We start from the raw sequence: 54,563 nt of genomic DNA, 5'->3' as shown, positions 1-54,563 counted from the left end.
GCCTTCGTCTCGCGCGGCTACCGGCCGGGGACGATCCGTCACATCGTGCTCTTCCGCTTCCGCCCCACCGCGCTCGTCTCGGAGGTGGACGCCGTCACCGCGCGCTTCCTCTCGCTCGCCGACGAGTGCGTGCGCGACGGGGAGCCGTACATCGTCTCGATCGAGACCGGACCGCAGCTCAGCACGGAGGGCGCGGGCGAGGGCTTCGACCGCGCGTTCCTGCTGACCTTCGCGTCGGAGGGCGACCTGAACTACTACGTCGGCCGCCCGGCGGTCGACGGCGACGGGATGTTCGACCCGGCGCACGACGCCTTCAAGGGCTTCGTCGGACCGGTGCTCGACACGGCCGGCGTCGTGGCCTTCGACTTCCGACCCGAGCCGTTCGACGCCGGGGCGCTCGCGGGCTGACGGCGACTCCGGAGTTCATCCTGCGGCTGCGCGAGCACGTCGGCACGGAGCCGCTCTGGCTCACCGGCGTCACCGCGGTGATCCTCCGCGGCGGTCTCGACGCGCGGGAGCCGGTGCGGCGGGTGCTGCTCGTGCGCCGCTCCGACACCGGGGCGTGGACCGCGGTGACCGGCGTCATCGACCCGGGCGAGACGGTCGCCGGCACGGCCCGGCGCGAGGCGCTGGAGGAGGCGGGCGTCGAGATCGAGGTCGAGCGCCTCGTACAGGTGCGCACCCTCCCGCCGATGACGTATCCGAACGGCGACCGCGCGCAAGTACCTCGACCACGTGGTGCGGGCGCGCTGGGTGTCGGGCGAGGCGCGCGTGGCCGACGAGGAGTCGAGCGAGGTCGGCTGGTTCGCGCTCGACGCGCTGCCGCCGATGTCCGACGAGCACCGCGGGCGCATCGAGCGGGCGCTGTCGGACGACCCGGCCTGCTCGTTCGACTGAGCGGTCCGCTCGCCGCGATCCGCTCGCCGCGCTCCGCCGGAGCCCTCAGACGTGCCCGAGACGAGCACGGCCGTAGTCCCCGCCTCGAGCGCGTCGAACACGTGCGGCTCGTCGCCGGGATAGGCGAGGTAGTCGCCCACGTTCAGCTCCACCGGTGCGTCCGACGGGCCCGCGAGTGCGCGGCCGGCGGTGATCACGAGGTGCTCGAGAGTGCCGCGCGCGTGCGGAGCGGAGGTCGCGCGCGGCGCCGGGCTCGGCTGCGAGGACGTAGAGGTCGCGGCGCGCCCCGGGCGGGCAGGCGCTCAGGAGGGTCGCCGCGTAGTCCGCGGTGGCGGACGCGACCCGGGGTCCGTCGCCCGCGCGGATCAGCTGCACAGTGCGCCGCGGCGGCTCGACGAGGTGCGAGAAGGGCACGCCCAGCGCACCGCCGAGCGCCCACAGCGTCCGAGGTTCGGGTTCCCTCGCCGGCCTCGAGCTGCGAGAGGGTCGACTTCGCGATGCCGGCCCGGCGCGCGATCTCGAGATGCTCAGCCCGAGCCGCGCGCTCGCGCCGCAGGGAGGAGGCGACGAGGTCGCGAGGAGTGGGGCCGTCGGTCATGTTCGTCCTATCGCTCAGCCGTTCGACTTGACGAACGGAGGGAGGGCCGCCACACTGGCCCGCATGACCAGTATGCCGTCCCTTCGTTCGATGCTTCGAACGGTCGGAGTGGCGGACGCTCGCGCACTGGGGCTCGTCGGCGTCTCGGTCGCCGTCATCGGAGTGTCGTACGGCCTGGGCGCGACCGGGGCTGGATTCCCGCTCTGGCAGATCCTGCTGCTCGCGGTCGCGGTCTTCGGGGCCTCGGCCGAGATCCTGTTCGTCGGCGTCGTCGCCGCGGGAGGCGCCCCCTGGCCGCCGCTCTCGCCGCCCTCCTCGTGAACGCCCGAGCGCTGCCCCTACGGGATGGCGGCCGGCGGGATCGTCCGCCGCGGCGGGCGCAGGCTCCTCGCCGCGCACCTCGCGAACGACGAGACGATCGCCTTCGCGCTCTCGGGCCGCACTCCCGAGCGCCGCCGCGTGCTGTTCTGGGCCGCCGGCGCGGTGGTGCTGGCCGCTCGGCCGCTGGGAGCGCTCGTCGGGGCGCTCCTGGGCGGCGTGGTCACGGATCCCTCCGTCCTCGGTCTCGACGCGGTGTTCCCCGCGGTGCTGCTGGCGCTCGCGCTGCCGGGGCTGCGGGGTGCGCCGACGCTCGCCGCAGCGCTGCTCGGGGAGCGGTGGCGCTCGCGGCGGTGCCGGTGGTGCCGCTCGGGCTGGCTCCGGTGCTCGCCCTGGCCGCCGTCGCGGCGACGGCGCGACGGGGACGCTCGTGAGCATCGCGGCCGTCACGGTGGGCATCGTCGGCTCGCGGTCGGCAGCTTCGCACTGCGGGCGGGCGGCGCGCTGCTGCGCGACCGGATGCCCTGGGTGACGAGGCGGAGCGGCTCGTCGAGCGCGGCACGGTCGTCCTGCTGGTGGCGGTCGCCCTGGTGCTCGGCGACCGACGGCGCCGGGGCGGCGCCCGTCTCACGGGTGGCGGGGGTCGCGGTCGGTGCGGCGGCGGCGCTCCTGAAGGCTCCGCTGGTCGTCGTGGTGATCGCGGCGGCAGGAGCGGCGGCCGGGCTGCGGGCGCTCGGGCCCGGACGCGAGCGGTGCGACGCCGTCGGAGCGGCCAGTCCGTCGGAGCAGCCAGTCGGTCAGAGCCCTCGCGAAGCACGCGGCGGAGTCGTCGCCGACGTCCGCGCCGAAGCCGTCGACCTCGATGTACCCGAGCGCTCGGCGGCGGACCGCACCGCGTCGTCGGCCGCGTCGACCCGGAACCGCAGGGTGCGGATCCGCTGGACCCTCGCCCACGACTCGGCGGCGGCGACCAGGCGGCGGGCGACGCCCCGACGGCGCGCCTCGGGCAGCACGACGAGGCGCACGAGCTCGGCGAAGTCGTCGGGCCCCGGAGCGAGGGCGACGAGGCCGAGCGGGCGGTCGTCGAGGGCGCCCTCGGCTCGGGCGACGAAGAGCCGCGCGTGCCGCGGTCGAGCGACGTCCCGCGATCGGTGAGGGCGAGCAGCGCGGCGGCACCGGGGGAGTCGGAGTGCTCGAGCCGCACGGCGACCGCCCCGGTCACGAGGTCGGCTCCGCCGCTCCCGCCGGCTCGAGGGAGAGGTTCTGCACGACGGGAGCGTCGAGGTGCGCGCAGGAACTCGACGACCGACGTGCGCAGGCTCTCGTCGAGCATGGCGATCGAGTGCTGAGTGCCCGGCAGCACGAGGAGCTCGACCGTGCGCCGGCGGTCTCGAGTGCGTCCGCGAAGGCGGTCGACTGCGACCGGGCGACCCGAGCCTCGCCGGAGTGGGCGATCAGGAACGCGGGCTCGCTGCCGTCGACGTGCGATCGGCGACGCCTCCGCGGCGGCACTGCAGGCGGCGAGATCGGGGCAGCCGAGGTAGGTCCGCACGGCCGGCGCGACTCCGACGGCCGGGTCGTCGTCGGCCATGCCCGCGGCGGTCAGGTCGGAGGGGCCGCTGAGGTCGACGACCGCGTTCAGCTGCGAGGAGGTGCCGTCACGCGTGCCGAGGAGCGAGACTGAGCTGCCGCCGGCCGACCCGCCGAACGCGGCGACGCGATCCGGGTCGATGCCGAACCGCTCCGTCTGCTCGGGGGCGAGGAGCCAGTCGAGCGCCGCCGAGACGTCGTCGATCTGGGCGGGGAAGACCGCGGCGGGAGCGAGGCGGTAGTTCACCGAGACGGCGACGAAGCCCTCGGACGCCAGCCACTGGCAGAGCGGCCGCCAGTTCGCGTCGGCCTTGTCGCCCCGGGCCCAGCTGCCGCCGTGCACGACGAGGACGGCCGGGAGAGCGCCGGTGAGGAGCGCGTCGGTCGGCGAGCAGACGTCGACGGCCTGACCCGTCTCCTCGTCGTAGACGACGTCGGCGGTGACGGGGATGTCGGCGTAGGCGGGGACCGCTGCCGCGCCCGCCGCCTGGGCGATCGGCTCCGAGACGGGAGTCGTGCTCGCGCACCCCGTGAGGGCCGCGGCGACGAGCCCGAGGGTCGCCGCACACAGGGCGATCAGTCGCGTGGGTCGGGTGGGCTCGCGCATGGGTGAGACGAGCGTGGGGTGCACGCCGCTGGACCTACAGGTCCCCCGCGATCAGGGGGTGGAGGCGGGGGTCACCGGAGGGTGGGCGGCGACGGCCGGCTCGGGCAGGGGAGCTGCGGGCGTCGGCTCCTCCGCCTGCAGCCGCACGAGCACCACGCCGGTCAGGATCAGCGCGCCGCCCGCGAACTGGATCGGCGCGGGCAGCTCGCCCAGCAGCGCCCACGCCGCGAGGATCGAGAAGAGCACCTCGGTGAGGCCGACGAACGAGGCGATGCGCGTGCCCAGCCGCGAGCCGCCCTGGATGCCGAGGAGGTAGGCGAGCACCGTCGACATGCCCAGGATCACGGCGGCCGGGACCGCCCAGGCGATCTCGTTCCCGAGGAACACGACGTCGCCGAAGGCCGCCCGCAGCGGGGCGACGCCGGTGAGCCCGAGGATCAGCAGGATCCCCGCGCCGCACCGTCATCGCCCTCGGCGGTGAGCGCGATCGGCGGCAGCTCCGGGTCGACCCGTCCCGCGATGACGTAGTACACGCAGAGGCCGAGGGAGGTGCGGTGAGCGCCCAGGCGATGCCGATCAGTTCTTCGAGAGCGGGACTCGCCCGACAGGTCCAGGACCACCACGAGTCCCGCGAGGGCGACGGCCGAGCCGGCGAGGGTGAAGCGGCCGGGGTGCCGGCCGGATGCGCGCCCACGCGAAGAGGACGAGGAAGACGGGGGCCAGGCCTACGGCGATCAGCAGGGCGATGCCGACCGATCGATGCGCTCGATCGCGGCCGTAGCAGCAGAGCTAGCGCGGCGACGACGGCGAAGACGCCGTAGAGGCCGGTCGTGCCGAGGTTGCGCCGCAGGACGTGCCACTTGCCGCGGAGGGAGAGGGCGGCGGGGGTCGCGAGGACGAGCGCCGCGCCTCCGGCCCGCCACAGGACCGCGGCGGAGGGGGTCCATCCCGCTTCGAGGAGGGGCTTCACGAACGCGGACCGCCGAGGCCGAAGGCCGCCGCGGCGGCGAGGGCCAGCGCGAGGCCGGAGCCCAGTCGGCGCGGGGGTGTGCTGGCGGTCATGCGCGCATCCTTCGAGACGAGGGGAGTGATGAGTAGTCAGGAGTCACACTGGCTATGCTCGTGACAGCCACCCGTCATCCAGACGGTAGCGGCTCGCCCTGTCAGGAGTCAACATGGTTTTCGCTCACGATCGCCCAAGCGCCGCCGACCTCGACCGCCTCCCCTCGCCGACACGCTGCCCGAGCTCTCGCACTCGGGGAGGACGAGCTCGCGACGCTTCTATGGAGCAGCTCGACGAGTTCGTGCGCGTCAACCGCTACACCGGCAGCCGCGAGCACTCGACGGCCGAGCTCGAGGCGATCCGGTCGGTCCGCTCCTCCCTCCGCTCGCTCTGGCTGACCAGCGCCGAGGAGGACCTTCGTCGCCCTCGTCACCGCCATGCTCGAGGACGGACGCGCCCTGCCGCAGCTCGTGCGCCACGGCCTCTGGGGTGGCACTCCGCACGCGACGCGGACGAGAGCCCGCTCGCGACGCGCATCGCCTGTGGAGGCGGCGATGGCGTTCGTCGACGTCGTGCGCGGCGACGAGCGCGACCGCATCCGGATTCTGCGCGGCCGAGGACTGCGAGGCGGTGCTCGTCGACTTCTCGCGCAACCGCTCGAAGCGTCTACTGCGACACCGGCAACTGCGGCAAACCGGGCGAACGTCGCGGCGTACCGGGCGCGGCGCGCGACGTCGGAGGGGTGAGAGCGGCCGGGCATCCTAGCCTGGAGGAGCACCCCGCCCTAGCCAGGGCGCGCGCGGCGCGTGTAGACTCCTTCGGTCGGCTCTTGACACCGTGCGTTCAGCGCGCGGATGGGTTTGTTAGTCAAGCGGGCCGGATCCCCGGACAGTCGTCGTGAGAGACATCAAGCATGGGGGAATCGGCCCCGGTCAAAGACTCGCCCGGGTTCCAGCAGGCGGCGTTCGGATCGCGTGCCCCACGAGGGCGCTCGGCGGGCGCCTGCCCGCGCAGAAACCGAACCCAGGAAGACAGCCATGCCCAAGAACAAGAAAGCCCGCCGGCGGACGCCCCGCCAAGAACTTCGAGCCCAACCGCTTCGGCGCGTCTCAGCGGCAAGTCGCAGCTCGGAGGCCGGGCTCGCGCTTCCCCGCGGCCAAGCCCGGCGCGCGCAGCGAGGGCCACCGCGGCTACCGCCCCGTCGACGAGAACGCGCCCAAGAAGGCGCGCTGGAACGCCGGACGGAGCGCGCCGCCCGCGCCGACGAGCGCACCGAGCGTCCGGCGCGGTCCTACGACCGCGACGACCGTCCCGCGCGCGCTCGCGGCCGACCGCAGCGAGCGCCCGGCGCGCTCTGTTCGACCGCGACGACCGTCCGGCCCGTTCGGCGGACCGCGGTGAAGCGTCCCGTCCGCTCCTGGCGACCGCAAGGCGACGCGCCTGGGCGCGCTGTTCGATCCGCGACGACCGTCCGGTCTCGTTCGGCGGACCGCGGCGAGCGTCCCATCCGCTCCTACGACCGCAGCGCGCGCCGCGCTGCTGTTCGATCGCACGGACCGCCTCGGCGCGCTCGTTCGACCGCGACGACCGTCCCGCGCGCTCGGCGGACCGGGGCGGCGAGCGTCCTGCCCGCTCCTACGACCGCAGCGAGCGTCCCGCCTCGTTCGACCGACCGCACCGAGCGCCCCACCCGCTCTCTACGACCGCACCGAGAGCGCAGTGACCGTCCTGCGCGTTCGTTCGACCGCAGCGACCGTCCGGCCCGCTCCTTCGACCGCAGCGACCGTCCGGCCCGCCCTTCGACCGCACCGACCGTCCGGCCCGCTCGACCGCACCGGCCGTCCGGCCCCGTTCGACCGCGACGAGCGCCCCGCCCGCACCGAGCGCCCCGCCCGCACCGAGCGCCCCTGCCCGCACCGAGCGCCCCGCCCGCACGTCGTACGACCGCAATGACCGGAGCGACCGCGGCCCCCGCCGCGACTCCTCGGACTTCTACCCCTCGCGCGACACCCGCGGCTCGCACCAGGTCGACGACGTCGTCCTCGAGCGCCTCGAGGCGACCGCGACCCTGGCCGTCGACGTCGAGGGCGTGTCGTTCGGCGACCTCGGCCTCGGCGCCAACATCGTCCGTCAGCTGACCTCGATGGGAGCGGCCGCGCCGTTCCCGATCCAGGCCGCCACGATCCCCGAGGTGCTCCGCGGCAAGGACGTCCTCGGCCGCGGCAAGACCGGCTCCGGCAAGACCATCGCGTTCGGCGCGCCGGTCGTCGAGCGCCTGATGGAGAACAACGGGGGCAAGGACCAGCAGGGCCGCGCCCCCCGCGCCCTCATCCTCGCCCCCACCCGCGAGCTCGCGATGCAGATCGACCGCACGGTTCAGCCCATCGCGCGCTCCGTCGGCCTCTTCACCACGACGATCTTCGGCGGCGTGCCCCAGTACAAGCAGGTCGGCGCCCTCCAGCGCGGAGTCGACATCGTCATCGCGACGCCGGGCCGTCTCGAGGACCTCGTCGAGCAGGGCCGCCTCGACTCGAAGGTGACCATCACGGTCCTCGACGAGGCCGACCACATGTGCGACCTCGGCTTCCCCGAGCCGGTGCAGCGGATCCTCCGCCGCACCGCGACCGGCGGACAGCGCCTGCTCTTCTCGGCCACCCTCGACAAGGGCGTCGCGACGCTCGTCGACGAGTTCCTCGTCGAGCCGAGCGTGCACGAGGTCGCCGGCGAGGACCAGGCGCCCGACCATCGACCACCGCGTCCTGGTGATCGAGCACCGCGACAAGGGCGCGATCATCGAGCAGCTTCGCCGCGCGCGAGGGCAAGACGCTGATCTTCGCCCCGCACCCGCGCGTTCGCCGAGCAGCTCGCGGAGCAGTTGGAGCACGCGGACATCCCCGCGACGAGCCTGCACGGCGACCTCAACCAGTCGCGCCGCACGCGCAACCTGGCGATGCTCACCAGCGGACGCGTCGCCGACGTGCTCGTCGCCACCGATGTCGCCGCCCGCGGCATCCACGTCGACGACATCGACCTGGTGATCCAGGCCGACGCGCCGGACGAGTACAAGACGTACCTGCAACTGCCCGGGCCGCACCGGCCGCGCAGGCAAGAAGGGCACCGTCGTGACCCTGATCACGCGCAACCGCCGCCACCGCATGGAGGAGCTGCTCGAGCGCGCCGAGATCGAGGCGGACATGGAGCAGGCCTTCCCCGGTGACCTGCGTGCTCGCCGAGATCAGCGCCGCCGCCGAGTAGGGCGCCGCACGACGAAGAGGGCGCGGACTCCCCACGGGGTCCGCGCCTCTTCTGGTCGGTGCGGCACCGGTGCGCTCCGCGTCGCGCAGCAACGCCGAAGGGCGACACCCGCGGTGCCCGCCCTTCGGCGTTCTCAGCAGTCGGAGACTGCGACTGCTTACGCAGCCGGCATCAGGACCGTGTCGATGGCGTACACGGTCGCGTTGGCGGTCTGCACGCCACCGCAGATGACCGACGCGTCGTTCACCTTGATGTCGTCGCCGGAGCCGGTGACGGTGAGGTCGGTCCCCTGGACGGTGGTCTGGGTGCCCTCGATGTCATCGGGGGTGATCTGGCCGGGGACGACGTGGTAGGTCAGGACCGACGAGAGCGTCTCGGCGCCCTCGGGGGTCGCCAGCAGTTCGAGGGTCGCGGCGTCGAGCTTCGCGAAGGCGTCGTCGACGGGGGCGAAGACGGTGAACTCGCTGCTGTTCAGCGTGTCGACGAGGTTCACGTCGGGGTTGAGCTGGCCCGAGACCGCGGCGGTCAGGGTCTTGAGGAGCGGGTTGTTCGACGCGGCGGTCGCGACCGGGTCGAGGGCCATGCCGGCGACCGAGCCGGCGCCGTCGGGGACGGTCTCGGCGTAGGTGGTCGCAGCCGGGGCCGACGAGGTTCGCGGCCGGGTCCATGGTCTCCATGGGCGTCGAGGACTCCATCGGCGGGAGGACGACATCGACTCCTCGGTGGACTCGGTGGTCGACGCCGCTGCCGCTGGAGCAGGCGGTGAGGCCGAGGGTCGCGATGCTGATGAGGGCGAATGCGGCGAAAGTGGTGCGCTTGGTGGTTCGCATGATGCTTCCTCGTGAGACGGTCCTGGTGACGGGTTCCGTTGTCCTGGTCGTGCCAAGGGGTTGTTGCTGTGCGGACCGTTTCGCGGCCGTTGACATGTCTCGAGCTCTGCCCAGGGGGTTTGGAACGGATCGGAGAAGTTCGGTAACGGCTTCGTAACGGCGCCGCCGAGCATCCTCGACCGCCCGGAACCTCGTCTCGGCGTGCAGGCGCGTCGATTACCCTGGAAGCCGCTCGCCCTCGCGGGCGCTGGCGCGCGGTCACCATCAGGGGCCGCCCGGACGAGGAACGGGGCCGCAGGTGCACACCAGGTGGGCGAGTCGCGCGGGGCCTCGCCGCCGCCGTCGCTGCGACTGTCACCGCCGCCGCCTCGCACACCCTCGCGGGAGCCCACGCGCCATCGCCGGCGATCCTCGCGCTGACCTCCGCGTTCGCCGCGGTCGTCTGCGTGCTCCTCGCGGGACGCACCCTCTCGCTCCTGCGGCTGTCCGTCTCCGTCCTGCTCAGCCAGCTCGCCTTCCACGGGCTCTTCCTCACGGGCGGCGGCGAGGTGAGCGTCGTCGGCACCACCGCATCGGGAGCGCACTTCCACGACGGATCGACGCTCGAGCTCGTCGCGGCCGGGAGCGGTCATGCCGCCCACTCCGTCCCGATGACCCTCGCGCACCTCGTCGCGGCCGTCCTCACCATCGCCGCCGTGCGTCGCGGCGAGGCCTCTCTTCTTCTCGGCGAGCGGCTGGTGCGCATCGTCGTGCGCGCCCTGGCCCGCGCCTGCGGCGGTCCTGCTCGACCTCGTCGGCCCCTCGGTCGCCGTGACGGGCGCCCCGGAGCCGCGGTCCCCGCGTCCACTCGACGCGGTGCTGGACGCACCTGCGGCACCGCGGTCCGCCGCGGCGCGTCCTGCACGCCGTCTGACACCGCTCCGTCTCCGGGCGCGTGCTCGGCCGGCGTCCACCCGCGCGCACCGCATCCCCGCGTCGCGCATCCGACGCCTTCGGCGATCGCCGGCACCCTCAAGGACCCGAGATCATGAACTCCTCCACCCGCACTCCTCGACCCGCACCTCTTCCACCCGCACCTCGGCCGCGCGCCCCTCCTCCGTCTCCGCCTCGTCGGCAGCGGCGCGCTGGTGGCCGCCGGTTCCGTCGCACTGGCACTCGCCGCACCGACCGCCGCCAGCGCCCAGCGAGCGCCACGGCGAGCACCACGGCCGCCGGCGCGTACACCGTCGTCACGTTCTCCCTCGCGCACGGCTGCAGGATGCCGACGACCGGTCCTCACCATCACGATCCCGGACGGGATCAACTCGGTCAGCCTGACCGTGAACCCCAACTGGGACGTCGCGAAGAACGAGGTTCAGCTCGCCGAGCCGATCACCGACTCGCACGGCGCCTCCGTCACCGAGCGCGTCTCGGACGTCGTCTACACCGCGAGGACCCTGCCGCGGACGGCCGCACACCGTCTCGCTGCAGCTGCAGCTCCTGGAGGACGCGGCCGGTGACGCCCTCGCGTTCCCGGTCCTGCAGACCTGCGAGACCGGCTCGACCGCGTGGACCAGCCGACCGTCGAGGGTGAGGACGAGCCCGAGCTGCCCGCTCCCGTCGTCGCGGTGACCGCGGCGGAGGACGGTGCAGGCCACCACGGCAGCGGCTCCGACCTCGCACCGAGGACGAGGAGACCGCCGAGGCCACGACCGCGTCCTCGACCAGCGCAGCGGGCGGGGCCGACGCCGTCGCCCGCGTCCTCGGAGTCGGCGGTCTCGTCGTCGGCGCGGTCGGAGTCGCCGTCGCGCTCGCGTCGCGTCGTCGCGGCCCGAAGGCGTCCGCGTGATCCTGCGCCGCACCTCCTAGCGCCGCCGCCGCGATCGCACTCGGCCCCGCCGGTGCGGTCGCGGTGGCGGCGCCCGCCAGCGCCCACAACTACCTCGTCCTCGAGCTCGCCCGCGGCGGACGCCGTCGACGGAGCAGCCCGGGACGCTGAGCGTCACCACCAACGACGACCTGCTCGTCCTCGAGGACGACGGACGCGCGCAGGCCGCGTGCGTCATCGGTCCTGACGCGGGCTGTACTACGGCGATGGCTGCGTCACGGTCCTCGACCCGAGGCCTCCATGCCGCTCGAGCTCGGCGCCGCGGGCACCTACGACGCGACCCGGCATCGTCGACCGACGGCCATCCGGTGTCGGGCGAGTACTCGTTCGACTGGCAGCCGGCGGACAGGAGTGGCCGCCGCCGACGGCTCCGAGACGGTGCCGACTGCAACGGCACCGTCGACGTCTCGTGGGCGCCGCCGCTCCTGCCGAGTGACGGTCCGACGCGGCGGCGCCTCCGGAGCCGATGCGGTGCCGATCGGCGACGTGCCCTGGATCGGCGGTGCGCCGTCGCGGGGTCGTCGCCGCCGTCGGAGTGACACTGCCGGTGCTGCGCCGCCGCCCGCAGGCGTAGGGGGCGTCCCGCGCCGACCGGGTCGCTCATCCGGAGGCACCGAGCCCTCCGGACGCCGGCCGGCGCGGGTACTCAGCGCGGCGCCGCGCTCAGCGCAGCAGAGCCGCCAGCGGCCCCCGTCGAGGCCGGCCAGGACCGCCGCGGTGTCTTCGTAGACCGCGACGGCGCCCGCCTCGCGGAGCTCGCTGCTCGCCCGTTCCGCCCGACAGCACGGCGACCGTCGCGAGGCCCGCCTGCTCGGCCGACAGCACGTCCCAGGAGGCGTCGCCCACCATGATCGCGTCGTCCGGGCCGGCGGCCCGCTCCAGGGCGATCGCGATGATGCCCGGGTCGGGCTTCGCCGTGTCGACGTCCTCCTCGCTCGTCACCGCGCACGGCGTCGCCGAGGTCGAGGACCTTGAGCAGCAGGTCGAGCTCCTGCCGGGGAGCGGAGGTCACGAGGACCACGCACGCCGCGTCCCGCGATCTCCCGGATCAGCTCCCGCGCCTCCGGGAGGAGGGTCAAGCGTGCGCCGAGCTCGGCGTAGTTCTTCGCGCGCAGGGTCTTCAGCTGCGAGCGGGTGGCGTCGTCGACGTCGTCCTCGGTGAGCATGCCGATCAGCTCCGAGGAGTCGGCGCCGATCGCGCGCTGGATGCGCCAAGCCGGCACCTCGAGATCGCACTGCCAGAACGCTCGCGCCCACGCCTCGATGCGCAGGAAGTTGGAGTCGACGAGCGTGCCGTCGATGTCGAAGAGGACCGCGGCGGCGCGCGGGTGCCGGTGCTCGTGCCTGTGCTCGTGCCTGTGCTCGTGCCTGTGCTCGTGCCGGAGCCGGTGCCGGTGCCGGTGCTCGTGCTGTTCTCGCTCATGCTCGTGTCGTCCTCCCGAGTCGTCGGACCTCGGCGTCGTCACCAGGCTGGAGATCGGCCACGCTACTCCCCGACGAGGGTCGGGCAGGACCCTCGCCCCAGACCTGTTCCCACAGACCTCTTCCCACAGACGCAATGTCACGGCCGCGCTGCCGCGGACAGCCTGCCGCGGACCGCTCCGCATCGGTTCTGCTCCGCACCGCTCGGCTCCGCACCGCTCTGCACCGCCTCGGCTCCGCACCGCTCCGCACCGCACCGCACCGCACCGCACCGCTCCGCGTCGGTCGCCTCGCACACCGCGCTGCGGTCACCGCGATCGTCATCCTCCGTCGCGCGCCGACTAGAACGGTGGGGACCCTCCACAGCAGTGCTGACCTGTTCGCGCCAGAGGTCGGCCGGCGGCTCCGGTTCCTCCGGTCGGGTGAGGTACCGCCGTCCCGTCGGGCTCGTCCACCGAGGATGCCGCCCGGACCGTGGCGTACCGACCATCTGCTCGTGTGCCGGAGACGGTGGTGGTGCCGGCAGAGGTGGGCGAGGTTGTCGGCGTCGGTGCTCCACCGTGCTGCCACTCGACGCCGTGGTCGACGTCGCTGTCCGAGGCCGAGCGTGTGCAGCCGTAGCGGCAGGTCCGGATCCGCAGCGAGCGCCCGGCGGAGGTCGGCGGGGGCCGGTAGGAGGTGCGCCCGACCGAGAGGACCGCTCCGCTCGGGGGTGGGTGAGGATCCGTGGCGGAGGGAGCCTGTGCAGCGAGGCGTCTCGCGGTCCGGGCACGACGGGTCCGTACCCTCGAGCACGCCGGGTTCCTCCGAGCGGCCGAGCAGGGTCAGGACGGGGACCGTCACCGCGACGCGGGGACGGATGCCGCGCGGAACGGCGGCCGCCGGTCGCGAGCCGTCGGGACGCTCGCCGATCTCGCCGTCGAGCAGGAGCGCCGTGCCGACGTCGGCGCGCAGCTGCGGGAGGAGCGCGACCTCGTCCGGCGCCTCCTCCAGTGCGCGGGCAGCGGCGATCGATGCGGTCGAAGGCGCCGTGCGCTTCGGGTGCCGCAGGTAGGCAGCGTCGCCATGCCGTCGAGCCTCGTCGAGCCAGACCCGGCGCCGGGCGGCACCGCTGGTGCCGTGCGCCGTCAGCGATTCCGGATGCAGCCGCTCGCGACGAGGCGCAGGCGGGCGTCGCAGCTGGTGGCGGAGGCACTCGGCGGCGATCCGCGCCGCTCCTCGTCGAAGCGCCCGCGCACCTCGACAGGCAGATCCAGCGCCGCCCGCACGACGACGCGGGCGTGCTCGGGAGCGATGACCGCCTCCCGCAGCGCCGTCAGCGTCTGCGGGAGCCCGTTCCACGATGATCCGGCTCTCCTCGACGAGTGCCGAGGCGAGCGACTCCGCGACCCGCATCCCGGCGCTCGCGAGCCCGCCACCAGGGCCTGCATCGCCGCCTCCTCGCGCTCGACGTGCGCCTGCACGTGCGGGTCGACGAGCGCTTCCGGCAACGCCATCGCCGTGCGCCGCGCGAGTTCGACCAGCTGTGCGCTGCGCCTCGGCCCGCGCGCGGAACGCATCGACCGCGCACGCCGCCCCGACGCGCGGCGACGAGGGCGTCGTCGAAGCACTCGCGCACGCTCGCGCCGCCGCCCGCGGGCCTCGCCTCGACATCCAGAAGAACCATACGAGGATGAGACCACGGACCACCGACACGGGCCGGACGATCACGCCACCGCGGAGTCGCTTCGCGCCACGACCTGCTCGCGGTGGCCCGACAGCGCGTGCGAGCCCTACCGCACCCGCCTCGGCACCGTGAACACCGTCTCGACCCCGCGGCGAGTACAGCACCGAGTCCGGCGCCCTTCCGCCGATCCCCGGGAACCCGGCCGCCGCCAGCAGCCCGTCGTCCAGCGACAGCAGCTCGGCCTCGCTGCAGCGGCCACGGCCGGTGCAGATTGCGTCCGTACCACGTCGATCCCAGGTGGGTCTCGTAGTATGCCCAGCGAGAGTCAGGAACGAGGCGAGCGGATCCTCCGCCGCCGATCCCGGGACGGGGCGCACCGCGATGCGCGAGCGCGCGGCCGGCTCTCCGATCCGCGAGGTCTCGTAGATCACGGCGCCGTGGCGGTGCTCGATGCTCATCCGCGCCCACTGGTAGGGCAGCCCGAACACGGCCTGCGCGGTGAGCACGGGCAGCAGGTGCGACGCCTCGAGCGAGACGAAGACGACTCCGCGGCGTCCCTGCGCGTCGACGGAGTAGAGGCGCACGTTGACCTCGGGGAAGGTGCCCAACCACGGCACGCGCGGACCACCCAGGAACGCGGTGCGCGAGAGGCGGAACGGGATCAGCCCGACCCAGGAGGAGCCGTCGTGCCGTCCGACGGACGCCGCGGGGCAGGTGCGGCGCCACGAGCGACGGATCCACCCGCCAGTGCAGGAAGGCGGGCCTCGGTCCAGCGCTGGCGGAGGATCCGCGGCTCCGCCGAGCGGGGGAGCGGAGCGGGTCACGGCGTCCGAGGGCAGGCACCCGCCCATGGCGGACCCGCGCGCCGCGAACCGGCCGCACCGCGCCACCGCGCGCGGCGTCCGACGGGCACGGCTCCGACGCGCGGCTCCGCCCGGGCACCGCGGGGCCCGACGCACCCGGCACGCCCAGGCGGGCCCCAGCCCGTCCCCGCCCCGCGCGCGACAGCCTCCCTCCTGACACCCCGGGATACACTTGCCGGACGTTCATCCAGAGTCGGCGCCGCGCGCCAGGAACGGTGAGGAACCCTGATGACCGAGGCCCTGCAGCCGCCCGTCCAGAAACGCTCGTCGCTCACCCCGCCGGAGCCCGTGGCCGCCGTGCCCACCACCCGGCGCCCTCGATCGCGCCGAAGGTCCCGGAGCAGGCGCTGCCCGGCCCGAGGCGAAGGTCGACGGCTACCTCGCGTCGCTCCTGCAGTCCGAGGGCGCGGCCCCGAGTTCGCGCGCGAAGGCCAACGACATCCGCACGATGGGCGACGCCGACATCCGCTCGGCGGCCGACTCCTCCAACCGGCTGCTGAAGGCGCCCGTGCGCGCGCTGCAGGAGGGCGGTCTGAGCGAGGGCTCGACCATCGGCCGGACGCTGCTGGAGCTGCGCCGCACGGTCGAGGACCTCGACCCGTCCGAGGACAACGTGCAGAAGAAGATCCTCGGCTTCATCCCCTTCGGCAACAAGATCACCGACTACTTCCGCCGCTACGAGAGCGCGCAGACCCACCTCAACGCCATCATCCAGGCGCTCTACGACGGGCAGGACGAGCCCGCAAGGACAACGCCGCGCTCAACCTCGAGAAGCAGCACCTGTGGGAGACGATGACGCGTCTCAACGAGTACATCTACGTCGCCGAGCGGCTCGACGTGAAGCTGTCGGCGAAGATCGCCGAGCTCGACGCGACCGACCCGGACCGCGCCCGGGCGCTGCGCGAGGACGTACTCTTCGCCGCGCGGCAGAAGCACCAGGACCTCCTGACCCAGCTGGCCGTGCCGATCCAGGGCCACCTGGCGATCGACGTGGTGATCAAGAACAACGTCGAGCTGATCAAGGGCGTCGACCGCGCCACGACCACGACCGTCTCGGCGCTGCGCACCGCGGTCATCGTCGCGCAGGCGCTGGCGAACCAGCGCCTGCGTGCTCGACCAGATCACGGCGCTCAACACGACCACCTCGAACATGATCGAGGCGACGCGGATGCTCGCCGAGCAGTCGGCGAACATCCAGTCGCAGGCCGCCTCGGCCACGGTCGGGCTCCCGCAGCCGCAGGCCGCGTTCGCGAACATCTACCAGACGATGGACTCGATCTCGGACTTCAAGATCAAGGCGCTCGACAGCATGGCGCAGACGGTCGGCGTGCTGCAGACCGAGACGGCCAAGGCCGGCGAGTACGTCGAGCGCGCGCCCGCAGCAACTCCGACATCGACGCGGCCTCCTCGCTCGATCTCGGCCGCTAGAGTCGGGATGGGCTGGCTGTCGCGCCTGTTCGGCGGCTCCGATCCCGCGCCGGTGGAGGCGCCGGTCGTCCTCCCTCGGCTCCCACGAGCGACGACATCCTGGCGTCGCTCGACCGTGAGGGCCGAGACGGAGGGGCGGGTCGCGCCGTCGGTCGCCGCGCGCATCCGCCGCATCGACGAGACCGTGCGCGAGATGGTGCCGCGGCTGGACCGCCTCGGCGGCATGAGCCAGCAGGGTCACACGGTCGTCGCGACCGCCACCAGCTACCCTGCCCGAGGCGGTGGAGGGCTACCTCCGACTGCCGCGCGATTTCGCCGACCGCCGCGCCGTTCACAAGGGGAAGACCTCGCTGATGATCCTGACCGACCAGCTCGACATCCTCGGGGGCACCTCGACCGCATCTCGGACGCCGCCTCGCGCCAGGACGCGTCGGCGCTCATCGCGCACGGGCAGTTCCTGGCGGAGAAGTTCTCGGAGTCGTCGCTCAGCAGCGCGCACTGGACTCGGGTACCGCCGCCCCCGCTCAGCCCTCGCAGCAGTCCGGCCCGCTGACCCCGCCGAGCGCCTCGTGACCGCGCTCGCCTCGGCGCTCGACGCGCTCGTGCTCACCGGATCCGCCGCCGGACTCGACGCCGGCGCCGTCCGCGACGAGGGCGCCCGGCTCGCGGCCGCCGTCGCCGAGTCGATCACCGGAGCCGGCCACGACTGGCTCTCGGCCACCGGCACGTCCGGCGGACCTCGAGGCCTTCTTCACCGCCGCCCGAGCGCCCGGCGCTGGCGGAGCGGCCCGACCGACCACCTCGCGGCCCTCGTCCGCGCAGGATCCGAGCGCGCGTCCGCCTACGCCCGCGCGCTGACCGAGGTCGTCTCGGCCGCGAGCGCACTGGGCGAACCGGGCATCGGAGGACGTCGCCGCGTCCGCGACCGCCGCGGCCCAGCTCGGCGCGATCCCCCGGCAGCAGGAGGAGCCGCGCCCGCCGGCTCCCGCTCCGACCGCGTCCGGCTTCCCGGCGCCCTCCCTCCTTCCCCAGGGTGCGCCCGGATCGACGAGATCCTCGCGCGCCTGCGCCGCACCGAGCACGACGGCCCGCAGGACGAGCCGGGCGGCCCCGTCGCCGCCGCACCCTCCGCCGCGCCAGTCGAGGAGCCCGAGCCCGAGGAGCTCGAGCCGCCCGAGTCGATCGAGGACCTGATGGCCGAGCTCGACGCCCTGATCGGCCTGGACCGGGTGAAGAGCGAGATCAAGCGGCAGACGCAGCTGCTCCGGATCGACACCCTGCGCCAGGCCGCGGGACTCACCACTCCGACGCTGACCCGCCACCTTCGTCTTCACCGGCAACCCCGGCACAGGCAAGACCACGGTCGCCCGGCTTCGCTCGCGCATCTACCGCTCGCTCGGCATCCTCTCGAAGGGCGTGCTCGTCGAGGTCGACCGCGCCGGAGCTGGTCGCCGGCTACCTGGGGCAGACCGCGACGAAGACCGCCGAGGTCATCGCGTCGGCCCGCGGCGGCGTGCTGTTCATCGACGAGGCCTACGCGCTCGCACTCGACCAGTACGGCGCCGAGGCGGTCACGACCTGGTGAAGGACATGGAGGACCACCGCGGCGACCTCGTCGTGATCGTGCGCTACTCCGGACCCATGCAGGGCTTCCTCGACACGAACCCCGGTCTGGCGAGTCGCTGACCACGATCGACTTCGCCGATTACACCGACGACGAGCTGTCGGCGATCTTCGCGCGGCTCGCGGCCTCGGCCGACTTCGAGCCGACCCGGGAGGCGGTCGCGGCCTTCGCCGAGCTCGCCGCGGCTCAGCAGCGGACGGAGGCGTTCGGCAACGGCCGCTGGGTGCGCAACGTGCTCGACGCGGCGATCGCCGGGCACGCGTGGCGACTGCGCGACGTCGAGGAGCCGACGCCCGACGACCTCCGGATCCTGGAGCCCGAGGACATCACCGAGAGCGCCGAGGCGGCGGACCCTGTGCCCGACCCCGATCCGGACCCCCGATCCGGAACTCGCGCCCGACGCCCCGCGACGGAGGAGACCGCATGAGCACCGCCCTGCGCGTCGCGTCCCGCCGCACCGCCCGTGCAGTGGGCCCTCGGCGCCGCCCTCGCGCAGGTCGCGAACCTCCCCGCCCTGGAAGCGGCCGTCGCCGCTCGCCCGCGCGACGTCGACCACCCGCGCCTCTTCCGCACCTCCTGGTCCTCACCGCGCTCGCCGCGGTGCTGTTCGGACTCTTCGCCCAGCAGACCTGAGCGCTGCAGGCGCGCCGCGCCGAGGCGCGGGCGCAGCCGGCGCAGCTCGTCGGCGTGCAGCAGGTGCGCAACTCCTCGTCGACGCGAACGCGATCGCGGCGAACACGTTCCTCGTGGGCGGCCTGGAGCCGGCGGAGCAGCGGCAGCAGTACAGCGACAGCCTGCCGCAGCGACGTCGCGGCTGACCGAGCCTGCGGCGGCCGAGCCGGAGGACGCGGCGGTGCTCGCGGCGATCGCCACGAAGGTCGCGACCTACAGCGGTCTCGTCGAGCAGGCGCGCGCGAACAACCGTCAGGGCTTCCCCGTCGGATCGGCCTACCTCGATCAGGCGTCGTCCGTGCTGACGGACACCGGGGACGGGGTCCTCGAGGACCTCAACGGCCTCGTCACCACCGGCGCCGACCTGGGTCGCGAGCGCCTACGACACCGTGCGCTTCAGCGTCCTGCTGATGATCGGCTCCTCCTGATGCTGCTCGTGCTCGTGGCGGCGCAGATCGCGCTCGCCCGGCGCACGCACCGCTACCTGAACCGGCCGCTGGCGACCGCCACCGCACTGCTGGTGATCCTGGGCATCGCGGGCACCGCGGTCTACGGAGTCGCCGCCTCGAACGCGGCGACGGTGCGCGCCGAGAGCTACCGCGCCACCCTCGCCGTCTCGGCAAGCGCTGACCGCGGCGACCGACGCGAAGTCGTCTCGAGAGCTTCACCCTCATCAAGCGCGGCTCCGGAGCGGCGCTCGAGGCCGAGTTCCAGGCGGCGGCGGGGGAGGCCGAGCGCCAGCTGCAGGAGGGCATCGAGAGCGGCATCGTCGACGGAGCGCTGCTGACCGGGCTCCAGGACTGGCTCGCGCGGCACGACGAGATCCGCGCGGCCGACGAGGACGGACGCTGGGACCGACGCCGTCCGGCTGCGGTCTCGACCGAGCCCGGCTCGGCCAACACCGCCTTCAGGACGTTCCAGGTCGACGCGCGAGGCGGTCCGCACCGACGCCGCGACGGCCTCCTCGACGCTGGGCGACTGGGGCGGCATCTCGTCGCTCACCTCCTGGGTCCCGCTGGCCGCCGGGCTGGTGGGGGCGGTCCTCGCCTGGCGGGGCGCCTCGCAGCGACTGGAGGAGTACCGGATGAACCGGATCCGCACCGCGGCCTTCGCGCTGCTCACCGCGGCGGTCCTCGCCGTCTCAGGCCGCACCGCGGGGCCGACGACCTCGGCACGCTGGTGTCGGACCAGGCCGCGACCGCGACCCCCGCTCCGACCACGACCGCCGCGCCGCCGACCACGGACTGCACGCCGTCGGCCACCACCTCCTACGCCCCGACGGGCGTCACCGACAGTGCGACCCTGACCGAGATCCGCGACCGCGGCTCGCTCCGCGTCGGCGTCTCGGCCGACACCCTCCTGATGAGCGCCCGCAATCCGCTCACGGGCACGATCGAGGGCTTCGACATCGACATCGCCCGGGAGATCGCGCGGGCGATCCTCGGGAACCCCGATGATCACGTTCGTGGTCATCACCTCGGCCCAGCGCCGCCGGCGCTCACGGGCGGCGAGGGCGCTCCCAGGTCGACATGGTCGCCCGCACGCTCACGATGACCTGCGACCGCTGGAGCACGATCGCGTTCTCCTCCGAGTACTGCGGGTGGGTCTGAAGCTGCTCGTCTCCGAGAGCAGCGACGCGGCGGGCATCCAGGATCTCGAGGCCGCCGGGGACCAGCAGGTCTGCGTCCCGCGCGCGACCACGACGCTCAGCCGCCCGAGAACGAGTACCCGGGAGTCGAGGCCGTGGCCGCCGACACGCACACGCAGTGCCTGGCGCTCTTCCAGGAGGGGTCCGTCGACGCGATCGCCGGCGACGACACGATCCTCGCGGGATTCGTCGCCCAGGACCCGTACGCGAAGGTCATCGGCGATCCGCTGAGCCCGAGCCCTACGGACTCGGCATGCCCGCCGACGACCCGGACTTCGTGCGCTTCGTGAACGGAGCGCTCGAGAGCATCCGCGCCGACGGCCGCTGGCAGAGCATCTACGACCGCTGGCTGGGCGAGCTCGGCGAGGCCGCGCCGCCCGCGCCGGTCTACGGACGATGACGCAGTCCGCCGGCGTCGCGGAGGGCACCCCGGTCGCCCCGGGGCGCCTGGGGGAGGCGATCCCGCAGCGCGAGCTGTTCGAGTACCTGGCGGCGCTGACCCGATGGCTCGACCGCACCACGCGCGAGCTTCCGAGACTCGACGCGGCGGCGCTCGCGTCCCCCCAGGCCGACAGCTACACGTCCGACATCGTGCTGGCCCAGGCCGCTGCGCGAGTCCGTCACCCGCAGGCTCGCCGAGCTCGAGACCGTCTGGGACTCGGGCCGGGTCGACACGGTCGCCCGGGAGCGGATGTCGCAGCTGATCTGGGGCAGGCTCGACGCGTCGAGCGGGCGCAGCGGCAGCGCGGCGGTCTCGCTCGTCGAGGCGGTGCGCCTCTGCGACGCCGTCGTGGCGCAGCTGAAGTCCCGGCTGGAGTTCGATCCGAGCGGCACCGATGTCGCGGGCCGGATCGTCGGGGTCCGCGCCGAGATCGAGCGCTGCCGGGATCCGGACCCGGGACGCCCGCGGAGTCGTCGACCGGCCCGCCGCCGAGCGCGTCGCCGTGCTGCGCTCCCGCTTGGACGCCCTCGCCGAGAAGGCGGGCCGCGGCGCGGACGTGTCCGGTCCGCTCGGGCAGCTCGAGAACGACTCCGCCCGGCTCGAGCGCGACCTGATCATCGCGGCCTCGCAGCGCCGAGGACTTCGAGCGCGACCGCCTGCGCGCGCAGGAGCTGCCGCCGAGGCGGCGGAGCGCCGCGAGGCCCTGCCCGGGAGCTGGTGGCGCGCTGCCGGCGCGAGATCGCGGATCCGCCCCGCCTCGCCGTGCCCGACGTCTCGCGCCTGGGGGAGCCGCCCGCTGACCGCGAGGGCCTGGATCAATACCTCGCCCGTCTGACCGCCGTCGGCCGGGCGTTCGACGCCGTCGAGGCCGCGTACACCTCGCCGCTGCGCGAGCGGGCGGCGCTCGGCTTCCGCCTCCGCGCCCTCCGCGAGCGCGCCGACGGCAACGGACGCGCCTCGACCGCGACCGGCCGGGCCGCCGAGGAGGAGGTCCGCGCCGCGCTGGAGGCCGTGCCCTGCTCCGCGCCGCTCGCGCGCCACTTCGTCGAGCAGTACGACGTCGTCACCCGAGATCTGCCGCACCACCGGAAGGCCACCCCATGAACGGCGAACCCTGCACCGCGACTCCGGGCTGCACCCGGGACGATCGAGGACGGCTACTGCAACGTCTGCGGGTCGCCGCCCGCGAGCGGCGCCGCGGCTCCCGCAGGTCCGGCGGCGTCCACCCCGACCGCGCGCCGCCCCGCTCCCGCCGCTCCGGCCACCGCGTCCGCCGCGCTTCGGCACCGGCTTCGTCGAGGGCAGCCCGAACACGTCCGCGCCCGTCGGCTCGAGCACCGAGGAGGCGGCGACCGCGCGCAGCGGCCGCACCTCCTCCGCCCGCCTCGCCACCGCCGCTCTCGGCTCCGCACGCACCGCGCAGACCGGCCTCGAAGGTCACCCGCCGCGTCGGCACCACCTCGACCCGCCTGCGGGGGCCGCGCTTGGGCGCCGGGCTGACGTCCGTGCCCTCCCGCCCCGCCGCCGACCCGATGGCCGCGCCCGCGACGGAGGCGGTCCTCCCCGAGCGCAAGCGCTTCTGCTCGAACTGCGGCACCGCCGTGGGCCGCGGCCGCGACGGCAAGCCGGGCCGCACCGAAGGCTTCTGCCCCAACTGCCGCACCTCCGTTCTCGTTCACCCCGCAGCTGCAGAAGGGCGACGTGGTCGGCGGGCAGTACGAGGTCGTCGGCTGCCCGCCTACGGCGGACTCGGCTGGATCTACCTCGCGCGCGACCGCAACGTCTCGGGCCGCTGGCGTGGTTCTCAAGGGCCTGCTCAACTCGGGCGATCCGGACGCCTACGCCGCCGCCGTCACGGAGCGGCAGTTCCTCGCCGAGGTCGAGCACCCGCTCATCGTCGAGATCTACAACTTCGTGCTGCACGAGGGCGCCGGCTACATCGTGATGGAGCACGTCGGCGGTCCGAGCCTCAAGCAGATCCTCAAGGAGCGGCTGGAGGCGAACGGCGGCAGCGCCGATCCGCTGCCGGTCGACCAGGCGCTCGCGTTCGTGCTCGAGGTCATGCCCGCCTTCGCGTACCTGCACGACCACGGCCTGCTCTACTGCGACTTCAAGCCCGACAACATGATCCAGGTCGGCGACCAGGTGAAGCCTGATCGACCTCGGCGGCGTGCGCCGGGCCGACGACGACGCCTCGGCGATCTACGGCACCGTCGGCTACCAGGCGCCGGAGGTGCCCGAGGTCGGCCCGTCGATCGCGTCCGACGTGTACACGATCGGCCGGACTCGCCTCGCTCGTGCTGGACTTCCGCGGCAACCAGACGACCTACGTCGCCTCCCTGCCGCCGGTGTCCGAGACGCCGCTGTTCCAGCGCTACGACCTCGTTCTACCGTCTCGTGGCGAAGGCGTGCGCGCCCGATCCGCAGGACCGGTTCGCGACGGTCGACGAGATGCGCGGGCAGCTGCTCGGCGTGCTCCGCGAGGTCGTCGCGACCGACCGCGGCCTCGGGCACCCGTCGCTGCACTCTCGACCGAGTCGGCGCTCTTCGAGGCGCCGGTCGCCGACGTGGTCGACCGTCCGCTGCCGTGGGACGCGCTGCCGCTGCTGAAGATCGACGAGTCCGACGCCGCGAAGGCGTGGCTCGCGGGAGTGAACGTCGCGGATCCGTCGTGCGCCTGCGCGCCCTCGCGCTCGCTCCGACCACGACGGTGGAGGTGCGGCTCGGCGCGGGCCCGAGCGGCGATCGAGGCCGAGCGGTGGGAGGAGGTGACCCGGGCGACCGGCGAGATCCTGTCCGAGGATCCCCGGGAGTGCGCGCGCCGTGGATGAGCGGTCTCGCGCAGCTCGCGCGCGGCGACGACGTCGGCGCCCGCGCCTCGTTCAACACCGTCTACGGCCAGGTCCCCGGCGAGCTGGCGCCCGCTGGCGCTCGCCGCGGCGTGCGAGTCGAGCGGCGAGCCCGAGGTGGCGGAGTCGCTCTACGTGATCTGCGCCCGCTCGGACGCGAACTACACGGCTCCGGCCGCCTTCGGTCTCGCCCGCGGTGCGGCAGGCCCGCGGCGACCTCGACGGCGCGCTCGACGCGCTCGACATCGTCACGCCGACGCGCTCCTCCTCCTCGACGCCCGCCGCCGGCGCGCGGAGCTGCTGGCGGAGTCGGGTCGCGGATCAGCCCGCCTCGGCGGCGCTCCCGAGCGTCGACTCGCTCGCGGATCGACCCGCGCACCCGGCTCGAGCTGACCACCGGGGTGCTGGAGTCGGCGCTGGAGCCCGTGCGGCGCGACGGACCGGCCGAGGGGGCGATGCTGGGACCGTGGAAGCGACCGAGCCGGCGATCCGCGACGGACTCGAAGCCCGTACCGCTCGCTCGCCGCGTCGACCCGGGAGCGCGAGGAGCGCCTCCGACTCGTCGACAGGGCGAACCGCCGTGCGGCGCTGGACGCTGACGTGAGCGGGGGAGACGGCGGGAGCGGGAACGCGGGCGTGAGCGGGAACGCGAGCGGGGGCGAGTCCGAGGTGGGCCGGATCCCCGACGCGTCACCGACCGAAGAGGGGACTCCGGTCCCGGACGCGGCTCAGACCGTCGAGGAGGCCTGACCGGCAGCACCCGACCGACACCCCCGCCGAAGACACCCCTGCGTTGTCCACCCCGTGCCCCGTCTGCGGTGAGCCGGTCACGACCGGCGACGTTCTGCGAGGCGTGCGGAGCGACGCTGATCGTGACGGCCGCTCCGGACCGCGCCGCCGACCGCCGTCGAGGCGACCCGCGCGTGCGTGTACTGCGGGGAGCCGTCGCCGCCGACGGCTACTGCGAGCAGTGCGGACAGCGCGCGCCGACCGAGCGCGAGCACTGGCCGAGGCGCCGCATCCGCTCGTCGGAGGCGTCTGCGACCGCGGGATCCGGCACCCGGCCAACGAGGACGCCCTGGCGATCGGAGCGGTCGCGGCCGAGGACGGCGCGCTGAGCACGGCGCTCCTCGTCGTCTGCGACGGCGTCTCGTCGACCCCCGACTCCGACACCGCCTCGCTCGCCGCGGCCCGCGCCGCCCTGAGCGCCCTGCAGGCCGAGGTCGGCGGCGGCGCCCGCGGGGCCGAGCGCTGGGGCGCCCTGCTGCAGATGGCGACGGCGCGCGCCTCCGGAGCGGATCGACGCCGCCGTGCCCGAGAAGCGCGACAATCCGCCGTCCTGCACCTTCACGGCCGCGATCCTCGAGGGATCGCTGCTGGTCACCGGCAATGTCGGCGACAGCCGCTGCTACTGGATCCCGGACGCCGGGAAACCGCGGCAGCTCACCGTGGACGACTCGTGGGCGCAGGAGCAGATCGCGTCGGGGATGAGCCGCGCCGAGGCCGAGACGTCGAAGGACGCGCACGCCATCACCCGCTGGCTCGGCGCCGACGCGCACGACGAGGAGCCGCGGCTCTCGACGACGGTGCTCGAGGAGGCGGGCTGGGTGCTCGCCTGCTCGGACGGGCTGTGGAACTACGCCTCGTTCGCCGAGGACCTCGCCGCCGTGCTGCACGAGGCGCAGCAGCGGGTCGGCAGCGACCCGGTGACGCTGGCCGAGGCGCTCGTCGCGTGGGCCAACGAGCAGGGCGGGCACGACAACATCACGGCGGCTCTGGCGCGTTCGAGGTGCCGGGAGCAGCGGGTCCGTCCAGCGGCGCGGAACCGCGGTGGACGAATCCGTCACTCCGACGGCCCGAGCGCTCTACGCCGACCCCATGAGCCTCGCCGAGTCCCGCACCGCGCTGTCCATCGTCGGCCACTGGATCGACGGGGCGCCGTCGGCGTCCTCGTCCGGCTCGGACCGCCCTCGTCTACGACCCGGCGCTCGGAGTCGTGGCCCGCGAGGTGGCGCTCGCCGACGCCGCCGAGATCGATGCGGCCGCCGCCTCCGCCAAGGCTGCCTTCCCCGCCTGGCGCGACACGTCGCTCGCCAAGCGTCAGCAGATCCTCTTCCGCTTCCGCGAGCTGCTGGAGTCGAAGAAGGGCGAGCTGGCCGAGATCATCACGTCCGAGCACGGCAAGGTCGTGTCCGACGCGATGGGCGAGATCACCCGCGGCCAGGAGGTCGTCGAATTCGCCACGACCCTGGCTCACCACTCTGAAGGGCGAGTACTCGGAGCAGGTGTCGACCGGCGTCGACGTGTACTCGACCAAGCAGCCGCTGGGCGTCGTCGGCATCATATCGCCGTTCAACTTCCCGGCGATGGTGCCGATGTGGTTCTTCCCGATCGCGATCGCGGCGGGCAACACGGTCGTCGGAAGCCGTCCGAGAAGGACCCGTCGGCGGCGATCTGGCTCGGGCGCCCTCTGGAAGGAGGCCGGTCTGCCCGACGGTGTCTACACCGTGCTCAACGGCGACAAGGTCGCGGTCGACGGACTGCTGGAGCACCCGGACGCGCTCGATCTCGTTCGTGGGATCCACCTCGATCGCGCAGTACGTGTACGAGACCGGCACCAAGCACGGCAAGCGCGTTCAAGCGCTCGGCGGAGCGAAGAACCACATGCTGGTGCTTCCGGACGCCGATCTGGATCTGGTGGCCGACTCCGCGATCAACGCGGGCTTCGGCTCGGCGGGGAGCGGTGCATGGCGATCTCGGTCGTGGTCGCGGTCGAACCGGTGGCGGACGAGCTGATCGGCAAGATCCAGGAGCGGGCCGTCGCAGCTCCGCATCGGCGACGGGCGCCGCGGCTGCGACATGGGGCCTCGCGTGATCGGAGCAGCACCGCGACAAGGTCGCCTCCTACATCGCGATCGCGGAGAGGACGGTGCCGAGGTGGTCGTGGACGGCCGCGGCATCGAGGTCGACGGCGACGCGAACGGTTCTGGCTCGGCCCGACCCTGCTCGACAGGGTGCCGACCACGTCGCGCGTACACCGAGGAGATCTTCGGTCCGGTGCTGTCGATCGTGCGCGTGCAGTCGTACGAGGAGGGTGTGGCGCTGATCAGGCCGGAGCCTTCGGCAACGGCACGGCGATCTTCACGAACGACGAGGAGCGGCCCGCCGCTTCCAGAACGAGGTCGAGGTCGGGATGATCGGCATCAACGTGCCGATCCCGGTGCCGGTGGCGACGTTCTCGTTCGGCGGCTGGAAGTCGTCGCTGTTCGGCGACACCAAGGCCCACGGTGCGGAGGGCGTGCGTTTCTTCACGCAGCAGAAGGCGATCACGTCGCGCTGGCTGGACCTCGCACGGCGGCATCAACCTCGGCTTCCCGCAGCACTTGAGCCTTCTCGCTGCGCTCGTCGATCGGCCGCGGTCGGCAGGCGGGCGGTTGCGTTGCAGAGAGCGTCCGCGTTCGCGCACGACGATCCGCTGGAACGCGGATCGCCGCGGTGTTCTCGCTTCCTCCTCCTGCGTCGTCGATCGCCCGCGGTCTGGCCGGGCAGTGGGCAGCGCTCCGGCAGAGCGTCCTGCGTCCGCGCACGGCGATCCGCTGACACGCGGATCGCCGGTTGCGCTCGGTCGCCCCTTGCTGGTCGAGCGCGCCGCGCTGCGGCGTATCGAGACCGAGGTCGCCAGGGACGCGAGTCCTTAGCGCAGCACGGAGAGGGCGAGCCAGAGCTGCTGCGCGCGCTGACGTCGTCGAGGTCGACGCCGAGCGCGCGCTCGACGGCGGTGATGCGATTGCGCAGGGTGTGCCGGTGGAGCGCCGAGCTCGCGGGCGGCCGGCTCCCACGCGCCGCTGCGGCGGAGCCACACGCGGGCGGTCTCGAGGAGCACCGCGCCCTCCGGGGTCAGCAGCGGGGCGAGCAGGCGGCGGGCGAGCGGCTCCGCCCCGGACGCGGGGTCAGCAGTCCGAGCATGCCCTGCGCCGCGACGTCCTCGAAGCGCAGCAGCGGCCGCTGGGGCGAGGAGCGGTCGGCTGCACGGCGCGCCTCGACCAGCGCCCCCTCGAGAGACGCCCAGTCGGTCGGAGCTCGACGACCCGGCGGCGGCTCCGTGCCGCGCGAGCACGTCGCCGATGACGGCGAGATCGTCGGCCCCCGTGACGAGCACGAGCGCCCCCTCGCGCTCGGCGAAGAACAGGCGCGCGCCGTTCTCCTCGGCGACCACCCGAGCTCGTCGAGCAGCGAGTCGCCGTGCACCGGCTCCGCGAGCACGCTCACGCGGAGCGGCTCGGCGGGCAGCGTGCCCCACAGCTGCCGGGCGGTGCGCGCGGCGACCTCGAACGCCCGGGAGGCGAGCAGCTCGAGGAGTCCGGAGCGCAGCTGGCGGCGCGAGGTGTCGAGCGCCCGCCGCTGCTCCAGGGCGATGCTCGCCAGCGCGATCACGCTGGCGACCAGGTCGTTCCTCGCCGGATCGAGCGGAGTGCCGGTGCCCACCGCGAGCACGCCCTGCAGGTGGTCGCGCCGCCCCAGCGTCTGCAGGGTCACGCCGCCGCCGTCGTCCAGGCGCAGCCCCGCCCGGCTGCCGCGCGAGCGTGTGCCGCACGGCGTCCGCGACCGAGCGCTCCGCCTCTCGGGGCACGTCGAGCCGGGTCGGCACCTGCACGCGCTGGCCCACCGCGTCGTGGCAGGGCGACCCAGCAGCCGAGCCGCCGCTCGAGCCCGGAGAGGATCGCGGCCAGCCCGTCGGGGCGCAGAGCCGCCCGGGCGACGCGGCGCTGCGCCTCGAGCGACCACTTCGAGGCGCTCGCGCTGCTCGCGCGAGATGACGTCGGCGACGAAGCGGATGATGCCCATGAACGGCGTGAGCTCGGCGACCCCGCAGCAGGGGCAGGCCCTGCCGCTCGCAGGCCGCGACGAGCGCCGCCGGCACGTCGTCGTGCACGATGCCGGTCGCGAAGCCGAGCGCTCGGATACCGCGGCCGCGCAGCCGGGCGACGTACTCCTCCGGAGAAGTCGGCCGTGCTCGCCTGCGAAGTGCGACGCCGTCGGTCAGCAGCAGCTGCCCCGATTCGAGCCAGGAGTGCGGGATCGACCCAGATCGGAGAGTGCGCCCAGACGAGCGGGGCGTCCAGTGCCGCCTCGTCGTGCACGCCCGCGAGGACGTGGAGGGCGAACGCCGGCTCGGCGAGCAGGTCGCGGACGGTCGCGGGCACGGCAGCCTCCGAGGGTGGCCGGCGGGGAGGCCGGGGTCGACGATCCGTCCATCGTAGGGGTCTCCGATAGACGGATCCGCTACGGCGGTGCGGGCGGTCGAGGGCCAGATGGAGGGACGCCGCCTCCGGAAGGACACCATGAGCACCGAGACCGCCTGACCGCCACCGCCCGCAGCAACGCCGCGGTCACCGCCGCCGACCGCTCGCGCGTGTTCCACTCCTGGCCCGCCCAGGGCGCCCTCAACCCGCTGCCGATCGCCGGCGGCCTGGGAGCCGAGGTCTGGGACGTCGACGGGAACCGCTACCTCGACTTCTCGAGCCAGCTCGTGAACGTCAACATCGGCTACCAGCACCCGAAGGTCGTCGCCGCCATCCAGGAGCAGGCCGCGGTGCTCACGACCGTCGGTCCCGCCTTCGCGAACGAGACGCGGGCCGAGGCGGCGCGCCTGATCACCGATCGCGCGCCCGAGGGCTTCGAGAAGGTCTTCCACCACGGCGGAGCGGATGCGAACGAGAACGCGATCCGCATGGCCCGCCTGTTCACGGGCCGCGACAAGGTCGTCTCGCTGTACCGCTCGTACCACGGCAACACCGGAGCGGCGATCGTGTCGACCGGCGACTGGCGCCGCATCCCGAACGAGTACGCGCGGTCACGTGCACGCCTTCGGCCCGTACCTCTACCGCAGCGAGTTCTGGGCCGAGACCCCGAGCAGGAGTGCGAGCGCGCGCTGCACCACCTCGAGCGCGTCGTGCAGGCCGAGGGCCCTGAGTCGATCGCGGCGTTCCTGCTCGAGACGATCCCCGGCACCGCCGGCGTGCTGACCCCGCCCCTCGGGCACCTCGCGGGTGTGCGCGCGATCGCCGACCGCTACGGCATCCAGCTCATCCTCGACGAGGTCATGGCCGGCTTCGGACGCACGGGGAGTGGTTCGCCTTCGACGCGTTCGACGTGCGGCCCGATCGATCACCTTCGCCAAGGGCGTCAACTCGGGCTACGTGCCGATCGGAGGAGTGATCATCTCGATCCGATCGCCCACCACTTCGACGAGCGCGTCTTCCCGGGCGGACTCACCTACTCCGGCCACCCGCTCGCCGCCGCCAGCGTCGTCGCGACGCTCGAGGCCATGGAGGAGGAGGGCATCGTCGAGAACGCGAAGACCATCGGCTCGGAGCACCTCGCGCCCGGGCTCGCCGCGCTGGAGGCGAAGCATCGAGGTGATCGGCGAGGTGCGCGGCTCTGGCGTCTTCTGGGCCCTCGAGCTCGTCGAGGACCGCGGCACCCGCGCCGCTCGCGCGCCGCCTCGGTCGGCCGGCTCAAGAGCGATCTGCTGTCGCGGGGCTCCTGCCGTTCACCGCCGACAACCGGATCCACGTGGTGCCGCCCGCCGTCGTCATCCGGCCGAGGTCTCCCGCGGCCTCTCGATCCTCGACGACGCCCTGACCGCCTTCAGCGGCTGACGCGGGTCTCGACACGCCCTCGCGGTGCTACTCGACCGGCAAGGGCGTAGGCCAGCCGCGTTCCGTGAGGGAGTGCCCGCCTCCTGCTGATCGAGTAGCGCGCGCAGCGGCCGTATCGAGATCCACCGACTCCTGGCGGTGGTGGGTCTCGATACGCCCTCGCGGTGCTACTTCGACCAGCAGCGGTGATGCGTGGCGTCCGCTGCGGGGCTGCTCGGTCCGCGGCGGAGTGCCCGCCTTCTGCTGCTCGAGCAGGCTGCGCAGCGGCCGTATCGAGATCCGCCGACTCCTGGCGGTGGTGGGTCTCGATACGCCCTGCCGGACTGCTCGACCAGCAACCCACCGGACCACCCGCACTCCACGAGGCGATCCGGGGATCCGCGTGTCAGCGGATCCCCGTCGCCGAACGCAGGACGCTCTGCGAAACGCAACTGTCCGCGGTAGCCGACCGCGGCACGCGCCGCGCGGCGTGCTATCCGATGGAGTGCAGAATGAATGCGGTGACGAAGCCGAGCACGGCATACAGCCCCGTCAGCACGTTGTCGCGGTCGAACGCCTCCGGGATCATCGTGTTCGAGATCATCGCGAGGATCGCGCCGGCCGCGACCGTGGTGACGAAGCTGGCCACGACGGCCCCCGGCGCGGTGGCGAACACGAGGAAGCCCACGAGCGCGGCGGCGGCCGACGCCGCGGCGATGCCGCCCCAGACGGTGAAGACGTAGCGGGCGGAGCGGCCGTCGGCCTTCATGCCCGCGGTCGACGAGGCCCTCCGGCAGGTTCGAGATCGCCACGGCGGCGACGATCGGCACGCTGATGGCGGCGGCGGACCCGCCCTGCGCGACCGAGAGCCCGAGGACGGATCGACTCGGGCACGCCGTCGATCAGCGCCCCGGCCGCGATCGCCGCCCCGCCGCCTCCGCCCGATCCGGAGTGAGGACTTGCGGTTCCCGGCGCCCGCTCGCGAGAGCAGCGCATCCGCCCCGACGAAGACGATCGCGCCGGCGAGAGTGCCGAGGACGGTCGGCAGGAGCCCGCCGTCGTCGGCGGCCTCGGCGACCAGCTCGTAGGCGAGGGCCGAGATGAGCACGCCGGCGCCGAAGGCCGACACGGCGGCCGTCAGCTTCGGCGGGACGCGGAAGAACCAGGCGAGCGCGGCGCCGATCAGGAGCGTCGCTCCTCCGATCGCGCCGCTGAGGAGGGCGAGGGACCAACTGGGCACGGCTCAGCTCAGGACGACCGGTCCGAGGGCCCGGGGGTTGACGACGGGGTCGGGTTCGCGAGGCGGATGCACCGCGGTGACCAGCACGACCGACACGATCATCAGCAGGAACCACGACACGAGCTTCGACACCGAGACGACCTGCCAGGCCGTCGACCTGGTCCGGGTAGAGCCAGGCGCCCGAGTAGGTGGCGATGTTCTCGGCGAACCAGATGAACAGGGCGACCAGCGCGAATCCGAGGAGCACCGGCATCCGGTGCACGCCGCGGTGGACGCGGTAGACCATGACGCTGCGCCCCCAGAGCAGGACGACGGCCGCGAGAGAAGCCACCGCGCGTCCGGCAGGAAGTGGTGGCTGAAGAAGTTCACGTAGATCAGCAGCGCGACGACCGCCGTCAGCCACCACCGCGGCCAGCGGACGAAGCGCACGTCGAATGAGGCGGTGGATCCGCACCATGTACGAGCCGACGGACGCGTAGAGGAACCCGCTGAACAGCGGCACCGCGCCGATCCGCAGCACCCCGTCGGCCTCGTAGCTCCACGAGCCCACGTCGGTCTTGAACAGCTCCATGCCGGTGCCCACGAGGTGGAACAGCACGATCACCCACAGCTCGCGCCCCGTCTCGAGGCGGGTGGCGACGAGGACGATCTGCAGCACCACGGCGACGATCGTCAGCAGGTCGTTGCGGGCGAGTGCGGCGTCGTCCGGGTACCAGAGGCGGGCGGCGAGGAGGACCGCGAGAAGCACGGCGCCGAAGACGCACGCCCACGCCTGCTTCGCGCCGAAGACGAGGAACTCGATCAGCGAGGCGCGCGGTCCGGCGGCAGGCCGCGGGCGAGGATCCGGTTCGCGGCGTCGTCGATCCGCTGCTCGATCGGTGTGAAGGCCCGTCGTCGCTCGCTCATGCGCCCCGCTCCCCGTCGGAGCGCTCGATGCTACCGGTCGCGCGCTCCCGCTCAGCACCGCCGTGCGACGAACCCGTCCTCGCCCGGCACCAGCAGGTCGCGGTCGCGCTGCAGCACCCCGATGCGGTCGCCGCGCGCCGCGCACGCCCGCTCGAACACGGAGTCCGGGGCGTCCGTGTACTCCACCTCGTAGACCCGGTCGCCGTAGGCGCCGGTGTACCGCGTCGCACTCGTCGAAGGCCTCGCACTCCTCGGTGATGGCGAAGTCGAACCCGAGGCCGCGCAGCTCCGGCGCGCGCTCGGCCGCGTTCTTCTGCCCGAGAGCGAGCCCGGTGCGCTCCTCGATCAGGCCGGCGGCGAAGGCGGCGGTGTCGGAGTCGCTCAGCAGCCCCTGCGAGCGCGTCGCGGAGTCGAGGTTGTCGGCCTCGACCGCGTCGAAGCCGCCGTCGGCGCAGCCTCGTCGATCCACGGCCCGGACGACCGCCATCAGCGCTTCCCGCTTTCGCCGGCGTCGACACGTCCAGCAGCACCTCGCCGGGGCCAGTCCGGGTCGGCGACGGGCGCGCCGGAGGAGTCCTGCAGCAGCAGGTCGGCGCGCTCGCCCGTCCAGTCCTCGCGCTCGCCAGGGCTGCGTCTGGAACGCGTTGACGTAGCAGGACGGAGCAGAGACCGGGCTCTCGACGCGCCCTCGCGGTCGCGCACGACGAGCTCCACACCCTCGGCCGGCGGGTATCCGCCGCCCAGCTGGTAGTCGAAGCGGGCGCCGTCGGGAGGGAGGGCGATCCCTCCGGGGCGTCGTCGAGGAGCAGCCGAGGGAGCAGCAGGAGCGCGCTCACCAGGACTGCGAGGGCCCTCGGCGGCGTCCGCGAGGCGGGAGCCGCTCAGACGCGGCAGCCGCCGGCCGCACACGCGGGGCGACGCGCGAAAATAGAATCGCGGGAATGGCGGAGTTCAGCGCGAGTGTTTTCCAGAACGAGTACCTCTCGACGGCGCCACGGATGCGCACGCGATCGTGACGGCCACCGCGGCCGGCAGCACCGGCTCGGCCGGCAGCGACGGAGCGGGCCGCCGAGATCATCATCGTCGACTGCGCCGGATCGATGACCGGCGAGAACATGGCCGCCGCCAAGCGCGCGCTCCAGGTCGCGGTCGACCAGATTCTCGACGGCACCTTCTTCGCGGTCGTCGCGGGCTCCGAGCGCGCCGACCGCGCGTTCCCCTACCCCAACGCCTCCGTCTCGATGGTGCGGATGGAGCCGAGGCGCCCGCGCCGTGCGGCTTCCGCGAGGCCATCGGCGAGCAACTTCCAGGCCGACGGCGGCAACCGCGATGGGCAAGCGCCGGCTGACCCTGGCCCGTCAGCCGCCTTCGCGACGGTCCCGGAGGCGACGCAGCGCCACGCGATCCTCCTCACCGACGGCAAGAACGAGCACGAGGCCGCGGATGCAGCTCGACGCCGCCATCCGCGCCGCCCAGGGGATGTTCCGGTGCGACGTGCGCGGAGTCGGCTCCTGCCGGGTCGTCGAGGAGGCACGGTACGATCGCGAGCGCGCCCTGGGCACCGTGCGCTCATCGCGAACCCGGCCGACATGGCCGCCGACTTCGAGCAGATCGTGCAGGCGTCGATGCGCCGCGGAGCGTCGCCGACGGCGAGCTGCGCGTGTGGACGCGCCGCAGGGCGGTGCCCAGCCGCTGTTCGCCCGCCAGGTCGCGCCGAACCTCCGAGGACCCTCAGCTCGCGCCGCACTCCGGTGAACCCGCTGACCGGCTCGTACCTCGACGGGCGCCTGGGGAGACGGTCCGGGAGTACCACGTCGGCGGTCCGCGTCGCGTCCAAGCCCGTCGGAGCGGGAGCAGCTCGCCGCGCGCGCGCAGCTGAGCGTCCGCGACGAGGTGGTCGCCTCGGCGCTCGCGAAGGCCCGCTGGACGGACGACTCGGCGCTCACCGCGCGCATCGACCCGGCGGTCGCGCACTACACCGGGCAGACCGAGCTCGGCATCGGCGATCCGGTGGACGGACTGGCCGCGCAAGGCCGTCGGCGACGACGCGACGGCCACGGTCGCGCCTTCTCGGCCGCGCCGTGCAGCTGGCCGCCGTCACCGGCAACGACGAGGCCACCGCGAAGCTGCGCAAGGTGGTCGAGATCGACAACCCGAACGAGGGCACCGTAGCGGCTCAAGCGCGGAGTGACCCGCCTCGCCGACGAGATGGCGCTCGACACGGCGTCCACCAAGACCACGCGGGTGCGCAAGTGAGCTACCGGTGCCCCGCAGGGCACAACGCGCCCGGCGACTACTGCGACGCCCGCAAAGCGCCGATCCAGGCCGCGCCCTCGGCCGCTCCCGGGGCCCAGCGCCGCCGCGCCGACGACCGCGATCCCGACCGGGCCCGCCGTCTGCCCGAACTGCCTCGCACCTCCAACGCGGCGGGCGCGCCTTTCCGCGAGAACCGCGGCTACGACTTCACCACCGCCTCGCTGCCCGAGGCCGACCCGTTCACCGAGTCCGGCGCCGTGCGCTGCCTCGGCGGCGGGGTCGGCGGCTCCGCGACTCGCAGGCCGGCGATCCCCGGTGCCCACCTCGGCGAGGCTCCGGCGCCCCGCGCGGCGGAGGAGGCTCCGGACGCGGGAGTTCGTCCCGGAGCAGGAGGCCGGCTTCGACGTGCCGGTCGCCACGGCCCGCCGACCGAGGTGATCCCGGAGCGCCGGCCCCCTCGCTCTCACCGGAGACCTCGGAGGACGATGCCGTGGATCGCCGAGCTCTGGATCGACCCGGAGCGGTACGCCGAGCAGCGCGCGGACGACCCAGATGCTCCGCCGGCCGCCGACCGTCGTGCAGTGCTGCGCGAGCGCACGCCGCTGGTCGGGCGTCCCTCCGTCTCGCGCGGGATCTCGCCGCAGATCACCTGCGGCAACGACTCCGGGGCCCCGCGCCACTGCCAGCTGGACACCGACGGCTACCGCTGGTGGGTGGAAGGACCTGCAGCTCGCTGCGAACGGCACGTATCCGCCGCAGCGGGCGCCGCGCTGCCGCAGACCTGATCGCCCCGGGCCAGCGCCGCGAGATCGAGGAGGGCGACCGCCTCTACGTCGGCGCCTGGACCCGCCTCGTGCTGCGGAAGGCGCTGCCGGGCGAGGCCTGGAGCGGAGTCTCTCCGGGTGACGGGGGTCCGAGACGCGACTGCAGACCTCCGCTGATCGAATAGCCCGCGGAGCGGGCGTGTCGAGATCCCCGTTTCCAGAGGGTGACGGCGCTCGAGACGGCTCGCGCGGCTGCTCGACCCGGAAGCGGAGGTCTCAGCGGGCCGGCGAGCAATGCGCCGAGCATCCAGGACAGCGCGGCGACCGCGCCGACGCCGACCACGCGCTCGAGCGAGCCGACGATGACGCTGCGGCGGATCCTCGCGGTCCGGCCCTCGTCCACCGACTGCGCAGGAGCGCCCGCGCCGCCGCCGCCGCCCTCCTCCTCGTCCGCTGCGCAGCCGGTGCGCGACCTCGTCGGCCGCAGGCGGCCTGCCGGGTCCCGCTGCGTCATCTCGGCCAGCAGCGTCCGCCGCTCGGCGGGGAGCGTCTCGGGGATCGCGGGGCTGCGGTGCAGGCGGGCGATCGCCGCCCCGAGGACGGTGCCCGAGTACTCCCGGTGACCGGTGTAGCGCGCTCCGAGGAGGACCAGGCCGAGCGAGAATGACGTCGCCCGCCTGGCCGGAGCGGCTCGCCCGCGACCTGCTCGGGGCCGACGAAGCTCCGCCGCGCTCGATGACGATGCCGTCGCTGGTGAGGCGCGAGCCGTCCATGAAGTGGGCGACACCGAAGTCGGTGAGCTTGGCGGTGTCGCTCGTAGCCAGGACGTCGAACCGACGTCGCCGACGAGGCTGTCGCGTCGCGGCCGCACCACGCCGCGCTCGTGGAGGTAGGCGAGCGCCTCGGCGAGCCGGGTGCCGATCGCCGAGACCTCGTCGATCGCCATCGGCCCCGACTCGAGCCGGGCCTTTACCATCGTGGGGTCGGCGACGAGCTCCATGACGACGTAGCGGCGGACCTCCCCGCCGAAGTTGTGCAGGCCGGCGTCGAAGAGGTTGACGATGCCCGGGTGCGCGAACGAGCTTCGAGCATCCGCACCTCGCGCTTCCTGGCGGGCGACGTCCTCGCCCGAGGCTTCCGCGCGGGAACACCTTCACGGCGACGTCGCGCTGCACGGTCTCGTCCTCGCGCGCGGTACACCGAGCCCATCCCGCCCGAGCCGATCCGCTCGATGAGGTAGTAGCGCCCCGCCACCCGCCGCCGGGGCGGCATTGGCGGCGATGGTGCTCGTGCAGGAGCCTCGCCTTCCGAGGGAACGGCACGTTCTCCGGAGCGCTCCAGAACGGCGCCCGGGAAGACGGTACCGCGAGCAGCCCTCGCGGGGAGGCCCGGACGTCGTAGGGATTGACAGCACGTCGCCTCTGAGCACGGCCTGGACGTGAGGGATCCGGGCCCGGCCGCTGGGTGAGGACTTCGGTCGGGAGCGCGCCGCAGCGGCCTTCGCGGGCCGCACCCCCGCCGCGACGCCGCCGAGGCGTATTCGACGCCTAAGAGAGGTACGCCGTCGCCGGGCCGTGCGGGCCGGCGCGACGCGGCGCTCCCGCGCCGGAGCGGGAGGTCCGCGGTGCAGCATCCCGTGCCCGAACGACGACGGGACGGGAGGAACGACGCCCCGTGCGGCCCGTGCACCAGCGCGATCGTGCCCACCCACGACCCCCCGGGCGGCACCTGGACCGCTCCGAGGTCGTACGAGACGACGTCGCGGTCGAGGGCCTGTCCGAGTCGGCCCTCGACGCCCGCGAGATCCGGTAGGGGGCGGCGAGCGCGGGCTCGGGGAAGCGGACGTGGTTCACCACGAGGCGGAGGCGGATGCGCTCCGGGTCGGGATTGACGACCACGAGGAGGTGGGCCCTGTCGTCGACGAAGTAGCCCAGGAGCTTTCCTGCGGCGCGGCGGCGGGGGCCGGGGCGGCCAGGGCCGCAGAGGAGCGCTCCAGCGGAGCGCTGTCGCGATCGAGCGGCGGGGAACGGTGCGGGTCATGGTGCTCCTCGGTCCGGCGGGCGCCGGAGTCGGGAGATCCAGGGCGACCCGCGAGGCGAGGATACGTCGCCTCGGCCGGCGGCCGAAGCTGGCGCGACCCGTCGTCGCGCCCGCCGGGTCAGCCGCGGCCGAGCATCCCTCGAAGGACCCCTCGAGCGCCCACGGGTCGCGCACCGTGCGCGAGACGCGGGCCGCCTCGGCCGCGAGTGCTGCGACCGGCCCGCTCGATGCGGCCGGGGAGGGCTCGACCGTCCTCGCTCGCTCGCGCCCCAGTCGTCGGTCGCCGCGAAGACAGTGGTCGACAGGGGAGGCGTGCAGGCCAGCGGAACAGCGGGCGCATGGCGTAGTCGACCGCGAGGGAGTGGCGGGGCGATCCTCCTGTCGCGGCGAGCAGCACGGCAGTCCGCGCAGCGCCTCCAGTGTCGAGCACGTCGACGAACGACTTGAAGAGTCCGCTGTACAGCTGGTCGTGAAGATCGGCGGACGGCGCATCAGGCCGTCGGCGCCCGACACCGCGTCGTACCAGCGGCACCGGGCGGGCCGGACTCGGCGAATCCGGTGAGCAGGCTGTTCGTCACGTCGTGCGCGAGGTCCTGCCCAGCTCGACGACGCTCCGCTCGACGGCGAAGCCCTGCCGGCTCAGCTCGCGCTCGGTCGCGTCGGCGAGGCGGTCGGCGAGCAGCCGCGTGGAGGACGGCTGCGGCCGAGGCCGCCGAGAGGACGATCCTGCGGGGTGTCCATGGTGGTTCTCCTTGTCCCGGCGTTCAGGCGCCGACGGCGACGGGCTGCGCGTCGCGGGCGGCGACGCGCGAGGCGCGGGTGGGCGCCTCGGGGACGTGGCGCGGCGGCGGAGTCGAACTCGTGCCGCAGCACGGGCAGGATCCTCGCCGAGCAGCTCGAGCTGCTCGAGGACGGTGGCCAGCGGCAGGCCCGCGTGGTCCATCAGGAAGAGCTGGCGCTGGTAGTCGCCGACGTAGTCGCGGAAGCCGAGTGTGCGGTCGATGACCTCCTGCGGAGAAGCCGACGGTGAGCGGCGTCTGCTCCGTGGTAGTCCTCGAGCGAGGGCTCCGTGCCCGTAGACCGGCGCGTTGTCGTCGAAGTAGAGGCCGGAACTGCTTCACCGCGTCCTGGGAGTTGCGGGCCATGGTAGGGTCTGACCGCCCAGGCCGACGATCGCTCCGGTCGGGCGGAGCCGTGACCGTAGTGCTCGAAGCGCTGGCGGTAGAGCTGCACCATCTTCTGCGTATGCGAGGCGGGCCAGAAGATGTGGTTCGAGAAGAAGCCGTCGCCGTAGTAGGCGGCCTGCTCGGCGATCTGCGGCGAGCGGATGGAGCCGTGCCAGATGAACGGAGCGATACGCCGAGCGGGCGGGGCGACGGTTGGCTCCGGCGGCGGCGTGCAAGTGAACTGCCCCTGCCAGTCGACGAAGTCCCTCGCGCCGAGCAGGCGGTGGAGGTCGTAGTTCTCCGGGATCGTGAGCTCGATGCCCTGGCGGATGTCCTTGCCGAACCAGGGGCGGACCGGGGCCGGCGGTTAGCCGTCGAGCATGAGTGGTCGACGCGTCCGCCTCGAGAGGTGCTGCAGCATCGCGAAGTCCTCGGCGACTCTTCACCGGGTCGTTCGCGGTGATGAGCGTGGTCGCGGTCGAGAGCAGCAGGCGCTCGGTCTGCGCGGCGATGAACGCGAGCGTGGTGGTGGGCGAGGAGGACCAGAACGGCGGGTTGTGGTGCTCGCCGAGCGCGTAGACGTCGAGCCCGACCTCCTCCGCCTTTCTGGCGATCGTGACCGCGGCCGCGATCTTCCCGGACCCGGTCGGCGTCGCTCCTGCGGTGGGGGTCGGTCGTGATGTCGCTGACCGAGAAGATTCCGAACTGCATGAGGTGCGCCCCTTCGTCGCCGGCGCCGGTGTGGCGCCAGATCCATGCGTTTGCATGTACAGGACGATACAGCGACGAGGCGGGCGGAGTAGCCCCGACGGCGCGATCGGCCGCCGCCGCGATGCGCGATCCGTCGAACGGCTCGGCGAGGTCGCGAACCGCTCCTCCGATCATGCGCGGGGACCAGTTCGCGACGGATCGACCGTGCTCCTGATCCTCGGCGCTCGGGGCGGGTGGTGCATCGCCTCGCCCCCGTCGGCTCAGCAGGCCGTCAGGTAGGTGAACGTGGCGAGATCGGAGTAGCCGTGCACGTACTGCGCCGCCGCGGTCGCGACCCCGTCGCCACGCGCGGTCGCCGGTGAAGTGGTAGAGGTCGCCAGTTCGGCGCGAGGAAGTACCGGAAGCCGACGTTGTCGGATCCCGCGCGGGATGTTCCTCGCTCAGCGTGGTCACGGGGCCGGCGCCCTGGGCCGAGTAGGTCCCGGACGCGGTCTGGAAGGTGACGAGGTCGTAGTAGCCGTCGACGTACTGCGCGGCGGCGTGGTCACGCCGGTGGCGACGCGATCCCCGGTGAAGTAGTAGAGGTCGCCGTTCGGGGCGAGGAAGTACTGGAAGTCGATGTTCGTCGAGCCCAGCGGGATGTTCCGCTCAGCGTGGTGACGGGGCCGGCGCCCTGAGCCGAATAGGTCCCGGACGCGGTCTGGAAGGTGACGAGGTCGTAGTAGCCGTTGACGAACTGGGAGGCCGCGGTGGTGACGCCCGTCGCGACCCGGTCGCCGGTGAAGTAGTAGAGGTCGCCGTCGGGGGCGAGGAAGTACCGGAATCCGACGGCGGTCGAGTCGAGGAGGTGTTGCCGCTGAGGGTGACGGGTCCGGCGTTCTGAGCGGAGTAGGTGCCGGACGCGGTCTGGAAGGTGACGAGATCGGAGTAGCCGTCGACGTACTGCGACGCGAGGGTGGTGACGCCGGTGGCGACGCGATCTCCGGTGAAGTAGTAGAGGTCGCCGTTCGGTGCGAGGAAGTACCGGAAGCCGAGGTTGTCGGAGCCGGCGGGGATGTTCGCGCTGAGAGTCGGGCTGGAGGGCGTTCTGGACCGAGGCGGCCGCGGTGTTCGCGGTCGCGCTGATCGAGGCGGCGGCCGTCGTCGTCCCGGACGAGGCCGAGAGCGTGCCGCTCCCGCCGGCGGCGGGGAGGGTGATCGGCGGCAGCTGATGCTGCCGTCGTCGCCCGACGTCGCGGAGTGCGCGGAGCCGCCGCCCGGGAAGGTGAACCCCGCGGGGAGGGTGACGGCGATCGTCCGTCCGGCGACGCCAGAACCCGCTCGTCGCGGTCACGGTGACGCCGCTGAGGGAGCCGCAGCCGCCGCCGGAGTAGCTCGGCTGCGAAAAGGCGAGGCTCAGCGCGTCGCCGGAGGCGGCCGCCAGCGGTGCGCCGATCGCGGTGGCGACGACGGGATGGTCCAGGAGGCGCCGGCGACGATCGTGCGTCGCTGGATGCCGCCGGTGGGCGAGTCGGTGAGGTGGTCGGACATGCGTGAGCTCCTTGGAAGAGGTGGATGACGGAGCCGATTCTTCGATTCCTGCCTCCGTCGCGGTCGCCTTCTTCCGTTCTGCTGCCCGACTTCCGTTCCACGGCCGCGGGCCGGGCGCGGCTCCTCGGCTTTACTGGTGTCACTGCTCGGAGACGTCGACCGCATCCCGCCCGCTCGAGTGCGTCCTTGTCGTGAGGGGGGCCGCCGTGATCGCAGACGCGGGACGGAGGCGGAGAGGTTCGCCGCGGTGCGCGGACTCCGGCGACGGGGGGGACGTCTCGCCATCGTCCTGGGGGACGAGGCCGACGCCGGACCGGTCCGCGTCGCCGCGGGATCTCCCACACGCCGGCGTCCGGAACGCTGAAGGCCTCCTCCCGGTCGCGCGCTCGTGATCGTGCAGCTCGACGGCTCGATCGCCCTCGAGGCGCAGGAGGGGGACGGCTCGCCGCAGAGGCCTTCTCCGGAGCGGGCCAGGTCTCGCCGCGACCGAGGGCGCCGACGTCGCCCTCCTCGACGCCTCCGAGTCGACCGCCCGGATCGAGATCGAGGCACGACTCCCGGTCCTCGCCCTCCGCCCGCAGCTGCTGAGCGCCCAGGACCGCGACGGCGCGTGGGCGAAGGCCGCCTCGCCCCACTCGGCGAACGCCGCTTGAACGCGGGCCTCGCCGACGGCTCGCCCGGACTGGAGCACTTCGCCGCCGCGATCGGGAGCTGCTGCACAGCGCTCGTGCACGAGCTGTTCCCGGACGCGATCGGGACGACGACGCTGGGCGAGCGTGCGATCGCCGTCATCGAGCGGGACGCCTCCGACCCTGCCCTCTCTCGTCTCGCGGCTGGCGGAGCGTCTCGGCGTGACGCGGCAGCACCCGGCCTTCGTGTTCGCACAGGAGGGACGGCGGACGCCGCTGCAGGAGATCCGGCGTGCCAGGGCGGTCCTGGCTCGTGAGCAGCTGATCGCCGGCCGTCGATCGCCTCTCCGCGACATCGCGCGGGTGCCGGGATTCGGCTCCGAGGACGCTCTGCGGCGCCGCTGCGCGAGGCGTGACGGCCGAGGTGACCGTCGCCGCCGGGGGTCACGACGAGCGCCGGCCGCGACACCCGGTGGTGGCACGGCCGGCGCTCCGGGGCGACGGGAGTCGGGTTACGGCTGCACGTACGCCACGGCCGGCGACGCGACCCAGACGTTGTTGCCGGGGTTCCGGTCGCCGGGCGAGACGAGCGACGTGACGTCGACCGTGTAGGAGGTGCCGACCAGCCACGGGCGTTGCGAGGCGGCACGTCCAACGGAAGACGTTGTCGCTGTTGCCGCCGGGACCGGCGAGGTCGGGTGGTAGAACTGGTAGACCGCGTAGCCGCCGTCGATGTAGGACGTGACGCAGTTCACGGCCGCCGGTGTGTCCCGGAACGAGGAAGCCGGCATTGACGTAGCCGATGTCGAGGTACTGGGCGGGATGCGGACCGCGATCGGAGGAGGTCGAGCCGGCGGTGGGCCCCTCGGTGCGCACGAGGGCGTCGACGATGGGGTCTGCCCGCCGCCGACGGCGCCGACGTTGGTGTTCGCCCAGACGATGTGCAGCGCGTCGAAGTTGCTCGTGTCGACGCGGGCGGAGTCGCGTCCGGACGCGGCGGCGAGCGGTGCGCCGATCGCGGTGGCGATGCGACGGGGATGGCCCCAGGCGGCGCCGGCGACGACGGCGCGGCGGTGGACGGAGCGCGGGGTGTGTTCTCGGTCATGCGGTTCCTGACTTCTCGGTGAACGGGATGTCGGTCATGGTGTCGACGATGCGCCCCGCGGGTGTGGGATCCAACTCGCGTGGACTGCGCGCCGGTTCCGCGCATCCTGCGCAATCGGTCCGGATCGGCCCTGCCGTTCTTCCCCACCATTGGTCCGCGGGCGCGTCGTGGGAACACGCCGATCGGTCCGCAGAGAGCCGAGGACCTCGTGACGACACCGCCCCGCACCGCGGTCCGCCGCTCCGCCTCGCTCGCGGGGGAGGAGGCGATCGCCTGGTTCCGCCCGCCGGCTACCGCCCTGGACCCGCGCGCCCCGTGTTCATGGTCGACGAGGTGCCCGGCGCCGACCTGCGGATCGCGCGGTACTGGTACCCGGAGACGAGACGCTCCTCCGGGAGGCGCCCGCGAGGCCCCGGGCGGCTACAAGCCCAGGTCGACGGTGATCATCGAGGCACCGACCTGGTCGGCCGTGCCGGACCGGGGTCGATCGCGGTGCTGCCGGCATCGACGAGGTGACGATCACGGCGGCGAACTTCGGCGCGCACCTCGAGGTCGAGTTCGATGCCGATCAGCTGCCGGAGGCGGTGCGCCGAGGCTGCAGCGACGGGGGACTGCTCGACCCCGACGTGCGGCCCTCGCCACGGTCCTGGATCTCGACGCTCAACGCGGCGTTCAACTCGAGCTGGCCCGCAGGATCCGGGTTTCCGGTCGCTCGCGGTGCGCAGTCTCGTCTCGGACTGCCTGCAGTGGACGCGGCTGCGCGGGGAGGCCTCGCCACCGTCGGGACGTGCTCGTCGATCGCGCTCGGAGGATGATCGCGGAGAGGGCGGCCGAGAGGGCGTTCTCGACCGCCGTCCTGAGCGACGAGCTGGGTGATCTCGCCCTGCTCTGCCGCAGGAGGCGTTCGCCGCGCACGGATCGAGCCCTGCCGCCGAGATCCGCGCCGAGCGCGCCGAGATCGCCCGTGCTCTGCGGGAGAGCGGCGATCGAGCCTCAGCTCGGCCGACGTCGCGCTTTTGGCGGGGTTCGCAGCGCGTCGTCGATGCGGCGGGCGCTCTGATGCGGTCGGGAGGGGCATCGCGAGGACGTGATCGGGCCGCCGCGCGTTCAGCGCGGGGTGCTCCCGCCGCTGCGAGGTCGTCGGCGAGCGCGGTTCGCTACGTCGCTGTGCGCGGTGCCGGCGCCCGTGTCCGCCTGGCGTCGCGCGCGTCCGGTCCCGGGACCGGGATGCACCACACCTGTCTGAGGTCTGGAGGACACTCTCCGACCGTGCCCGCGGTCTCCACGCCCTGAGGAGCCCTCTCGTGAATCCCCCACCTGACCGCTCTCCCCGCGAGGACGTCCTCACCGGGAGGGCCGCCTCCGCGCGGCTCGCCGAACGGGCGATGACCGGACAGGGCCCGTCCCACCTGATCGCCGACGAGGTCGCCGCGGCGGGCTTCCGTGTCGCTCAGGTTCGGCACACGTCGGCAGGTCCGAGCGGGCTCCGACTCCCGCGTGCTGTTCGCCGTCGTGGTCGTGGACGGGGATGCCGACGTGAGTTTCGGAGGCGCGACGCACGCCATCACCTCCGGTGATCTCGTGGTGTCGCCCGAGGGGAGGGCCGCTCGCGCGACGGCGGTCGATCGGATCGCGCGCTTCGAGTTCGAGCTCGCGGCCGACGGCTCGGGGCTGTCACCCGCTGCGGTCGCCGCGCTGCGATCCGGGGCCGTGACCGCCGATGCGGCCCTGTCCTTCCGCCCGGTGCTCCTCGCCGCGGTCAACGCCGCCTTCAACGCCGGGCTCGACCCGGACGCGACCGGTTTCCGTCCTTCCGACTCGCGACCACGAGTCTCCTCAGTGGTCTTCTCGACGAGGTGACCTGGTCCCCGGCCTCGGGCGCCTGTCCTGGGCGAAGCGCTTCCTGCACCGCCGGGCGCTCGACGCTATCGCCCTGAACGCGGGTGATCCTTCGTTCTCGGTCACCGCGCTCGCTCGCGCAACTGCTGTGTCGGACCGCACCTGCGGAGGATCTTCCACGGGCGATCCAGCCTGCACGGCGGCCTGCGACGCCCGTCTCGCGCGGGCGCGGGCACTCGTCAGCGCCGCGACGCCGCTGCCCCCGGGGCGAGGCCGCGCGACTCGCCGGATTCCGGTCCGCACGGGTGCTGTAGCGGCGGCGGCGCGTCGGGCGGCGTGACCGGCTCCGCCGTCTAGCGCCCCCGCCGACGGTCGGAGGACGACCGTCGGCGGCTCCGCGCCTCCTAGAGGCAGGTGACGGTCGGACGCGCGGTTGATGTCCTGGTTCGTCGGCGGATTCAGTCCGGCGGTGTCGGGCATCATCCACTCGAAGACCGCCTTCACGGGTCCGGTCGCATTCGCCGTCCACTCGTAGTGGTAGGTGTTGCCCGCGGGCGGGATGTACTCGATCCCCGGGAACGGCCGCGTCGTGCCAGCGAAGACCTGCTGGCCGTTGAGGTAGACGTTCAGCGACTGCCACCGCGAGCCGACGGGGCTGGCAAGGCGGGCATCGCGAAGTGGTAGCGCTTGCCCTGCACCACCTCGAGGGTGGTGAGCACCGCCATGGTCGCCGTGCCGAACCCGGGAGTCGCGTCCGCGGAGCTGGCGAAGCGCTCGCCGTCGCGGAAGTAGAACGGGAACGAGACGATGCCCGAGCGGGGACCTGCCACGTCCAGGTCGACGCCGGCGGGAACTCGTGGCAGACGGGCCGGCGGCGGGGTCGTGGGGGACGCGGCCGCGAGGCGGCGCTCCGATCGTCGTGGCGACGACCGGTACCGTCCAGGCCGCGCCTGCGACGATGGTGCGGCGCTGGATGCGGCCGTGGGTCGGGTTCTCTGTCATGGGGATGCTCCTCGTCTGCGGACGGCGGGTCTCGTGCTCGGACCCGCCTCGGTCATCGTCGGCCGGTCGGGTCGAGGCGAGGCGTCTGCCGGCGACCACGTCCGCTGCGGGCGGCGGACGGCCCCGGGTGCGGTACCGGAGGCCTGCTGACGGTCGGGAGTCACGCCTCGGCGGGTGCGGCAGCCCGGTACAGCGCACCGACCTCCGGCGCCTCCGTGCGAGCCCGGGTCGCGCCCGGGCGGTGAGGAGTCGTGCACGTCCTCCCCGGACGGCGCGTCGGCGCCGATCTGTCCACATAGAGCAGTTCTCCCCGGATCGGCGCGGCACGATCTCCGGCACGATCCCGGGGACGCACGGACTCGTCTCCTCCTTCGATCCAGCGGCGGCTTCGCGACCACGCGGGGCATCGCGGCTTCGGCGATCCTGCGGACCGCCGTGCAGCGCGCCTCCTCGACGACGGTGTCCTCGTGCGTGCGCCGGGGCGTGTACGCCCTCGGACGTGCCGCCGATCGAGCTCGCGGCGGTGCGGGGCGGGCGGCGCCCCACGTGCGTCTCCCTGCTGCGGCACCTCGGCCAGGGACCGTCGAGCGGCTCGTTTTGCACGTCGCTCTCGGCGCGTCCTCGGTGCACGAGCTGCGGCGAGGCGAGGTCGGCCACTGGCGGCAGTGGCCCGGGCAGGGGCGGCGGTCCCTGTCGCAGGACGGCGGCGTCGGCGCGGCGGTCCTGCAATCGGTGACCTGCGTCCGTGACGACGACGCGATCGTCACGATCGACTCCGCGTTGAACAGCGGTTCGCTGACCGTCGAGGAGCTCGGCACGCTCCGGCAGCTCGCGCCGCTGGGCAAGCGCGCTCCCCGAGAGGGTCGATGGCAGCAGCCAGTCCGGATTCGAGACAAAGACGCGCCTGAGCCTGCGTCGCCGGCGGGTGCAGGTGCGCACGCAGGCGCCCGTCCCCGGGTCGGCTTCGTCGACGAGATCGTCGGCGAGCGGCTCGTCCTCGAGAGCGACGGCTACCGCTACCACGGGAGTCTTCGAGCAGTTCCGCGAGGATCGCAGCGCCGATCCGAGCTGGCGCGGCAGGAGTACCTCGGGCATCCGCCTCGACAACCACCAGATCATGGAGGACTGGCCGCGACGGAAGAGGCGCTCCTGTCCCTGATCCACCGCCAGGAGCATCTCTGGACCGCTCCTCAGCGCCGGCGGCGCGGGCTCCGAGGCACTTTCGGCGGGACGCCGCTACTGCGCAACGTCAGCGGAGACGGGGGTCTCTCGGCTGTCAGCCGACATCCCCCTCTCTCCACTGATGTTCCGCAGGTGGTTCGTCCGGAGGGTTGCCGGCAGGCTCTGTGCCCGCGCTCCTCGGGGAGGCCGAAGAAGCGGCCCGCCTCGACCTGTCGTCGGCGCAACGTCAGCTGAGAGGGGGTCGCTCCCCGGCCGCCGACCGACCCCTTCTCCGCTGACGTTCTGTATCGCAGGCGCTCTCCACAGGCGGACACCGGCGTTCCGCAGGGCCCGCCGGGGCCGCCCGATCCGGCGAAACATCCCCGCAATACGCCCCGGACTAGAGTCGTGCCATGGGCGGACTCGACGGCTACGGGTCCCAGAAGGTCGAGCGCCGCCGTGCCGCGCCCCTCCCCGGGACGAGATGCCCGCTGATGTCGCCGCGACGAAGGGCCCCGACGGGGTCCGTTCGGCGTACCGCGACATCTACCTCGCTCGCCCGCATGACTCAGGAGGAGCTGCGCGGCCGCACCGACGCGCTCGCCTCCTACCTCGCGCAGGGCGTCACGTTCGACTTCGCCGGCGAGGAGCGGCCGTTCCCGCTCGATGCAGTGCCGCGCGTGATCGAGCGCGCCGAGGAACGAGGTGCAGAGCGGACCGGGCAGCGCGTCCGCGCTCCCGAGGCGTTCCTCGCCGCTGTGTATGGGCCGCAGAACGCGGTCAAGGACGGCGTGATCCCGCCGGGCTCATCCCGAGCTCCAGCCACTTCCACCGGCAGGCCGCCGGCATCGTCTCGGCGAACGGCGTGCGGATCCAGGTCTCGGGGATCGACCTCATCCGCGACGAGGTCGCGCGTGGCGCTGCTCCGAGGACAACGTCCGCGTCCCCTCCGGCGTCTCGTACGTGATCTCGAACCGCCGCGTCATGGCGGTGACCCTGCCCGAGCTGTTCGTCTCGATGCGGGTCCGCCCGGTCGGCGACTACCCCAACAAGCTGCTGCAGGCCCCAGGCAAGGTCGGCGCCGAGGGCGTCGACGACCCGACCGTGGTCGTCCTAACCCCGGCGTCTACAACTCCGCCTACTTCGAGCACACGAGCATGCCTGCGCGCCTGATGGGCGTCGAGCTGGTCGAAGGCCGCGACCTCTTCGGCACCGGCGGCAAGGTGTTCATGCGCACCACCTCGGGCCCGACCGCGTCGACGTGATCTACCGCCGCGTCGACGACGAGTTCCTCGATCCGCTGCAATTCCGCGCCGGCCTCGATGCTCGGCTCGCCGGGGCTCATGCTCGCCGCCCGCCTGGGCACCGTGACCATCGCGAACGCCGTGGGCAACGGAGTCGCGGACGACAAGCTTCGTCTACACCTACATGCCCGACCTCATCCGCTACTACCTGGGCGAGGACGCGGTGATCAAGAACGTCGACACCTGGTACTGGAGGATCCGGTGCTCGAGGAGGTCCTCGACCGGCTCGACGAGCTCGTCGTGAAACCGGTCGACGGCTCCGGCGGCAAGGCCCGTGCCCCGACGCCTCCGCGAAGGAGCTCGCCGAGCTGCGCTCGCCTGCAGGCCGATCCGCGCGGCTGGATCGCGCAGCCTGTGGTGCAGCTGTCGACCATCCTGACCCTCGTCGACGACGGCATGCGCCCGCGCCACGCCGATTCGGCCGTTCGCCGTCAACGACGGGAACGACGTCTGGTGCTGCCCGGCGGCCTGACCCGGGTGGCGCTGCCCGAGGGCCAGCTCGTCGTGAACTCGTCGCAGGGCGGCGGATCAGCGGACACCTGGGTGGTGGGCCTGGAGTCGCAGCGCGACCGCGGTTCGACGCGCACGACATCCAGGGCCTCGTCGCCGAGCAGGCCGCGGTCACCAGCTCGATCCCGATCGTGTACCCGCTGAACCACCCCCGACCACTCGCCGCACGACGCCCCGAACACCGACCAGGAGCAGCAGCAGGGTCGCGACGCGGGAGAGGAGGACTGATGCTCTCCCGGATCGCAGAGTCCCTCTTCTGATCGGCCGCTACATCGAGCGCTCGGACGGCACTGCGCGCATCCTCGACGTCCACCTCCAGCTCCTGCTGGAGGACCCATGGATCGACGAGGACACCGCGTGCCGCTCGCTGTCGGTGATGGGCTCGACCCCGCCCGACGACATGGGCGAGATCTACCCTGCGCCGACGTGCTCACGATCCTCGCGATCGACCGCACGAATCCCGCCTCCATCGCCTACTCGCTCGGCGCCGCCCGTGAGAACGCGCGCCGCGCCCGCGAGATCGTCTCGACCGAGCTCTGGGAGTGCCTCAACACCACCCGCACCCGGATGCCGCGCCGCGTCTCGGGCGAGCGCCTCGGAGTTCTTCAGCTGGGTCCGCGAGCGCTCGGGCGCTGGCCGTGGGCATCATCGAGTCGGCGACGTCCCGCGACGAGGCCTGGCAGTTCTTCACGCTCGGCCGCGCCTGATCGAGCGCGCCGACATGACGGCGCGACTGCTCGCGACCCGGTCGCTGACCGAGGCGAGCGGCCTCGTCGACCACGATCCTCCGCTCGTGCGGGGCGTACGGAGGTACCTCCGCACCTACCGAGGCGTGCCGAGCGCGCGGAACGCGGCGGAGTTCCTCCTGCTCGACCGCCCTTCCCGCGCTCGATCCTCTTCGATCCGCGCGCCGAGATGTGCATGCGCGACATCGAGCCGCGCACCGGCCGGATCGGGCACACCGGCGACGCCCAGCGCGCTGGGCCAGATCCGGAGCGAGCTGGAGTACCGGCCGATCGCCGAGATCCTCGAGGACCTCCCGCGGCACATGGACGGGGTGCAGGACGCGACCCTCGGCCGCGTCCGAGGCGATCCGCAGCGCTACCCCCACCAACGTCATGCCGAGCTGGATCGGGGAGGCGCAGCGGCTGCGCATCACGCACACCACAGGTTTCACCTACCGGGGCGACGTCGTGGCGTCGTACAACGAGGGCGAGGATGCCGCCGGCGTCCTCGACGGGCAGCTCGTGCTGTTCTCGAACCTCGACATCCGACCGGTCACCTCGGTGCACACCTACACCGACTACTGGGGCACCCGGGTGTCCTCGTTCGACGTGCTCGACGCGCACCAGGAGCTCTCGCTCACGGCGACGTCCCTGGTCGAGGTGCGCCCGAAGGCGCATCCGGAGCACCCCTACGGCTGGGAGCAGCTCGCCGAGCAGGTCGAGACGCTCACCGAGTACGTGGAGCAGTCGAAGCAGACCACCCGCACCGCGCCTCCCCAGGACCTGGTCGACCTGGCGCGCTCGCTCGCCGACGAGGCGCGGCGGGGCCCCGCGGAGGCCGCGCTCGCGATCGCCGAGCGCATCGGCTGCGAGATGACCTACAAGCAGGGCGTGACCGGCGTGCACTCGACGGCGACGGAGTCGTGGACGGCGCGCAAGGGCGTCTGCCAGGACATCACCCAGATCGTCCGGTAGCGCCGCGCCCGTCGGCATCCCGGCCCGGTACGTCTCGCTACCTGCAGTACCTGCCGCACGCCGAGATCGGCGAGACGGTGACCGGCGAGTCCCACGCCTGGGTCGAGTGGTTCTGCGGAGGCGCGTGGCGTGGCTACGATCCCACGAACCTGATCGACATCGGCGACCGGCACGTGATCGTCGGCCGAGGCCGCGACTACAACGACATCGTCTGGTGGGCGTCTACGCCGGGCCGCACTCGTCGAAGCTGTTCGTCCGGGTCGAGATCACGCGCGAGGCCTGAGCGCGGGAGCGCGAAGCGACCCGCCTTCGTCGGACTGGGCTCGGCTCGCGGGATCCGCCCGATCCTGCGAGCCCAGCGCGTTCTCGCGAGCCGAGGCCAGCCCGGCGCGGCGCATCCGGAGGTGGAAGCCCAGCGACGGCGGCGGCGGCGAGGCCCGACGCGGCCCCCACCGCGACTGCCCAGCGCGGGCCGAGGCCGTTCGCCACGGCGCCGATCAGCGGCGCGTGCTGATCGGCGTCCCTCCGACGAAGATCGCCATGTAGAGCGCCATCACCTGGCCGCGCATCTCGGGCGCGGTGGAGAGCTGCACGAAGCCGTTGGCCGAGGTCATCGGCGTCTGCGCCGCGACGCCCACCAGGGGCAGGACGACCGCGAAGGACCACGCCGTCGGCATCAGTCCCGACAGGGCGAGGGCCACGCCGAACGCGGCGGCGGCCGCGACGGTCAGGCGCAGGCGGGGCGGTCGCGGCGGCCGAGAGCAGGGCTCCGACGACGGAGCCGATCGCGATCGCGGAGGAGAACAGGCCGAACTCGCTCGCTCCCATGTCGAACTCGACGGTCGCCATGGTCGAGGCGAAGATCGGGAAGTTGAGGCCGAAGGTGCCGATCAGGAACACGATGATCAGCACGACGATGATGTCCGGCCGCCGCGAGACGTAGCGGAACCCGTCCAGCAGCGCACCTGGTCCGCGGAGGCGCGCGGCGCCGAGTGGAGCTCGTCGCGGCAGGAGGCGCAGCGAGAGCACCGCGAGGAAGCTCGCGGCGTTGAGGAGGAAGACCCAGCCCGACCCGATCGCCGAGATCAGCACGCCCGCGAGGGCCGGGCCGATCATCCGCGCGGAGTTGAACGAGGCGGAGTTGAGCGAGACCGCGTTCGAGAGGTCCTTCTCGACCAGCGCCGACACGAAGGTCTGGCGCACGGAGCGTCGACCGCGGTGGCGAAGCCGAGCAGCAGGGCGAAGAGGTAGACCATCCAGAGCTGGACCGCACCGGTGACGACGAGGAGGCCGAGCGCGAGTCCGAGCGCGCCCATCGCGGCCTGGGTGGCCATGAGCAGCCGCCGCCGGTCGAAGCGGTCGGCGGCGAAGCCCGAGAAGGGGACCACCAGCAGCTGCGGGCCGAACTGCAGTGCCATCGTGATGCCGAGCGCGTGGCGTCGTGGTCGGTCAGATCGTTGATGACGATCCAGTCCTGGGCGGTGCGCTGCATCCAGGTGCCGATGCTCGAGACCGTCGCTCCGGCGAACCAGATGCGGTAGTTCGGCACGGCCATCGAGCGGAACATGGCGCTCATCAGCTCGGCCACCTCGCGCAGGAGTGCGGCGGCGTCGTGCAGCAGCGCCTGCTGGGCGGGGGAGAGCCCGAGCCGGGCGACCAGCCAGGCGTCACGGCTGCGGCGGACCTCGTGCAACTCGGCAGCGGCGCCCGCCTCGAAGTCGGACGCAGACGGGTGATCCGCTCCTCGTCGGCCGGATCGCCGAGCCGCTCGGCCAGACCGTCGTCGACGAGGCACGCGACGGTGCGCGACATCGACGGGGCGGACGCGCCGAGCTCGGCCAGCTCGCCGAGCGTGCGCGGCCCTCCCGCTCGAGCAGGGCGAGGACGCCCAGCTGCGCGTCGCTCAGCCCGTGCCGGCCCTTCTCCCGGCGGAGTCGACGCCCAGACGCGCGACGGCGACGCGGAGCTCTCCGGCGAGGGCGGGGATCGCGGTCTCGAATGGCACATAGTTAGCCCAACGTGAAACATCAGGCCGAACGGCAGGGGTCGCTCGGATCCGCGTCGGTCACCGCCGGGCGGCGCACGGCGCCCACGCTCGCCGCGACGACGAGGGCCGGGATGCCGACCGCCTCGATCGGGGAGAGGCGCTGACCGAGCACGAGGAAGCCCGAGAGCGCCGCTGCCCCCGGTGCCAGCGACATCAGGATCGAGTATGTCGAGGAGCGGAGCGCCGCAGCGCCAGCAGCTCGAGGGCGTAGGGGATCGCGGAGGAGAGCACGGCGACCGCGAAGCCCAGCAGCAGCACGGGCGGGAGGACGAGGGCGGATCCGGCGGTGGTGATGCCGAACGGCAGCGAGACGATCGCGCCCGCGGCCAGGGCCAGGGCGAGACCGTCCAGGCGCGGGAAGCGCCCGCCCGTGCGCTCGGCGAAGACGATGTAGGTCGCCCAGAGCGCGGCGGCCCCGAGGGCGAAGGCGACCCCGACGGGGTCGAGGGAGCCGAAGCCGCCCTGCGACAGCGTGACGACGCCGGCGAGGGCGAGGCCGGCCCAGAGCAGGCTGGAGAGGCTGCGCCCCGCGATCACCGAGAGGGCCAGCGGCCCGAGCACCTGGAGGGTGACGGCCGCGCTCTGCGGGATGCGCGCGATCGCCTCGTAGTAGCAGGCGTTCATCCCGCCCAGGGCGAGGCCGTAGACGGCGACGGTGCCCCAGTCGGCGCGGGTGTGAAGCTTTTCCCCTCGGGGTGCGGTGCGGGATCCGGGGACGGCACACCACGAGGAGCACGAGCGCCGAGAAGATCAGCCGCAGCGTCACGGTGCCGACCGGGCCCGCGGCGGGGAAGAGGAGACGGCGAACGACGCGCCCAGCGCCGCACGCTCGCGACCGCGCCCAGGACGAGGCCGATTGCGTTCCGCGCCGCCTCGCGGCGCGGGGCCGGGTCGACGGCGCCTTCAGCTCGAGCGCCGCTGCTTCTGCACCGGTGGGACGCTGTAGCCGAGCAGGCCGATGCCCGTCTCGTCCCAGCGCAGGGTCGTCAGCGACACGTTGCCGACGACGGGGAAGGTGTGGCGGTACGTCTCGAAGATGCCGAGGTACGCGCAGAGCAGCAGGCGGATGAGGGTGCCGTGCGCGAGACGAGCACCCGGCCGTCCGGTGGGTCGTGGTGGATCCGGGCGAGCGACGTTCGCGCGGGCGACCGCGTCCAGGCCCGACTCCTGCCGGGCAGGGGCCGGACGCGGGGCGGCGACCCATGCGGTAGGCGTCGGGGAAGCGCTTCTCCATCTCGGCGGTGGTCAGCCCTCGCCCTGGCCGAAGTCGACCTCGACGAGCGCGGGATCGAGCGCACCCGAGGTGCGCCGCTCGCGCGGCCGGAACGGCGGTGCGCACTGCGCGGACGAGGGTCGAGGAGTACACCGCCCGAGGTCCGCGTCGACGGCCCAGGAGGCCAGCGTCGCCGCCTGGTCCTGTCCGTCGGGTGTCAGAGCGATGTCGGAGGAGCCCGCGTAGCGGTTCTCGGAGTGCCAGACGGTCTTCGTGCCGGGCCAGGATCAGGGTCGTCACCCCCGAGCCTAGCGAGCGGCGGCCGTGCGGGAGGTGAGCACTCCGAGACCGGAGCAGTGCCGGGCCCGAAGGACCTCGGGCCCGAGCGGACCTAGGCCGCGCTGTTCCCGTAGGCGTCCACCAGGACGGGCAGGTGGTCGGACAGACCCTGGAAGGCCGACACGCGCTCGATGCGCACGGAGTCGCTGATCGCGAAGTCGAAGTGCCCGCTGAAGTAGCGGTAGCGCGCGTAGGTGGGGAGCTGCTCCGCGACACGAGGTAACCGTTCCGGGTCAATTCAGGGTCGAGCCCGCGGAAGAACCACGGGCAGTTGTAGTCGCCCACCATGAGCGACGGGGTGTCCGGCGCGTACTCCGAGACGGGTTGAGGGCCTCGTCGATCTGCTTGCGGCGCAGCGCCTCGCCGAGCGGGGCCGTTGAACGACGAGACGGCGATCGCACCGCCCTCCTCGTCGAGGAGGCGGACGCTCAGCAGGCGCTCGTAGAGCGGGGAACATCACGCGGTCGTGCATCGACTTGCTGAGCTCGAAGGCGGCGCTGCCGACGAGTTCGAAGCGGGCATGGGAGTAGTAGATCGCGAGGCCCAGGTAAGGGTTGCGCGCGGTGACGGACGCGAGCTGCAGGTCGCCCCCCCCCCCCCCCCTTTTCGTAGCTCCCCGGGGAGCTTCGTCGTGTCGCACTCCTGGAGGCAGAGGACGTCGACGTCGTGAGGCGGCGAGAGGAGCGATCTCGACGCTCGGTGCTCCCGGAGGTTGTAGGAGATCACCCGGAGGGCGCGTTCTTCGGCTGCATCCCGCCAGTGTAGGCGGCCGTCGACGCGGCGCGCGACGGACGCCGGCTGAAGCGGCGCACGAAAAACGCGAAAGCGTTTCACGATAAATGCGAAAACGGTTAAACACCTATCTGTAACTGAACGAAGTA

At 73.3% G+C, this 54,563-nt stretch carries 59 protein-coding genes and 18 pseudogenes (1 of these 77 running past the window's edge); 45 read left to right on the top strand and 32 right to left on the bottom strand.

What is annotated here, in order from left to right; translation table 11 throughout:
* The 3 genes and pseudogenes from AC0CII_RS10220 to AC0CII_RS10210 all read left to right on the top strand — a co-directional run.
* Nucleotides 1–408: the 3' portion of a Dabb family protein gene (locus tag AC0CII_RS10220; RefSeq protein ID WP_465227797.1), read on the top strand. Its footprint begins 111 nt before the window's first position; the window shows 408 of its 519 coding nt (coding positions 112–519); its start codon lies beyond the left edge, outside the window; its stop codon occupies nt 406–408.
* Between the two features lie 77 nt (nt 409–485).
* A pseudogene (locus AC0CII_RS10215) lies at nt 486–620 on the top strand (NUDIX domain-containing protein); the annotation flags it as partial.
* A 115-nt stretch (nt 621–735) separates the two neighbouring features.
* Complete coding sequence (locus AC0CII_RS10210; protein ID WP_465231089.1) at nt 736–897, top strand: hypothetical protein; 162 nt, start codon at nt 736–738, stop codon at nt 895–897.
* A 45-nt stretch (nt 898–942) separates the two neighbouring features.
* Here AC0CII_RS10210 and AC0CII_RS10205 read toward each other — a convergent pair whose 3' ends face one another.
* A complete protein-coding gene (locus AC0CII_RS10205) occupies nt 943–1,311 on the bottom strand; it encodes a hypothetical protein (RefSeq protein WP_465231088.1) in 369 nt (122 codons plus the stop codon).
* A 292-nt stretch (nt 1,312–1,603) separates the two neighbouring features.
* On the opposite strand from AC0CII_RS10205, the gene AC0CII_RS10200 reads away from it, so the two are divergent.
* On the top strand, nt 1,604–1,816 hold the full coding sequence (locus AC0CII_RS10200; RefSeq protein WP_465229357.1) for an AzlC family ABC transporter permease: 213 nt from the start codon (nt 1,604–1,606) through the stop codon (nt 1,814–1,816).
* Between the two features lie 17 nt (nt 1,817–1,833).
* Here the strand turns inward: AC0CII_RS10200 and AC0CII_RS10195 are convergent, their stop codons facing one another.
* The 5 genes and pseudogenes from AC0CII_RS10195 to AC0CII_RS10175 form a co-directional block, all read right to left on the bottom strand.
* Nucleotides 1,834–2,040, bottom strand: a complete 207-nt coding sequence (locus AC0CII_RS10195; RefSeq protein WP_465229356.1) for a hypothetical protein — start codon at nt 2,038–2,040, stop codon at nt 1,834–1,836.
* Between the two features lie 570 nt (nt 2,041–2,610).
* Nucleotides 2,611–2,901: pseudogene (locus AC0CII_RS10190) on the bottom strand (GNAT family N-acetyltransferase); the annotation flags it as partial.
* A gap of 410 nt (nt 2,902–3,311) precedes the next feature.
* A pseudogene (locus AC0CII_RS10185) lies at nt 3,312–4,010 on the bottom strand (alpha/beta hydrolase); the annotation flags it as partial.
* Nucleotides 4,011–4,061: 51 nt separating this feature from the next.
* A complete protein-coding gene (locus AC0CII_RS10180) occupies nt 4,062–4,397 on the bottom strand; it encodes an EamA family transporter (RefSeq protein WP_465229355.1) in 336 nt (111 codons plus the stop codon).
* A 50-nt stretch (nt 4,398–4,447) separates the two neighbouring features.
* Nucleotides 4,448–4,633 (bottom strand): hypothetical protein, encoded by a 186-nt coding sequence (locus AC0CII_RS10175; protein WP_465229354.1) that lies wholly within the window; start codon nt 4,631–4,633, stop codon nt 4,448–4,450.
* Between the two features lie 817 nt (nt 4,634–5,450).
* Between AC0CII_RS10175 and AC0CII_RS10170 the strand changes: the two genes are divergently transcribed.
* The 4 genes from AC0CII_RS10170 (at nt 5,451) to AC0CII_RS10155 (ending at nt 8,230) form a co-directional block, all read left to right on the top strand.
* Nucleotides 5,451–5,759: a hypothetical protein gene (locus tag AC0CII_RS10170; protein WP_465229353.1), complete on the top strand. Its 309-nt coding sequence runs from the start codon at nt 5,451–5,453 to the stop codon at nt 5,757–5,759.
* Between the two features lie 151 nt (nt 5,760–5,910).
* Nucleotides 5,911–6,414: a hypothetical protein gene (locus AC0CII_RS10165; RefSeq protein ID WP_465229352.1), complete on the top strand. Its 504-nt coding sequence runs from the start codon at nt 5,911–5,913 to the stop codon at nt 6,412–6,414.
* A gap of 688 nt (nt 6,415–7,102) precedes the next feature.
* On the top strand, nt 7,103–7,843 hold the full coding sequence (locus AC0CII_RS10160) for a DEAD/DEAH box helicase (protein WP_465229351.1): 741 nt from the start codon (nt 7,103–7,105) through the stop codon (nt 7,841–7,843).
* A gap of 45 nt (nt 7,844–7,888) precedes the next feature.
* Nucleotides 7,889–8,230: a helicase-related protein gene (locus AC0CII_RS10155; RefSeq protein WP_465229350.1), complete on the top strand. Its 342-nt coding sequence runs from the start codon at nt 7,889–7,891 to the stop codon at nt 8,228–8,230.
* Between the two features lie 195 nt (nt 8,231–8,425).
* On the opposite strand, the pseudogene AC0CII_RS10150 reads toward AC0CII_RS10155, so the two are convergent.
* Nucleotides 8,426–9,098 (bottom strand): annotated as a pseudogene (locus tag AC0CII_RS10150) (fasciclin domain-containing protein).
* Nucleotides 9,099–9,544: 446 nt separating this feature from the next.
* On the opposite strand from AC0CII_RS10150, the gene AC0CII_RS10145 reads away from it, so the two are divergent.
* The 4 genes from AC0CII_RS10145 (at nt 9,545) to AC0CII_RS10130 (ending at nt 11,504) form a co-directional block, all read left to right on the top strand.
* Nucleotides 9,545–10,129 (top strand): hypothetical protein, encoded by a 585-nt coding sequence (locus AC0CII_RS10145; RefSeq protein ID WP_465229349.1) that lies wholly within the window; start codon nt 9,545–9,547, stop codon nt 10,127–10,129.
* Between the two features lie 96 nt (nt 10,130–10,225).
* Nucleotides 10,226–10,597: a DUF1775 domain-containing protein gene (locus tag AC0CII_RS10140; protein WP_465229348.1), complete on the top strand. Its 372-nt coding sequence runs from the start codon at nt 10,226–10,228 to the stop codon at nt 10,595–10,597.
* A gap of 48 nt (nt 10,598–10,645) precedes the next feature.
* On the top strand, nt 10,646–11,152 hold the full coding sequence (locus AC0CII_RS10135) for a hypothetical protein (protein WP_465229347.1): 507 nt from the start codon (nt 10,646–10,648) through the stop codon (nt 11,150–11,152).
* 19 nt (nt 11,153–11,171) lie between these two features.
* Nucleotides 11,172–11,504: a hypothetical protein gene (locus AC0CII_RS10130; RefSeq protein WP_465229346.1), complete on the top strand. Its 333-nt coding sequence runs from the start codon at nt 11,172–11,174 to the stop codon at nt 11,502–11,504.
* Nucleotides 11,505–11,628: 124 nt separating this feature from the next.
* Here AC0CII_RS10130 and AC0CII_RS10125 read toward each other — a convergent pair whose 3' ends face one another.
* From AC0CII_RS10125 to AC0CII_RS10115, 3 genes are read right to left on the bottom strand one after another with little or no spacing between them, the layout of a single operon-like run.
* Complete coding sequence (locus AC0CII_RS10125) at nt 11,629–11,907, bottom strand: HAD family hydrolase (RefSeq protein WP_465229345.1); 279 nt, start codon at nt 11,905–11,907, stop codon at nt 11,629–11,631.
* Nucleotides 11,904–12,431 carry an HAD family hydrolase gene (locus AC0CII_RS10120; protein WP_465229344.1) on the bottom strand — a complete coding sequence of 176 codons (528 nt, stop codon included), beginning with the start codon at nt 12,429–12,431 and terminating at the stop codon, nt 11,904–11,906. The genes AC0CII_RS10125 and AC0CII_RS10120 overlap by 4 nt, the downstream gene beginning before the upstream one ends.
* On the bottom strand, nt 12,385–14,877 hold the full coding sequence (locus AC0CII_RS10115; protein ID WP_465229343.1) for a DUF2071 domain-containing protein: 2,493 nt from the start codon (nt 14,875–14,877) through the stop codon (nt 12,385–12,387). Before AC0CII_RS10115 ends, AC0CII_RS10120 begins: the two co-directional genes overlap by 47 nt.
* Before the next feature lie 487 nt (nt 14,878–15,364).
* On the opposite strand from AC0CII_RS10115, the gene AC0CII_RS10110 reads away from it, so the two are divergent.
* The 14 genes and pseudogenes from AC0CII_RS10110 (at nt 15,365) to AC0CII_RS10045 (ending at nt 24,178) form a co-directional block, all read left to right on the top strand.
* Nucleotides 15,365–15,712, top strand: a complete 348-nt coding sequence (locus tag AC0CII_RS10110; protein WP_465229342.1) for a toxic anion resistance protein — start codon at nt 15,365–15,367, stop codon at nt 15,710–15,712.
* Nucleotides 15,709–15,969, top strand: a pseudogene (locus AC0CII_RS10105) (toxic anion resistance protein); the annotation flags it as partial. The gene AC0CII_RS10110 and the pseudogene AC0CII_RS10105, both read left to right, overlap by 4 nt.
* A gap of 97 nt (nt 15,970–16,066) precedes the next feature.
* A pseudogene (locus tag AC0CII_RS10100) lies at nt 16,067–16,225 on the top strand (toxic anion resistance protein); the annotation flags it as partial.
* Nucleotides 16,226–16,897: a hypothetical protein gene (locus AC0CII_RS10095; RefSeq protein WP_465231087.1), complete on the top strand. Its 672-nt coding sequence runs from the start codon at nt 16,226–16,228 to the stop codon at nt 16,895–16,897.
* Between the two features lie 16 nt (nt 16,898–16,913).
* Entirely contained in the window at nt 16,914–18,395 is a 1,482-nt protein-coding gene (locus tag AC0CII_RS10090) for a hypothetical protein (RefSeq protein ID WP_465229341.1), read from the top strand.
* Nucleotides 18,392–18,601, top strand: coding sequence for a hypothetical protein (locus tag AC0CII_RS10085; protein WP_465229340.1), 210 nt, complete (start codon nt 18,392–18,394; stop codon nt 18,599–18,601). Before AC0CII_RS10090 ends, AC0CII_RS10085 begins: the two co-directional genes overlap by 4 nt.
* 220 nt (nt 18,602–18,821) lie before the next feature.
* Complete coding sequence (locus AC0CII_RS10080; RefSeq protein ID WP_465229339.1) at nt 18,822–19,427, top strand: hypothetical protein; 606 nt, start codon at nt 18,822–18,824, stop codon at nt 19,425–19,427.
* Nucleotides 19,428–19,819: 392 nt separating this feature from the next.
* Nucleotides 19,820–20,194 carry a hypothetical protein gene (locus AC0CII_RS10075; protein WP_465229338.1) on the top strand — a complete coding sequence of 125 codons (375 nt, stop codon included), beginning with the start codon at nt 19,820–19,822 and terminating at the stop codon, nt 20,192–20,194.
* Nucleotides 20,195–20,292: 98 nt separating this feature from the next.
* The gene (locus AC0CII_RS10070) at nt 20,293–20,688 is read left to right on the top strand and encodes a transporter substrate-binding domain-containing protein (protein WP_465230864.1); all 396 of its coding nucleotides are present in this window, start codon (nt 20,293–20,295) and stop codon (nt 20,686–20,688) included.
* Between the two features lie 291 nt (nt 20,689–20,979).
* Complete coding sequence (locus AC0CII_RS10065) at nt 20,980–21,834, top strand: hypothetical protein (RefSeq protein WP_465229337.1); 855 nt, start codon at nt 20,980–20,982, stop codon at nt 21,832–21,834.
* Nucleotides 21,831–22,334: pseudogene (locus tag AC0CII_RS10060) on the top strand (serine/threonine protein kinase); the annotation flags it as partial. The gene AC0CII_RS10065 and the pseudogene AC0CII_RS10060, both read left to right, overlap by 4 nt.
* Before the next feature lie 97 nt (nt 22,335–22,431).
* Complete coding sequence (locus tag AC0CII_RS10055) at nt 22,432–23,340, top strand: protein kinase domain-containing protein (RefSeq protein ID WP_465229336.1); 909 nt, start codon at nt 22,432–22,434, stop codon at nt 23,338–23,340.
* Nucleotides 23,298–23,561: a hypothetical protein gene (locus AC0CII_RS10050; RefSeq protein ID WP_465229335.1), complete on the top strand. Its 264-nt coding sequence runs from the start codon at nt 23,298–23,300 to the stop codon at nt 23,559–23,561. Before AC0CII_RS10055 ends, AC0CII_RS10050 begins: the two co-directional genes overlap by 43 nt.
* Nucleotides 23,543–24,178, top strand: a complete 636-nt coding sequence (locus AC0CII_RS10045; protein ID WP_465229334.1) for a hypothetical protein — start codon at nt 23,543–23,545, stop codon at nt 24,176–24,178. The genes AC0CII_RS10050 and AC0CII_RS10045 overlap by 19 nt, the downstream gene beginning before the upstream one ends.
* Nucleotides 24,179–24,537: 359 nt before the next feature.
* Here AC0CII_RS10045 and AC0CII_RS10040 read toward each other — a convergent pair whose 3' ends face one another.
* Nucleotides 24,538–24,930, bottom strand: a complete 393-nt coding sequence (locus AC0CII_RS10040) for a hypothetical protein (RefSeq protein WP_465229333.1) — start codon at nt 24,928–24,930, stop codon at nt 24,538–24,540.
* A 645-nt stretch (nt 24,931–25,575) separates the two neighbouring features.
* On the opposite strand from AC0CII_RS10040, the pseudogene AC0CII_RS10035 reads away from it, so the two are divergent.
* The 3 pseudogenes from AC0CII_RS10035 to AC0CII_RS10025 all read left to right on the top strand — a co-directional run.
* Nucleotides 25,576–25,803: pseudogene (locus AC0CII_RS10035) on the top strand (aldehyde dehydrogenase family protein); the annotation flags it as partial.
* A gap of 61 nt (nt 25,804–25,864) precedes the next feature.
* Nucleotides 25,865–26,624, top strand: a pseudogene (locus tag AC0CII_RS10030) (aldehyde dehydrogenase family protein); the annotation flags it as partial.
* A 148-nt stretch (nt 26,625–26,772) separates the two neighbouring features.
* Nucleotides 26,773–26,847 (top strand): annotated as a pseudogene (locus AC0CII_RS10025) (hypothetical protein); the annotation flags it as partial.
* A gap of 426 nt (nt 26,848–27,273) precedes the next feature.
* Here AC0CII_RS10025 and AC0CII_RS10020 read toward each other — a convergent pair.
* The 3 genes and pseudogenes from AC0CII_RS10020 to AC0CII_RS10010 all read right to left on the bottom strand — a co-directional run.
* Nucleotides 27,274–27,462, bottom strand: a complete 189-nt coding sequence (locus AC0CII_RS10020) for a hypothetical protein (protein ID WP_465231086.1) — start codon at nt 27,460–27,462, stop codon at nt 27,274–27,276.
* Nucleotides 27,463–27,476: 14 nt separating this feature from the next.
* Nucleotides 27,477–28,115, bottom strand: coding sequence for a hypothetical protein (locus AC0CII_RS10015; RefSeq protein WP_465231085.1), 639 nt, complete (start codon nt 28,113–28,115; stop codon nt 27,477–27,479).
* A 391-nt stretch (nt 28,116–28,506) separates the two neighbouring features.
* Nucleotides 28,507–28,623, bottom strand: a pseudogene (locus AC0CII_RS10010) (hypothetical protein); the annotation flags it as partial.
* Nucleotides 28,624–28,797: 174 nt separating this feature from the next.
* Between AC0CII_RS10010 and AC0CII_RS10005 the strand changes: the two are divergent.
* Nucleotides 28,798–30,291, top strand: coding sequence for an aminotransferase class III-fold pyridoxal phosphate-dependent enzyme (locus tag AC0CII_RS10005; protein WP_465230863.1), 1,494 nt, complete (start codon nt 28,798–28,800; stop codon nt 30,289–30,291).
* On the opposite strand, the gene AC0CII_RS10000 is transcribed toward AC0CII_RS10005, so the two are convergent.
* From AC0CII_RS10000 to AC0CII_RS09980, 5 genes and pseudogenes are all read right to left on the bottom strand, one after another.
* Nucleotides 30,269–30,592, bottom strand: a complete 324-nt coding sequence (locus tag AC0CII_RS10000) for a hypothetical protein (protein WP_465229332.1) — start codon at nt 30,590–30,592, stop codon at nt 30,269–30,271. The genes AC0CII_RS10005 and AC0CII_RS10000 overlap by 23 nt on opposite strands.
* 121 nt (nt 30,593–30,713) lie before the next feature.
* Nucleotides 30,714–31,460, bottom strand: a complete 747-nt coding sequence (locus tag AC0CII_RS09995; protein ID WP_465229331.1) for a ZIP family metal transporter — start codon at nt 31,458–31,460, stop codon at nt 30,714–30,716.
* A gap of 3 nt (nt 31,461–31,463) precedes the next feature.
* A pseudogene (locus tag AC0CII_RS09990) lies at nt 31,464–32,366 on the bottom strand (DUF817 domain-containing protein).
* A 51-nt stretch (nt 32,367–32,417) separates the two neighbouring features.
* The gene (locus AC0CII_RS09985; protein WP_465229330.1) at nt 32,418–32,552 is read right to left on the bottom strand and encodes a hypothetical protein; all 135 of its coding nucleotides are present in this window, start codon (nt 32,550–32,552) and stop codon (nt 32,418–32,420) included.
* A gap of 85 nt (nt 32,553–32,637) precedes the next feature.
* Nucleotides 32,638–32,976 (bottom strand): annotated as a pseudogene (locus AC0CII_RS09980) (endo alpha-1,4 polygalactosaminidase); the annotation flags it as partial.
* Nucleotides 32,977–33,466: 490 nt separating this feature from the next.
* Here AC0CII_RS09980 and AC0CII_RS09975 point away from each other — a divergent pair.
* Complete coding sequence (locus tag AC0CII_RS09975; RefSeq protein ID WP_465229329.1) at nt 33,467–35,407, top strand: hypothetical protein; 1,941 nt, start codon at nt 33,467–33,469, stop codon at nt 35,405–35,407.
* A 43-nt stretch (nt 35,408–35,450) separates the two neighbouring features.
* Here AC0CII_RS09975 and AC0CII_RS09970 read toward each other — a convergent pair whose 3' ends face one another.
* The gene (locus AC0CII_RS09970; RefSeq protein ID WP_465229328.1) at nt 35,451–36,386 is read right to left on the bottom strand and encodes a hypothetical protein; all 936 of its coding nucleotides are present in this window, start codon (nt 36,384–36,386) and stop codon (nt 35,451–35,453) included.
* Between the two features lie 69 nt (nt 36,387–36,455).
* Here AC0CII_RS09970 and AC0CII_RS09965 point away from each other — a divergent pair, with 69 nt between their 5' ends.
* Both AC0CII_RS09965 and AC0CII_RS09960 read left to right on the top strand, forming a co-directional pair.
* Nucleotides 36,456–36,626, top strand: a complete 171-nt coding sequence (locus AC0CII_RS09965) for a hypothetical protein (RefSeq protein ID WP_465229327.1) — start codon at nt 36,456–36,458, stop codon at nt 36,624–36,626.
* Between the two features lie 434 nt (nt 36,627–37,060).
* Nucleotides 37,061–37,198 carry a hypothetical protein gene (locus tag AC0CII_RS09960; RefSeq protein WP_465229326.1) on the top strand — a complete coding sequence of 46 codons (138 nt, stop codon included), beginning with the start codon at nt 37,061–37,063 and terminating at the stop codon, nt 37,196–37,198.
* A gap of 346 nt (nt 37,199–37,544) precedes the next feature.
* Here AC0CII_RS09960 and AC0CII_RS09955 read toward each other — a convergent pair whose 3' ends face one another.
* From AC0CII_RS09955 to AC0CII_RS09940, 4 genes and pseudogenes are all read right to left on the bottom strand, one after another.
* Nucleotides 37,545–37,958, bottom strand: a complete 414-nt coding sequence (locus AC0CII_RS09955; RefSeq protein WP_465229325.1) for an NADPH-dependent FMN reductase family protein — start codon at nt 37,956–37,958, stop codon at nt 37,545–37,547.
* Nucleotides 37,959–38,190: 232 nt separating this feature from the next.
* A pseudogene (locus AC0CII_RS09950) lies at nt 38,191–39,303 on the bottom strand (CE1758 family FMN-dependent luciferase-like monooxygenase).
* 544 nt (nt 39,304–39,847) lie between these two features.
* A complete protein-coding gene (locus tag AC0CII_RS09945; RefSeq protein ID WP_465229324.1) occupies nt 39,848–40,636 on the bottom strand; it encodes a hypothetical protein in 789 nt (262 codons plus the stop codon).
* A 62-nt stretch (nt 40,637–40,698) separates the two neighbouring features.
* The gene (locus AC0CII_RS09940; RefSeq protein ID WP_465229323.1) at nt 40,699–40,833 is read right to left on the bottom strand and encodes a hypothetical protein; all 135 of its coding nucleotides are present in this window, start codon (nt 40,831–40,833) and stop codon (nt 40,699–40,701) included.
* A 388-nt stretch (nt 40,834–41,221) separates the two neighbouring features.
* Between AC0CII_RS09940 and AC0CII_RS09935 the strand changes: the two genes are divergently transcribed.
* Nucleotides 41,222–41,779, top strand: coding sequence for a hypothetical protein (locus tag AC0CII_RS09935; RefSeq protein WP_465229322.1), 558 nt, complete (start codon nt 41,222–41,224; stop codon nt 41,777–41,779).
* A gap of 195 nt (nt 41,780–41,974) precedes the next feature.
* Here AC0CII_RS09935 and AC0CII_RS09930 read toward each other — a convergent pair whose 3' ends face one another.
* Together AC0CII_RS09930 and AC0CII_RS09925 are read right to left on the bottom strand one after the other, a co-directional pair.
* Nucleotides 41,975–42,217: a hypothetical protein gene (locus AC0CII_RS09930; protein ID WP_465229321.1), complete on the bottom strand. Its 243-nt coding sequence runs from the start codon at nt 42,215–42,217 to the stop codon at nt 41,975–41,977.
* On the bottom strand, nt 42,214–42,567 hold the full coding sequence (locus tag AC0CII_RS09925; RefSeq protein WP_465229320.1) for a hypothetical protein: 354 nt from the start codon (nt 42,565–42,567) through the stop codon (nt 42,214–42,216). Before AC0CII_RS09925 ends, AC0CII_RS09930 begins: the two co-directional genes overlap by 4 nt.
* A gap of 333 nt (nt 42,568–42,900) precedes the next feature.
* On the opposite strand from AC0CII_RS09925, the gene AC0CII_RS09920 reads away from it, so the two are divergent.
* From AC0CII_RS09920 to AC0CII_RS09905, 4 genes are all read left to right on the top strand, one after another.
* Nucleotides 42,901–43,083 (top strand): hypothetical protein, encoded by a 183-nt coding sequence (locus tag AC0CII_RS09920; protein WP_465229319.1) that lies wholly within the window; start codon nt 42,901–42,903, stop codon nt 43,081–43,083.
* Nucleotides 43,080–43,382 carry a hypothetical protein gene (locus AC0CII_RS09915; protein WP_465229318.1) on the top strand — a complete coding sequence of 101 codons (303 nt, stop codon included), beginning with the start codon at nt 43,080–43,082 and terminating at the stop codon, nt 43,380–43,382. Before AC0CII_RS09920 ends, AC0CII_RS09915 begins: the two co-directional genes overlap by 4 nt.
* Entirely contained in the window at nt 43,379–43,627 is a 249-nt protein-coding gene (locus AC0CII_RS09910; protein WP_465229317.1) for a hypothetical protein, read from the top strand. Before AC0CII_RS09915 ends, AC0CII_RS09910 begins: the two co-directional genes overlap by 4 nt.
* Before the next feature lie 437 nt (nt 43,628–44,064).
* On the top strand, nt 44,065–44,427 hold the full coding sequence (locus tag AC0CII_RS09905; RefSeq protein WP_465229316.1) for a hypothetical protein: 363 nt from the start codon (nt 44,065–44,067) through the stop codon (nt 44,425–44,427).
* On the opposite strand, the gene AC0CII_RS09900 is transcribed toward AC0CII_RS09905, so the two are convergent.
* Nucleotides 44,404–45,408 (bottom strand): hypothetical protein, encoded by a 1,005-nt coding sequence (locus tag AC0CII_RS09900; RefSeq protein ID WP_465229315.1) that lies wholly within the window; start codon nt 45,406–45,408, stop codon nt 44,404–44,406. The two genes, AC0CII_RS09905 and AC0CII_RS09900, sit on opposite strands and share 24 nt — an antisense overlap.
* Before the next feature lie 597 nt (nt 45,409–46,005).
* On the opposite strand from AC0CII_RS09900, the gene AC0CII_RS09895 reads away from it, so the two are divergent.
* The 6 genes and pseudogenes from AC0CII_RS09895 (at nt 46,006) to AC0CII_RS09870 (ending at nt 50,083) form a co-directional block, all read left to right on the top strand.
* Complete coding sequence (locus tag AC0CII_RS09895; protein WP_465229314.1) at nt 46,006–46,824, top strand: hypothetical protein; 819 nt, start codon at nt 46,006–46,008, stop codon at nt 46,822–46,824.
* A gap of 158 nt (nt 46,825–46,982) precedes the next feature.
* Nucleotides 46,983–47,824 (top strand): annotated as a pseudogene (locus AC0CII_RS09890) (circularly permuted type 2 ATP-grasp protein); the annotation flags it as partial.
* 67 nt (nt 47,825–47,891) lie between these two features.
* A complete protein-coding gene (locus AC0CII_RS09885; RefSeq protein ID WP_465229313.1) occupies nt 47,892–48,527 on the top strand; it encodes a circularly permuted type 2 ATP-grasp protein in 636 nt (211 codons plus the stop codon).
* A gap of 192 nt (nt 48,528–48,719) precedes the next feature.
* A pseudogene (locus AC0CII_RS09880) lies at nt 48,720–48,899 on the top strand (alpha-E domain-containing protein); the annotation flags it as partial.
* A 26-nt stretch (nt 48,900–48,925) separates the two neighbouring features.
* Complete coding sequence (locus tag AC0CII_RS09875) at nt 48,926–49,090, top strand: hypothetical protein (RefSeq protein WP_465229312.1); 165 nt, start codon at nt 48,926–48,928, stop codon at nt 49,088–49,090.
* A gap of 411 nt (nt 49,091–49,501) precedes the next feature.
* Nucleotides 49,502–50,083 (top strand): transglutaminase N-terminal domain-containing protein, encoded by a 582-nt coding sequence (locus AC0CII_RS09870; protein ID WP_465229311.1) that lies wholly within the window; start codon nt 49,502–49,504, stop codon nt 50,081–50,083.
* 222 nt (nt 50,084–50,305) lie between these two features.
* On the opposite strand, the pseudogene AC0CII_RS09865 reads toward AC0CII_RS09870, so the two are convergent.
* Nucleotides 50,306–51,638, bottom strand: a pseudogene (locus tag AC0CII_RS09865) (MFS transporter).
* Between AC0CII_RS09865 and AC0CII_RS09860 the strand changes: the two are divergent.
* Nucleotides 51,525–52,106: a hypothetical protein gene (locus AC0CII_RS09860; RefSeq protein WP_465231084.1), complete on the top strand. Its 582-nt coding sequence runs from the start codon at nt 51,525–51,527 to the stop codon at nt 52,104–52,106. The pseudogene AC0CII_RS09865 and the gene AC0CII_RS09860 overlap by 114 nt on opposite strands.
* A gap of 4 nt (nt 52,107–52,110) precedes the next feature.
* On the opposite strand, the gene AC0CII_RS09855 is transcribed toward AC0CII_RS09860, so the two are convergent.
* The 4 genes and pseudogenes from AC0CII_RS09855 to AC0CII_RS09840 all read right to left on the bottom strand — a co-directional run bounded on the left by AC0CII_RS09855 (nt 52,111) and on the right by AC0CII_RS09840 (nt 54,154).
* Entirely contained in the window at nt 52,111–52,284 is a 174-nt protein-coding gene (locus AC0CII_RS09855) for a hypothetical protein (RefSeq protein WP_465229310.1), read from the bottom strand.
* Complete coding sequence (locus AC0CII_RS09850; RefSeq protein WP_465229309.1) at nt 52,284–52,754, bottom strand: EamA family transporter; 471 nt, start codon at nt 52,752–52,754, stop codon at nt 52,284–52,286. The genes AC0CII_RS09855 and AC0CII_RS09850 overlap by 1 nt, the downstream gene beginning before the upstream one ends.
* 384 nt (nt 52,755–53,138) lie before the next feature.
* Nucleotides 53,139–53,564 (bottom strand): annotated as a pseudogene (locus AC0CII_RS09845) (histidine phosphatase family protein); the annotation flags it as partial.
* A 356-nt stretch (nt 53,565–53,920) separates the two neighbouring features.
* Nucleotides 53,921–54,154: a hypothetical protein gene (locus AC0CII_RS09840; protein WP_465229308.1), complete on the bottom strand. Its 234-nt coding sequence runs from the start codon at nt 54,152–54,154 to the stop codon at nt 53,921–53,923.
* Nucleotides 54,155–54,563: the final 409 nt, after the last annotated feature.

The sequence above is a fragment of the Rathayibacter sp. AC182 genome (genome assembly GCF_979253875.1).
Note: the sequence above shows the minus strand (reverse complement) of the source record. Positions and strands in the feature narration are given on the sequence as shown.

Excerpts from the sequence above, each read along its gene's own strand:
- AC0CII_RS10170 (WP_465229353.1), top strand. The coding sequence starts at position 5,451 with ATGCTCGAGGACGGACGCGCCCTGCCGCAGCTCGTGCGCCACGGCCTC.
- AC0CII_RS10130 (WP_465229346.1), top strand. The coding sequence starts at position 11,172 with ATGGCTGCGTCACGGTCCTCGACCCGAGGCCTCCATGCCGCTCGAGCT.
- AC0CII_RS10110 (WP_465229342.1), top strand. The coding sequence starts at position 15,365 with ATGGGCGACGCCGACATCCGCTCGGCGGCCGACTCCTCCAACCGGCTG.
- AC0CII_RS10095 (WP_465231087.1), top strand. The coding sequence starts at position 16,226 with ATGGCGCAGACGGTCGGCGTGCTGCAGACCGAGACGGCCAAGGCCGGC.
- AC0CII_RS10085 (WP_465229340.1), top strand. The coding sequence starts at position 18,392 with ATGAGCACCGCCCTGCGCGTCGCGTCCCGCCGCACCGCCCGTGCAGTG.
- AC0CII_RS10065 (WP_465229337.1), top strand. The coding sequence starts at position 20,980 with ATGTCGCAGCTGATCTGGGGCAGGCTCGACGCGTCGAGCGGGCGCAGC.
- AC0CII_RS09975 (WP_465229329.1), top strand. The coding sequence starts at position 33,467 with ATGACCGGCGAGAACATGGCCGCCGCCAAGCGCGCGCTCCAGGTCGCG.
- AC0CII_RS09970 (WP_465229328.1), bottom strand. The coding sequence starts at position 36,386 with ATGGAGCTCGTCGCCGACCCCACGATGGTAAAGGCCCGGCTCGAGTCG.
- AC0CII_RS09940 (WP_465229323.1), bottom strand. The coding sequence starts at position 40,833 with ATGTCCGACCACCTCACCGACTCGCCCACCGGCGGCATCCAGCGACGC.
- AC0CII_RS09925 (WP_465229320.1), bottom strand. The coding sequence starts at position 42,567 with ATGACCGAGAACACACCCCGCGCTCCGTCCACCGCCGCGCCGTCGTCG.
- AC0CII_RS09910 (WP_465229317.1), top strand. The coding sequence starts at position 43,379 with ATGATCGCGGAGAGGGCGGCCGAGAGGGCGTTCTCGACCGCCGTCCTG.
- AC0CII_RS09900 (WP_465229315.1), bottom strand. The coding sequence starts at position 45,408 with ATGACAGAGAACCCGACCCACGGCCGCATCCAGCGCCGCACCATCGTC.
- AC0CII_RS09885 (WP_465229313.1), top strand. The coding sequence starts at position 47,892 with ATGCTCGGCTCGCCGGGGCTCATGCTCGCCGCCCGCCTGGGCACCGTG.
- AC0CII_RS09870 (WP_465229311.1), top strand. The coding sequence starts at position 49,502 with ATGCCGAGCTGGATCGGGGAGGCGCAGCGGCTGCGCATCACGCACACC.
- AC0CII_RS09855 (WP_465229310.1), bottom strand. The coding sequence starts at position 52,284 with ATGTCGCTGGCACCGGGGGCAGCGGCGCTCTCGGGCTTCCTCGTGCTC.
- AC0CII_RS09850 (WP_465229309.1), bottom strand. The coding sequence starts at position 52,754 with ATGAACGCCTGCTACTACGAGGCGATCGCGCGCATCCCGCAGAGCGCG.
- AC0CII_RS09840 (WP_465229308.1), bottom strand. The coding sequence starts at position 54,154 with ATGCACGACCGCGTGATGTTCCCCGCTCTACGAGCGCCTGCTGAGCGT.